At 45.4% G+C, this 57,671-nt stretch carries 49 protein-coding genes (1 of these 49 only partly in view); 38 read left to right on the forward strand and 11 right to left on the reverse strand.

What is annotated here, in order from left to right:
• Positions 1-121 precede the first annotated feature (121 nt).
• Genes A8709_RS14140 through gyrA form a run of 5 tightly spaced genes read left to right on the forward strand, consistent with a single transcriptional unit; the run spans position 122 to position 7,391 of the window.
• Positions 122-937 carry a GDSL-type esterase/lipase family protein gene (locus A8709_RS14140; RefSeq protein WP_065853021.1) on the forward strand — a complete coding sequence of 272 codons (816 nt, stop codon included), beginning with the start codon at positions 122-124 and terminating at the stop codon, positions 935-937.
• Between the two features lie 12 nt (positions 938-949).
• On the forward strand, positions 950-1,912 hold the full coding sequence (locus A8709_RS14145; protein ID WP_084224925.1) for an ABC transporter ATP-binding protein: 963 nt from the start codon (positions 950-952) through the stop codon (positions 1,910-1,912).
• A 15-nt stretch (positions 1,913-1,927) separates the two neighbouring features.
• Entirely contained in the window at positions 1,928-2,920 is a 993-nt protein-coding gene (locus tag A8709_RS14150) for an ABC transporter permease subunit (RefSeq protein ID WP_084224926.1), read from the forward strand.
• A 31-nt stretch (positions 2,921-2,951) separates the two neighbouring features.
• Complete coding sequence (gene parE, locus A8709_RS14155; protein ID WP_065853022.1) at positions 2,952-4,925, forward strand: DNA topoisomerase IV subunit B; 1,974 nt, start codon at positions 2,952-2,954, stop codon at positions 4,923-4,925.
• 24 nt (positions 4,926-4,949) lie between these two features.
• Positions 4,950-7,391: a DNA gyrase subunit A gene (gene gyrA / locus A8709_RS14160; RefSeq protein WP_065853023.1), complete on the forward strand. Its 2,442-nt coding sequence runs from the start codon at positions 4,950-4,952 to the stop codon at positions 7,389-7,391.
• On the opposite strand, the gene A8709_RS34525 is transcribed toward gyrA, so the two are convergent.
• Entirely contained in the window at positions 7,382-7,549 is a 168-nt protein-coding gene (locus A8709_RS34525; RefSeq protein ID WP_167357073.1) for a hypothetical protein, read from the reverse strand. The genes gyrA and A8709_RS34525 overlap by 10 nt on opposite strands.
• 268 nt (positions 7,550-7,817) lie before the next feature.
• On the opposite strand from A8709_RS34525, the gene A8709_RS14165 reads away from it, so the two are divergent.
• Positions 7,818-8,222: a MarR family winged helix-turn-helix transcriptional regulator gene (locus tag A8709_RS14165; RefSeq protein WP_056621812.1), complete on the forward strand. Its 405-nt coding sequence runs from the start codon at positions 7,818-7,820 to the stop codon at positions 8,220-8,222.
• A gap of 33 nt (positions 8,223-8,255) precedes the next feature.
• Here A8709_RS14165 and A8709_RS14170 read toward each other — a convergent pair whose 3' ends face one another.
• From A8709_RS14170 to A8709_RS14180, 3 genes are read right to left on the reverse strand one after another with little or no spacing between them, the layout of a single operon-like run.
• The gene (locus A8709_RS14170; protein WP_065853024.1) at positions 8,256-8,969 is read right to left on the reverse strand and encodes an RluA family pseudouridine synthase; all 714 of its coding nucleotides are present in this window, start codon (positions 8,967-8,969) and stop codon (positions 8,256-8,258) included.
• A gap of 3 nt (positions 8,970-8,972) precedes the next feature.
• Entirely contained in the window at positions 8,973-9,839 is an 867-nt protein-coding gene (locus A8709_RS14175) for a class I SAM-dependent methyltransferase (RefSeq protein WP_065853025.1), read from the reverse strand.
• 54 nt (positions 9,840-9,893) lie between these two features.
• Positions 9,894-11,015 carry a peptidylprolyl isomerase gene (locus A8709_RS14180; RefSeq protein ID WP_065853026.1) on the reverse strand — a complete coding sequence of 374 codons (1,122 nt, stop codon included), beginning with the start codon at positions 11,013-11,015 and terminating at the stop codon, positions 9,894-9,896.
• Between the two features lie 182 nt (positions 11,016-11,197).
• Between A8709_RS14180 and glgB the strand changes: the two genes are divergently transcribed.
• The 5 genes from glgB (at position 11,198) to cls (ending at position 18,461) form a co-directional block, all read left to right on the forward strand.
• Positions 11,198-13,204 (forward strand): 1,4-alpha-glucan branching protein GlgB, encoded by a 2,007-nt coding sequence (gene glgB / locus A8709_RS14185; protein WP_065853027.1) that lies wholly within the window; start codon positions 11,198-11,200, stop codon positions 13,202-13,204.
• On the forward strand, positions 13,147-14,295 hold the full coding sequence (locus A8709_RS14190; protein WP_065853028.1) for a glucose-1-phosphate adenylyltransferase: 1,149 nt from the start codon (positions 13,147-13,149) through the stop codon (positions 14,293-14,295). Before glgB ends, A8709_RS14190 begins: the two co-directional genes overlap by 58 nt.
• Positions 14,296-14,301: 6 nt before the next feature.
• Complete coding sequence (gene glgD / locus A8709_RS14195; protein WP_065853029.1) at positions 14,302-15,411, forward strand: glucose-1-phosphate adenylyltransferase subunit GlgD; 1,110 nt, start codon at positions 14,302-14,304, stop codon at positions 15,409-15,411.
• A gap of 45 nt (positions 15,412-15,456) precedes the next feature.
• Complete coding sequence (gene glgA / locus A8709_RS14200; RefSeq protein ID WP_065853030.1) at positions 15,457-16,887, forward strand: glycogen synthase GlgA; 1,431 nt, start codon at positions 15,457-15,459, stop codon at positions 16,885-16,887.
• Positions 16,888-17,006: 119 nt separating this feature from the next.
• Positions 17,007-18,461, forward strand: a complete 1,455-nt coding sequence (gene cls / locus A8709_RS14205) for a cardiolipin synthase (protein WP_065853362.1) — start codon at positions 17,007-17,009, stop codon at positions 18,459-18,461.
• 70 nt (positions 18,462-18,531) lie between these two features.
• Here cls and A8709_RS14210 read toward each other — a convergent pair whose 3' ends face one another.
• The gene (locus A8709_RS14210; protein ID WP_065853031.1) at positions 18,532-18,960 is read right to left on the reverse strand and encodes a VOC family protein; all 429 of its coding nucleotides are present in this window, start codon (positions 18,958-18,960) and stop codon (positions 18,532-18,534) included.
• A gap of 169 nt (positions 18,961-19,129) precedes the next feature.
• Positions 19,130-19,615: a MarR family winged helix-turn-helix transcriptional regulator gene (locus A8709_RS14215; protein ID WP_084224928.1), complete on the reverse strand. Its 486-nt coding sequence runs from the start codon at positions 19,613-19,615 to the stop codon at positions 19,130-19,132.
• 130 nt (positions 19,616-19,745) lie between these two features.
• Between A8709_RS14215 and A8709_RS14220 the strand changes: the two genes are divergently transcribed.
• Positions 19,746-20,687, forward strand: a complete 942-nt coding sequence (locus A8709_RS14220) for an NADP-dependent oxidoreductase (RefSeq protein WP_244163190.1) — start codon at positions 19,746-19,748, stop codon at positions 20,685-20,687.
• Between the two features lie 169 nt (positions 20,688-20,856).
• Here A8709_RS14220 and A8709_RS34090 read toward each other — a convergent pair whose 3' ends face one another.
• The gene (locus tag A8709_RS34090) at positions 20,857-21,036 is read right to left on the reverse strand and encodes a hypothetical protein (protein ID WP_141692529.1); all 180 of its coding nucleotides are present in this window, start codon (positions 21,034-21,036) and stop codon (positions 20,857-20,859) included.
• A gap of 552 nt (positions 21,037-21,588) precedes the next feature.
• On the opposite strand from A8709_RS34090, the gene A8709_RS14225 reads away from it, so the two are divergent.
• The 21 genes from A8709_RS14225 (at position 21,589) to A8709_RS14325 (ending at position 48,224) form a co-directional block, all read left to right on the forward strand.
• Positions 21,589-22,563 (forward strand): ABC transporter substrate-binding protein, encoded by a 975-nt coding sequence (locus A8709_RS14225; protein ID WP_065853032.1) that lies wholly within the window; start codon positions 21,589-21,591, stop codon positions 22,561-22,563.
• A gap of 28 nt (positions 22,564-22,591) precedes the next feature.
• Entirely contained in the window at positions 22,592-24,157 is a 1,566-nt protein-coding gene (locus A8709_RS14230) for an AraC family transcriptional regulator (RefSeq protein ID WP_141692530.1), read from the forward strand.
• A gap of 108 nt (positions 24,158-24,265) precedes the next feature.
• Entirely contained in the window at positions 24,266-25,264 is a 999-nt protein-coding gene (locus tag A8709_RS14235) for a sugar ABC transporter substrate-binding protein (protein ID WP_065853034.1), read from the forward strand.
• Complete coding sequence (locus tag A8709_RS14240; RefSeq protein ID WP_141692531.1) at positions 25,245-26,684, forward strand: sensor histidine kinase; 1,440 nt, start codon at positions 25,245-25,247, stop codon at positions 26,682-26,684. Before A8709_RS14235 ends, A8709_RS14240 begins: the two co-directional genes overlap by 20 nt.
• Entirely contained in the window at positions 26,681-28,261 is a 1,581-nt protein-coding gene (locus tag A8709_RS14245) for a response regulator (protein ID WP_065853035.1), read from the forward strand. The genes A8709_RS14240 and A8709_RS14245 overlap by 4 nt, the downstream gene beginning before the upstream one ends.
• Positions 28,262-28,275: 14 nt before the next feature.
• Positions 28,276-29,391, forward strand: a complete 1,116-nt coding sequence (xylF, locus tag A8709_RS14250) for a D-xylose ABC transporter substrate-binding protein (RefSeq protein WP_065853036.1) — start codon at positions 28,276-28,278, stop codon at positions 29,389-29,391.
• A gap of 111 nt (positions 29,392-29,502) precedes the next feature.
• Positions 29,503-30,603, forward strand: coding sequence for a sugar ABC transporter substrate-binding protein (locus tag A8709_RS14255; RefSeq protein ID WP_065853037.1), 1,101 nt, complete (start codon positions 29,503-29,505; stop codon positions 30,601-30,603).
• 94 nt (positions 30,604-30,697) lie between these two features.
• Positions 30,698-32,218, forward strand: a complete 1,521-nt coding sequence (locus A8709_RS14260; RefSeq protein ID WP_065853038.1) for a sugar ABC transporter ATP-binding protein — start codon at positions 30,698-30,700, stop codon at positions 32,216-32,218.
• 11 nt (positions 32,219-32,229) lie between these two features.
• Positions 32,230-33,405: a sugar ABC transporter permease gene (locus tag A8709_RS14265; RefSeq protein WP_065853039.1), complete on the forward strand. Its 1,176-nt coding sequence runs from the start codon at positions 32,230-32,232 to the stop codon at positions 33,403-33,405.
• Between the two features lie 5 nt (positions 33,406-33,410).
• Complete coding sequence (locus A8709_RS14270; RefSeq protein WP_065853040.1) at positions 33,411-34,049, forward strand: hypothetical protein; 639 nt, start codon at positions 33,411-33,413, stop codon at positions 34,047-34,049.
• 147 nt (positions 34,050-34,196) lie between these two features.
• Positions 34,197-35,063: a LysR family transcriptional regulator gene (locus A8709_RS14275; protein ID WP_244163191.1), complete on the forward strand. Its 867-nt coding sequence runs from the start codon at positions 34,197-34,199 to the stop codon at positions 35,061-35,063.
• Positions 35,064-35,291: 228 nt separating this feature from the next.
• A complete protein-coding gene (locus tag A8709_RS14280; RefSeq protein WP_065853041.1) occupies positions 35,292-36,497 on the forward strand; it encodes a M20 family metallopeptidase in 1,206 nt (401 codons plus the stop codon).
• Positions 36,490-37,920, forward strand: coding sequence for a YfcC family protein (locus A8709_RS14285; RefSeq protein WP_065853042.1), 1,431 nt, complete (start codon positions 36,490-36,492; stop codon positions 37,918-37,920). Before A8709_RS14280 ends, A8709_RS14285 begins: the two co-directional genes overlap by 8 nt.
• 81 nt (positions 37,921-38,001) lie before the next feature.
• Positions 38,002-38,715: a DUF7002 family protein gene (locus tag A8709_RS14290; RefSeq protein ID WP_141692532.1), complete on the forward strand. Its 714-nt coding sequence runs from the start codon at positions 38,002-38,004 to the stop codon at positions 38,713-38,715.
• 54 nt (positions 38,716-38,769) lie between these two features.
• The gene (gene speD / locus A8709_RS14295; protein ID WP_065853044.1) at positions 38,770-39,582 is read left to right on the forward strand and encodes an adenosylmethionine decarboxylase; all 813 of its coding nucleotides are present in this window, start codon (positions 38,770-38,772) and stop codon (positions 39,580-39,582) included.
• 213 nt (positions 39,583-39,795) lie between these two features.
• A complete protein-coding gene (locus tag A8709_RS14300) occupies positions 39,796-40,929 on the forward strand; it encodes a hypothetical protein (RefSeq protein WP_065853045.1) in 1,134 nt (377 codons plus the stop codon).
• Positions 40,930-40,947: 18 nt separating this feature from the next.
• Positions 40,948-42,459 (forward strand): glycan biosynthesis hexose transferase WsfD, encoded by a 1,512-nt coding sequence (gene wsfD, locus A8709_RS14305; protein WP_065853046.1) that lies wholly within the window; start codon positions 40,948-40,950, stop codon positions 42,457-42,459.
• Positions 42,460-42,508: 49 nt separating this feature from the next.
• A complete protein-coding gene (locus tag A8709_RS14310) occupies positions 42,509-44,023 on the forward strand; it encodes a hypothetical protein (RefSeq protein ID WP_141692533.1) in 1,515 nt (504 codons plus the stop codon).
• On the forward strand, positions 44,020-45,270 hold the full coding sequence (locus A8709_RS14315; RefSeq protein ID WP_065853047.1) for a glycosyltransferase family 2 protein: 1,251 nt from the start codon (positions 44,020-44,022) through the stop codon (positions 45,268-45,270). Before A8709_RS14310 ends, A8709_RS14315 begins: the two co-directional genes overlap by 4 nt.
• Positions 45,271-45,285: 15 nt before the next feature.
• Positions 45,286-47,373, forward strand: a complete 2,088-nt coding sequence (locus A8709_RS14320; RefSeq protein ID WP_065853048.1) for a cellulose biosynthesis cyclic di-GMP-binding regulatory protein BcsB — start codon at positions 45,286-45,288, stop codon at positions 47,371-47,373.
• Positions 47,370-48,224: a diguanylate cyclase domain-containing protein gene (locus A8709_RS14325; protein WP_065853049.1), complete on the forward strand. Its 855-nt coding sequence runs from the start codon at positions 47,370-47,372 to the stop codon at positions 48,222-48,224. The genes A8709_RS14320 and A8709_RS14325 overlap by 4 nt, the downstream gene beginning before the upstream one ends.
• Positions 48,225-48,276: 52 nt before the next feature.
• Here the strand turns inward: A8709_RS14325 and A8709_RS14330 are convergent, their stop codons facing one another.
• Together A8709_RS14330 and A8709_RS14335 are read right to left on the reverse strand one after the other, a co-directional pair.
• Positions 48,277-48,939: an LbetaH domain-containing protein gene (locus A8709_RS14330; protein WP_065853050.1), complete on the reverse strand. Its 663-nt coding sequence runs from the start codon at positions 48,937-48,939 to the stop codon at positions 48,277-48,279.
• A 76-nt stretch (positions 48,940-49,015) separates the two neighbouring features.
• Positions 49,016-49,963, reverse strand: a complete 948-nt coding sequence (locus A8709_RS14335) for a serine hydrolase domain-containing protein (protein WP_065853051.1) — start codon at positions 49,961-49,963, stop codon at positions 49,016-49,018.
• A 206-nt stretch (positions 49,964-50,169) separates the two neighbouring features.
• Between A8709_RS14335 and A8709_RS14340 the strand changes: the two genes are divergently transcribed.
• Positions 50,170-52,248, forward strand: coding sequence for a thioredoxin domain-containing protein (locus A8709_RS14340; protein WP_065853052.1), 2,079 nt, complete (start codon positions 50,170-50,172; stop codon positions 52,246-52,248).
• Between the two features lie 95 nt (positions 52,249-52,343).
• Here the strand turns inward: A8709_RS14340 and A8709_RS33680 are convergent, their stop codons facing one another.
• Entirely contained in the window at positions 52,344-52,502 is a 159-nt protein-coding gene (locus tag A8709_RS33680) for a DUF1540 domain-containing protein (RefSeq protein ID WP_084224931.1), read from the reverse strand.
• Between the two features lie 144 nt (positions 52,503-52,646).
• Between A8709_RS33680 and A8709_RS14345 the strand changes: the two genes are divergently transcribed.
• Positions 52,647-52,865, forward strand: a complete 219-nt coding sequence (locus tag A8709_RS14345) for a double zinc ribbon domain-containing protein (protein ID WP_065853053.1) — start codon at positions 52,647-52,649, stop codon at positions 52,863-52,865.
• A gap of 76 nt (positions 52,866-52,941) precedes the next feature.
• On the opposite strand, the gene A8709_RS14350 is transcribed toward A8709_RS14345, so the two are convergent.
• Positions 52,942-54,864, reverse strand: coding sequence for a glycosyl hydrolase family 18 protein (locus A8709_RS14350; protein WP_065853054.1), 1,923 nt, complete (start codon positions 54,862-54,864; stop codon positions 52,942-52,944).
• Between the two features lie 179 nt (positions 54,865-55,043).
• Here A8709_RS14350 and A8709_RS14355 point away from each other — a divergent pair, with 179 nt between their 5' ends.
• The 3 genes in view from A8709_RS14355 to A8709_RS14365 are tightly spaced (each overlapping or abutting the next) and all read left to right on the forward strand, a layout consistent with a single transcriptional unit that may run on beyond the window.
• Positions 55,044-55,577 carry a DUF309 domain-containing protein gene (locus A8709_RS14355; RefSeq protein ID WP_065853055.1) on the forward strand — a complete coding sequence of 178 codons (534 nt, stop codon included), beginning with the start codon at positions 55,044-55,046 and terminating at the stop codon, positions 55,575-55,577.
• The gene (locus A8709_RS14360) at positions 55,574-56,305 is read left to right on the forward strand and encodes a response regulator transcription factor (protein WP_065853056.1); all 732 of its coding nucleotides are present in this window, start codon (positions 55,574-55,576) and stop codon (positions 56,303-56,305) included. The genes A8709_RS14355 and A8709_RS14360 overlap by 4 nt, the downstream gene beginning before the upstream one ends.
• Positions 56,298-57,671 carry the 5' portion of a sensor histidine kinase gene (locus A8709_RS14365; RefSeq protein ID WP_065853057.1) on the forward strand. Its footprint extends 78 nt past the window's final position, so the window shows 1,374 of its 1,452 coding nt (coding positions 1-1,374); the start codon lies at positions 56,298-56,300; its stop codon lies off the right edge, out of view. Before A8709_RS14360 ends, A8709_RS14365 begins: the two co-directional genes overlap by 8 nt.

Genomic DNA, 57,671 nt, shown 5'->3' on the forward strand with positions numbered 1-57,671 from the left:
TATCTTCTTAAAGGCATTGTTTGCCTTAAATTTCGTGTTCTATCACAATGTTTGCAAAATTTGACGAGAAGCTATACTCTTAAAATTAAAATATGCCAATTATTCGCAGGAGGGACAGCACTTGAAAACATCTCGCTTCATCTGGGGGGCCATTGGTTTAACCGCGACAATATCAACGATTGTTTTCGCTGTTGGCTTTGGTTACGCGGCGAATCAAATATGGTTTCCCAAAGCATCTGGAGACCTTCAGCTAGCGACACCTGCGCCAACGAAACCTTCAATCATCGATAGCAGCGCTAAACTTCAAATCGTCGCACTTGGCGATTCATTAACAGCTGGAACTGGCGATAATACAGGGAAAGGCTATGTCGGACGTGTTCGTGATAAGTTGGAAAAGGAAAGCGGCAAGCCGGTTTATGTACTCAATAATCTCGCCATTCCGGGTTACAAAAGTGATCAGCTGCTGGCTGATTTAGAATTGAAAAAGACCCAAGATGCGTTAGCTCAAGCGGATATCATCTTGCTTACCATCGGTGGAAATGATATTTTTGCCGGAGGGGATGGGCTTTTCACGGGCGAAACACAAACGGACTTCAATCCAGAAGCAGCGGAGAAACGGGTTGATCCTGCGCTCGCCAATATGGATAAAATCATGGCAGATATCAACAAAGCGAATCCGAAAGCAACGTTATTATACATTGGATTATACCATCCGTTCCTTGACTTAGATCCGAATAGAGAGGGTTCTCTAACGGTTCAAAGATGGAATAATGGCGTTTTTAAGCTGACGAATAAGTATCCTCAAATGATCATCGTACCAACTTACGACTTGTTTGAGCAAAATTTAATCAAATATTTGTCTTCAGCGGATCATTTTCATCCAAATGGCGATGGATATGATCGGATCGCGGATCGAATCGTCCAAATTTTAAAATAAGGGGGCATAGGGATGGCTATAGCAGCAACACCAAAGATCGTTTTGTCCGTACATAATCTCAAAAAAAGCATTAAAAACAAAGAAATCATAAAAGGCATATCGTTTGATGTGTATGCAGGTGAAATCTTCGGATTTCTTGGCCCCAACGGGTCTGGCAAAACAACAACCATTCGGATGCTCGTGGATTTGATTCGCCCAACGGAAGGGACGATTCATATTTGTGGACATGATGTACATAAGGAGCACGACGAAGCCATGAGCAAAGTCGGCTGTATTGTGGAAAATCCTGAACTTTACTCCTATTTGACAGGTTGGGAGAATCTTGAGCATTTCGCTCGGATGCTGCCGGGTGTGGATGAGAAACGAATTCAAGAAGTCGTGGAAATTGTCTCGATGGATCAGCGAATTCATGACAAAGTTCGTACGTATTCCCTTGGGATGCGCCAACGTTTAGGCATCGCACAGGCGCTGCTGGGTCGACCAAGCCTTCTTATTTTGGACGAGCCTACGAATGGTCTAGATCCACAAGGGATCAAAGAAATGAGGGAGTTTATTCAACGACTGGCAGCAGAGGGGCTTAGCTTGTTCGTCTCCAGCCATTTACTTAGCGAACTTCAGCAAATGTGCCATCGCGTTGCGATTATTTCGCATGGAAAGGTCATTCAAGTGGGGGCTGTGGATGAGCTTATTGCACAAGGTGGTAAAGTTGTTTGGACAGTCTCACCAGGGAATGAAGCTGAGCGTTTGCTCCTATCATCGCCGCTGGTGACGCACGCAATTGAAACAGATATAGATAACCCAACTGGCTTGCCAGCTTCGGTTAAACAGTTCTCAACGCAAATGGATAAAGAGGACATTCCTAAAGTAAGTCAGCTCCTGATGGAAAAAGGAATTAGCTTGTATGCTGTAGAAATCAAAAATCCAACACTGGAAGATTTGTTCTTGCGTCTAACCGAAGGTGAGCGAATAGAGTAGGAGAAGGTGAATAACGTGACGGGACTATATGCGCTAGTTAAAAATGAAATGATCAAAATGATTAAGAAGAAGCGATTCTATGTCATCTTACTTATTCTTCTTGCTTTAATTCCCATGTTCACTTATGCTCAAATGCGGGTTGCTCAACATACACAGAAGCAATTTGGCACGACGGATTGGAAGGCGGATCAACGCCAAAAAATCGCGGACATGGAAAAGCGCTTAGGATCTGGCCGAACGCCAGATGAGTGGAAACAGCAGCTTCGCGTGCAAATTCAGATTTCGAATTATTATTTGGATAAAAATGTGGATCCAAGCTCACCGAATGCGGTTACATTTACACGCGAATTTATTAGAAACGCCGTTGGCTTATTCATCCCCTTGATTATCATGGTCATTTCTGCCGATGTCGTATCATCCGAGCATTCTACGGGGACTATTAAATTATTGTTGACAAGACCGGTCAGGCGTTGGAAAATCCTATTGAGTAAATTAATCACCGTTATCTTCTTCACGTCACTGACAGTGATGTCTACAGGATTGATTTGTTATCTGATTTCTGGCGTTGTTTTTGGGTATAACGGATGGCATATGCCGATATTTATTGGCATTCAATTGTCGGGGACAGATGTCGATTTTAGCCGTGTAAGCGCGGTAGATCAATGGTTCTACCTCCTGATGGAGTTTGGCTTAGTCTGGTTCACGGCGATCGTCGTGGCCATCATGTCACTCATGCTTTCTGTATTAATTCGTTCAACCGCAGCAGGTATGGGAGTTATGCTTGCCGTATTAATATCAGGTACGATTCTTTCGAGCATGGTTTCCTCGTGGGAAACGGCTAAATATTTATTTATGGTTAACCTAGACTTAACCAAATATTTGACTGGAGGCCTCCCACCGATTCAAGGGATGGATTTATCGTTCTCACTAAGCGTTCTGAGCATATGGGCGTTGGGGGCATTAATTGTTTCATTTACAGTTTTTTCACGCAAGGATATTTTAAATTAATGGATACGAAGAGAGATAAAGGAGGGCTCCAATGGCTGAGCAACTAGAATTTGCGAAAGGGAAAGCCCCATCACCCCTATCTGATTATGAAGCGGATGATATTCAAGTCCTGGAGGGGCTTGTTGCCGTTCGTAAGAGACCAGGGATGTATATCGGCAGCACCAGTTCCTCAGGTCTTCATCATCTGATCTGGGAAATCGTAGATAACGCGGTCGATGAGCACCTAGCAAAGCACTGTTCCAAAATTAATGTCACGATACATAAAGACCAATCGATTACGGTACAGGACAATGGTCGAGGCATTCCTACCGGTATTCATAAGACTGGTGTTCCTACACCACAAGTCGTATTTACGATCCTGCATGCAGGTGGTAAATTTGGCGGATCCGGATACAAAAAATCCGGCGGTTTGCACGGTGTTGGTGCTTCGGTAACGAATGCGCTCTCCGAGTGGCTGGAAGTGGAAATTTACCGTGATAGCAAGGTGCATAAGATGCGCTTTGAATACTGGATCGATGACAAAGGGATTGAACATGTCGGGGAACCGGTCACGGGCCTTGAGGTCGTTGGTAATACGAATCGGACAGGAACGAAAGTCACGTTTAAGCCGGATAAACGGGTTTTTCAAGGCGGTACAACGATTAATTACGATACGCTAGCGGAAAGATTGCAAGAGATTGCTTTTCTGAACTCCGGTTTGCATGTAACGTTGAAAGACGAACGTTCGGATAAAGTGGATTCCTTCCAATACGAAGGTGGAGCAAGTCAATTTGTTGCCTTCCTGAACGAAGAGAAAACAGTGCTGCATCCTGTGATTCATTTTGCCTCGGAGAAGGATGAAATTGAAGTTGAAGTCGCTCTGCAATACAATGACGGCTATACGGAGACGATTGCTTCGTTCGTTAACTCGATTCCTACGCGCGGCGGCGGTACACATGAGACCGGCTTCAAGACAGCCTATACGCGTGTCATGAATGAATATGCCCGTAAAGGGGGCATTCTCAAGGAAAAGGATAAGAACCTCGATGGGACAGATCTTCGCGAAGGTATGATGGTCGTCATCAATATCAAAATGGGTGATGTCGAATTCGTAGGCCAGACGAAGGATCAACTGGGAAGTGCGATTGCACGTAGTGCCGTGGATGCGGTCGTTTCCGATAAAATGACGGTTTTCCTTGAAGAAAACCCGCATATCGCGCAAATGATGCTGAAGAAAGCCGTACAAGCTTCCAGAGCAAGAGAAGCCGCGCGGAAAGCACGCGAAGAGATTCGCAGCGGGAAGAAAGGCAAGAGCGAGAGCTCGAATCTTAATGGGAAGCTGACGCCGGCACAATCCAAAGATTTGCAGCGCAATGAGCTTTTTATCGTGGAAGGGGATTCCGCGGGCGGTTCTGCGAAGCAAGGTCGTGACTCGAAGCACCAAGCGATTTTGCCACTAAAAGGGAAGCCGATGAATCCTGAGAAAGCCAAGCTCCTTGACATTTTGAAAAATGAAGAGTATAAAGCGATTATCGCGGCAATTGGCGCAGGCGTTGGTTCAGAGTTTGAATCAGAAGAGACGAATTACGGCAAGATTATTATTATGACGGATGCGGATACCGACGGTGCGCACATTCAAGTTCTCCTGTTGACCTTCTTCTACCGCTATATGAAGCCGCTTATTGATTCAGGCAGAGTCTATATCGCGCAGCCTCCGCTGTATAAAGTGACGCGCAAAGGTAAAAACGGAGGTCACAAATACGCATGGACGGACGATCAGCTGCAAGTTGTAGTCAAAGAACTCGGCAAAAACACGGAACTTCAACGCTATAAAGGACTAGGTGAGATGAATCCGGATCAACTGTGGGAAACAACCATGAATCCGGAAAGCCGCACGTTGCTTCAAGTTCAGATTGAAGATGCCGCCAAAGCAGAGCGTCGTGTGACGACATTGATGGGTGATAAAGTAGATCCGCGTAAACGATGGATTATCGAGAATGTTGATTTTACCGAATATGTCGAGTAGATAAAAAAGAGTGGTGACGGGAAGTTGAGTATTTTAGAAGAGTTTTTACCAGCCTATCTAGAAGAGATAGTTGGCGACCGTTTCGGTCGTTATTCCAAATATATTATTCAAGATCGCGCGATCCCCGACGTAAGGGACGGTCTGAAGCCTGTACAACGCCGTGTGTTGTACGCGATGTACGATTCAGGTAATACTCCTGATAAACCCTATCGGAAGTCTGCCAAAACCGTTGGAGACGTTATGGGGAACTATCATCCGCATGGTGATGCGTCCATTTATGACGGTATGGTTCGTATGGCGCAGCCTTGGAAAATGGGACATACCTTAGTTGACGGACACGGAAACTGGGGCTCGTTAGACGATGATCCGCCAGCAGCAATGCGTTATACGGAAGCACGGTTATCTGAAATCGCCATGGAATTGCTGCGCGATATCGAGAAACGTACGGTTTTGTTCAAGGATAACTTTGATAATTCAACAAAAGAACCAGTCGTATTGCCAGCACGTTACCCGAACCTGCTTGTCAATGGGGTAAGTGGGATCTCAGCAGGCTTTGCAACGGAAATTCCGCCGCACAACCTGCGTGAAATTATTGACGCGTGTATGGCGATGATTGATAAACCGGATATCACAGTCGATGAGCTCATGGCGATTGTCAAAGGCCCAGATTTCCCTACCTCCGGCATTATCATGGGGGAAGAAGGCATTCGTGATGCATATCGCACAGGAAAAGGCCGTATTCACATTCGTTCCAAAACTGCGATCGAAGAGATGCGCGGCGGCAGACAACAAATTGTGATTACAGAAATCCCGTATCAAGTCGTCAAATCTCGATTGGTTACTGCGATGGAGAACATCCGTCTGGAGAAGAAGATCGAGGGTATCGCCGAAGTGCGTGATGAAAGCGGACGAAACGGTCTGCGTATCGTGATCGAACTCAAGAAGGAAGCGGATGCACAAGGAATTTTGGCGTATTTGCTGAAAAAAACGGATCTGCAAGTGACTTATAACTTCAACATGGTTGCGATTGTGAACAAAGCGCCTCGTCAGCTCGGTATTCGCGAGATTCTGGAAGCTTATATTGAGCATCAGAAAGAGGTTGTAACGTTCCGTTCGCAATATGAACTGGAGAAAGCCGAAGATCGGGCCCATGTACTAGAAGGCCTCGTGAAAGCTTTGAACATTTTGGATGAGGTCATCGCGACCATCAAAGCGTCCAAAAACCGTCAAGACGCTCAAAATAATCTCGTAGAGAAGTTTAATTTCTCTGAACGTCAAGCTGATGCTATTCTCGTCCTGCAATTATACCGTCTAACGAATTTAGAAATAACCACGCTAGAGAAGGAATTGAAGGATGTTGAGAAAACGATTGCGTACTTACGCGGGATTCTCGGCAGTTTGAAGAAGCTTTTGGGTGTCATTAAGGATGAAATGGGCGATATCCGTAAGAAATACGGCATCGATCGCCGTTCCGAAATCCAAGGTGAAGTGGAAGAGCTAAAAGTAAATCTTGAAGTACTTGTGAACGCCGAAGATGTGCTAGTGACCTTGTCCAACGAAGGCTACTTGAAGCGGACAAGCAAGCTTTCCTTTACGCGCTCAGGCGGCGAACTTGAGAATACCGGCATGAAAGAAGGCGATTACCTTCGTTTCTTGCTCGATGTTAACACGATTGAAAGCCTGCTGATTTTCACGAAGAAGGGGCAATACTACTTATTGCCTGTCCACCAAGTCCCAGAGTACAAGTGGAAAGAGAATGGTACGGCCATTGTGAACGTCATACCCATCGCCAAGGAAGATCGCATTGTGAGTGTGATTCCGGTGAAAGGCTTTGACGATCCGACAAAATCACTCGTGTTCGTTACACGGAAAGGTCAAGTCAAACGTACAGAGCTCAAAGAGTACATGACAAACCGCTCGAACGCGATTGTAGCTTGTAAGCTTGGCGAACAAGACGAGGTACTGCGTGTTCATTTGAGTGACAATACGAAGGAAATTCTGCTTGTCACGAAGCAGGGCATGAGCATACGCTTCCGCGAGGAGGAAGTAAACCCGATGGGCCGTGCGGCCGCAGGTGTACGCGGCATCCAGCTCAAGGAAGACGATGAAGTCGTGTCAGCTGAGTGGATTTATGGGGATGAAGGGGAAGTACTGGTCATCTCGGACCTCGGGTATGCGAAGCGATCTCTCGTTGTGGATTATCCAATTCAAGGTCGTGGCGGTAAGGGGATTATTACCTTCGAGTTCAAGGAAGGTAAGCGTGTCAGACCTAACGGAGCAGCCTTAATTCGGACATTTATTGTGAAAATGGATTATGTGATCACCGCTGTGATGAGCACTGGCGAGAAGCTGCGCTTCTCAACGGAAACGGCTCCGCTCGAAGATCGTAAAGCACAAGGCAAGTCGCTGATTCCAGTCAGCAAAACAGAATCCATTGTTGAGATTCTGCGTTTTCCTCAATCATAACTAATCGTTGGGGGATCCAGCTTCTCAATTAGCATAAAGGCTATCTCTAATAAGACCCACAGGGGCATCGGTTCGTCTAATCGATCCAGCCACTGTGGGTCTTTTAACATGCCGGCTTCCAGCGCTTTTTTGCCAAGTTCCATTTTCCATGTTTCCATGCCTATCACTCCTTAGAAGGGCGTTATACCACTGCGATCAGTATATGTAGGGGATGGGCGAAATGTTAAAAGAAGTCGATTAGCTTGGCATTCCTCTTACGAGTAGACAAACTGTGAGAAGGCTCGACATGAGCTTTCAGCAATCCTCAGCATGTCCATGTAACCTGCGATTTTTGTAAGAAAATATTAATGGCATTAATCTTTAAACTAGCGAAAAGGCATGCTATACTTGATGTAAATAGGCGAAATTGGAAGCGAGTTGATGAGGATGTATTCCGATGAATTCGGAAAGCTGTGGTTAAAATTATCGAAGGAATTGAAAAATCAAATGGAGGTAGGCTTAGCCCCTACGATTACGGAAGGTCAGTTAAATGTGTTGGAACTGCTTCTAGTCCATGAACGTATGAAGCCTTCGGATTTGATCGAATACTTATCCACAACACCCGCTGCCGTGACAACCTTATTAGACCGGATGGAAAAAGCGGAGTTAATCACGCGTGTGCGTGATGAGAAGGATCGTCGGATCGTCTGGATTCATGTAACGGACAAAGGAAAAGCGGAATGCGAGAGAGGCCGTGGAATCCGTGAAGAACTTTTGGATTCGTACCTGAATCGCGTTTCCGCTCATAATCAGAAATTGCTTATTTATTTATTGGGCAAAGTTGCGAATTAACCTCTCGCAGCCTGCACGATAGATCCCTCGCTGCTATAGCTCGGGGATGGTGAATTCGTTCCACGGGCGCTGCACCGGAGGCACCGACCGGAAATGCATCTTTTCCTTGAGCACAGGATGCTCAAAGGCAAGAGCCGTGGCCCACAGCGCGAGCTGTTGGCCGGGTTTGTTGACAGCGCTGCCGTAGCGCTGGTCGCCGTACAGCGTGCAGCCGATGGCTGCCAGCTGCACGCGGATCTGATGCGGCCGCCCGGTATGCAGCTTGATCTGGATCAAGCTGAGCCCGTCTTGGCTGCCGAGCAGCTTGTAGTCCAGCACCGCCTCCTTGGCGTCTGGCTGGCCTGCCTTGACCACGCTGACGGTATTTGTCCGCGTGTCCTTCCACAGCCAGTGGCGCAGCGTAGCTGCCGCCTGAGAGGGCTTACCGTGCACGACAGCGACGTAGGTCTTGTCGAGCTGCCTTGTTCTTACCGCGTCCGATAGTCGGGACGCGGCTTTTGACGTTTTGGCGAAGACCATGACGCCGCCAACGGGACGATCCAAGCGATGGACAAGCCCAAGGTACACATTGCCGGGCTTGTTATATCGTTCCTTGATGTCCGCCTTCAAGGCGCTCAGCAAGTCGAGATCACGTGACTCGTCTTCCTGCGTGGGCATGTTGATGGGCTTCTCCACCACAAGAATGTGGTTGTCTTCGAAGAGAATGGGAATTTGCGATGCCTGATTGCCGTCCTTGAATCCTGCCACCGCTTACGCCTCCCAGCGCCCTAGAATACCGCATGGGAGCATAAGACCGGAATGCGTAATCGGAAGGCCGATTTCACCGCTGGAGATCGTACCGCCATGCTTGGCTTTCATAGCCATCGTCAAAATGTTCTGAAGTACGGTAGCCGAAATTCCCGTCGTGTAGGAATTAATCAATAGGAACAACGGATTGTCTGTCAGAATCGATTGACACGTCTGGATGAAAGGGAAGAGGTCATCTTCCAATTTCCATGTTTCACCGTTAGGTCCCCGTCCATACGAAGGCGGATCCATAATGATGGCATCGTACTTGCTGCCGCGGCGCTGTTCTCTTTGTACGAATTTGAACACATCGTCCGTGATAAAGCGAACTGGTTTGGAGCCCATACCGCTTAGGTGCAAATTTTCCTTCGCCCATTGGACAACCCCTTTGGAAGCATCCACATGGCACACCTCAGCGCCTGCATGTGCACAAGCAAGGGAAGCGCCGCCTGTATAAGCGAAAAGGTTGAGAACCTTAATCGGGCGACCAGCGCCTTTGATCTTGTCCATCATCCATTTCCAGTTGACCGCTTGTTCAGGGAACAAACCGGTGTGTTTGAAGCTGGTTGGCTTAATATAGAAGGTCAGCTTCTGATCATACGTGATCGTCCAGCGCTCAGGGAGCTCTGCGTTTTGTTGCCATTGACCACCGCCGCTGGAGCTGCGATGATAATGAGCGTCAGCTTGACGCCAAGCTGGTGTTTCTTTTTCTAAGGGCCAAATAATTTGGGGGTCGGGTCTGCGAAGTACAATTGTACCCCAGCGTTCTAGCTTTTCGCCGCCGCCGGTATCTAGAAGTTCATAATCGACCCAATCTTTTGCATAAAACATGCTGTAATCCATCCTTCAACTTGTTTACTTGACTAAACTCTGATTGTACACCATTTATTGACTTAAATCGATCTTTTCAATCAATCCTGGAAGTTCTTTCTCTGAGAATTGCTGCGACTGTGCCTGTTCAAGCGAAGCACGAAGCGATTCTTTCACCGTATCAAATGGCTTAACAGAGCGGGATTCTACTTTGATCACGTGATACCCATACTCAGTTTCAACCGGATCGCCCACGACACCAACTTGTTGGGAGATGGCAGCCTTCTTAAAGCCTTCCACCCATTGACTAACATCGGCGTCTGCATATAATCCGCCATTATCCTTTGAACCCGGATCGTCGGAGTATTGTTTCGCAAGAGCTGCGAAATCCCCGCCATTTTTCAACTTCGTCTCAACGTCCTTCGCAATGACCAAAGCTTCATCTTTTGTACGAATAGTTTTCCCTTGTGAATCCGTTAATCCGATCAAAATATGACGCACAGACGCGATCGTAAAGGCATCCTTATTCGCTGCCAATGTGGCATCATACTGTGCTTTTAGCTGAGCATCTGTGATAGTGGATTTAATATAATTATTGGCCGTCATGCCGCCAACAAGGTAGTACTGGATATCAGCTTCTGTCGCGTTCACGCCTTTTAAGTCGGACTTAAATTTATCTTCACCCATTTGCTGTTTCCAGGCTGCGACTTGCTGAGCTGCACTTTTCTTCGCAGCTTCGATATCAGCCTCAGAAGCGCGGCTATAGAGAATACGGTTCGTAATTAATTGTTTGAGCATACTTGTCTGGTAATCAACATTATCTTTCGACGCTGCATGTGAACTGTTGAAGAGCGCTTGCAGGTTAAAGAAAGCATCAAATTCACCTTTCGTTACGGTCCCGCCCTTGTAGGTCGCAACGACATGCGTTGGATTGTTTCCGATCCAGATGGTGCTCGTAGCATCATCCCACTCGACCTTTTTACCAAGAGAATCGCTCATGAAGCGTAACGGTACATAGGTCGTACCTTCATAAATAAAACCTTTCGCATCCACGGGTGCTTTTTCGACACCATCGAACATGTACGTCAGATTACGAAAAGCGACTTCAATTTGATTTCCCGCTGCAAATGCCACAGTTCCGCTAAGCACGGATCCAATTGTTAAACCTACGATGAGTCCTTTGACTTTGTCCTTCATTATGTTAATTCCACCTTTCGATATCATGTCCTATCAATAATTCACCGAACGTTCTGAGATTTCCTTTTTTTATTCGGTTGGAATTGAAGGAATTCTTTACCTGTTTGTTGTATTTGTAGAGGTAGAACCGTTATGCAACATTCATCTTAGAGGTAAGACATGTCGAAATAAGGGGGGATAATGTGGGAGCAAATGTTGGAATACCCAGCTCCGAGGATTTGTTTCTGCTTCATGAAGGATCCCTGTTCCACAGTTATCGTATCTTAGGGGCACATGTTAGCAAAGAAAAAGGGCATGAAGGCGTACGTTTCGCCGTATGGGCACCGCATGCCAAAGATGTTTATGTTCTTGGCGATTTCAATGAATGGCAAACGGGCGAACATGCAATGAAGAAGATTAGTACGCTAGGCCTCTGGATGATATTCATTCCGGAAGCGAGTGAAGGCGACTATTACAAGTACGAAATCCATAGCCAAACGGGTCAAATTTTGTTAAAAGCAGATCCATATGCCTTCTATTCAGAGTTGCGTCCTGGTACGGCATCGCGTGTTGTCGATTTGCATGGGTATGCGTGGCAGGATCAGGCTTGGCAACAGAAGAAGAAAGAAACGCCAGCTTACAATAAGCCGCTTTCCATTTATGAAGTTCATCTGGGGACTTGGCGTAAAAAGGATCGAGCAAGCGAAGAATTGTACACGTATCAACAATTAGCGGATGAATTAGTCGACTATGCTGTCGACATGGGCTACACCCATATCGAGGTCATGCCGTTAGCGGAGCACCCATTTGACCGGTCTTGGGGCTACCAAGCCACGGGGTATTACTCCGTAACGAGCCGTCATGGGGAGCCAAAGGATTTCATGCGATTCGTAGATCGCTGTCATCAGCAAGGTATCGGCGTCATCATGGATTGGGTGCCAGGCCATTTTTGCAAAGACAGTCATGGACTTCGCATGTTTGATGGAAAACCGTTATATGAATATGAGGACCCTCGCAAAGCAGAGAAGCTGGAGTGGGGAACACTGACCTTCGACTTCGGCAGACCAGAGGTGCAAAGCTTTTTAATCTCAAATGCCGTATTTTGGATGGACATGTATCATATGGATGGCATACGCGTGGATGCTGTCGCCTCCATGCTGCATCTTAATTTCGGCAGATGGAACGAAGCGCCTATCCGCAACCAACTTGGCGGTGAGGAGAATTTGGAAGCTGTTGCTTTCATCCGCAAGCTGAATCAAGTGGTCTTCTCCTATTTTCCAGATGCGCTGATGATGGCCGAAGATTCAACAGACTGGCCGCTGGTAACAGCTCCTGTCCACGAAGGCGGGCTGGGCTTTAACTACAAGTGGAATATGGGCTGGATGAACGATATGCTCAAGTACATGAAGCTGGATCCGATCCACCGCAGGTACAATCACAAGCTGATTACCTTCTCGTTCATGTACGCCTGGAGTGAGAATTATGTGCTTCCGTTATCGCATGATGAGGTTGTGCATGGCAAACGATCACTCCTCCATAAAATGCCAGGTGACTATTGGCAGAAATTTGCTAATCTAAGAGTATTATATGGTTACATGTCAGGGCATCCAGGTAAAAAACTGCTCTTCATGGGCAGTGAATTCGGTCAGTTTGATGAATGGAAAGATATGGAAGAACTGGACTGGTTTCTGTTAGAAGATTATGAGAAGCATGTTCAGATGCATCATTATGTGAAGTCGCTTAATCATTTTTATTTAAATGAACCAGCGCTATGGCAGCTGGATCATGATCCAGCTGGCTTTGCATGGATTAATCCCCATGACGAGAGCCAAAGTGTTGTCACGTATTTACGCAAAGGGAATTTGCCGGAGGATGAACTTATTCTCGTGTGTAATTTTACACCTGTCGTTCATCCGGATTATCGGATCGGCGTTCCAAAATTAGGGGTTTATGAAGTTGTTTTCAATAGTGATGCTGCCGAGTTCGGTGGTTCAGGGCAGGGGAATTCGCTGCCAATCACCAGTGTTGTTACGTCCATGCATGGCCAGCCCTATACCTTAGCTCTATGTATTCCGCCGCTTGCGGCTGTCTATATCAAGTGTGTGAGTGAATTCCAAACAGAGATTGACGAAGTTGAAGGGGGAAATCAAATATGCGCAGTAAAGAATGTGTTGCCATGCTCCTCGCTGGAGGAGAAGGGCGTCGATTAGGCGTACTAACGAATAATTTAGCCAAGCCTGCTGTTCATTTCGGCGGCAAATATCGCATTATTGATTTTACTCTCAGCAATTGTACGAATTCAGGGATTGATACTGTAGGTGTTCTTACGCAATATCAGCCACTCGTGCTTAATACGTACATCGGAATTGGAAGCTCTTGGGATCTTGACCGTAAATATGGTGGTGTAACTGTGCTGCCACCGTTCATGGAACAAAAAGGCGGCGACTGGTACAAAGGGACCGCAAATGCGATCTATCGCAACATTGGATTTATCGAGCAATATGATCCGGAATATGTCTTGGTCATCTCGGGTGACCATATTTATAAAATGGATTACGACCTCATGCTGGCCTATCACAAAGAGAAAAAAGCGGATGCTACGATCGCGGTTATCGAAGTGAAATGGGAAGAAACAAGCCGTTTCGGCATTATGAGCGTAAACGATAAGCAAGAAATTACCGAATTCGCAGAAAAGCCGAAGGAAGCTAATTCCAACCTGGCTTCGATGGGGATCTACATTTTCAACTGGAAAGCATTGAAATCCTATTTGCTGGAAGATGAGGCGAATCCGGAGTCGAGTAAAGATTTCGGTAAAGATATCATTCCGATGATGCTGAAGGATGAAGCGAGAATGTTTGCTTATCCATTCCAAGGCTATTGGAAGGACGTCGGTACGATTGATAGCCTATGGGAAGCGAATATGGACCTTTTGGATGATAATAATGAACTTAACTTAAATGATAAAGACTGGCGTGTGTATTCTCAGAATCCGTACCAGCCTGCTCAATATGTAGCACCTACAGCGAATATCAAACGTTCTTTGGTCAATGAGGGCTGTGCGATATTCGGCGATGTTGATCATTCCGTCCTTTTCTTCGGTGTTCAAGTTGGCGAGGGCAGTCAAATTACGGATTCCGTCATCATGCCAAATGCGAAGATTGGGAATAACGTCACAATTACTAAAGCTATTATTGGTGAAAATACAGTCGTTGAAGATGGCGCAGTTGTCGATGGGCATGGTGAAATTATTCTTATCGGTGGGAATGAACGGGTAACAGGCAATGCTAATCAGAAGGGATGATGTCAGATGAAACACGTGATGGGAGTCATTAATTTAGTCAATGAACCGGATGATTTGGAGGAACTGACTTACTTCCGCTGCCCGGCATCAGTACCTTTTGGCGGTCGTTATCGGTTAATCGATTTTTCCTTATCGAACATGGTGAATTCTGGCATTGATAATGTGGCCGTGTTCACACAGCACAAGTATCGTTCATTAATGGATCATTTGGGTTCTGGAAAAGAATGGGATTTAGACCGCAAGCGCGGTGGACTTTTCGTACTTCCTTCCGTACTAAATGAGCCTACTGGAATCTCACGCGGCGATTTGTATCAATTCTATAGCCATCGTGACTATTTCTATCGCGGTAAAGAAGAGTTCGTCATAATTTCCCGCTCTCATATGGTCTGCAATTTGGATTTACGCGATGCCGTACGTTATCACGAAGATATGCAAGCGGATATTACCGTGATTTACAAGCAAACGGATGAAGAAGTTCATGGCAAATTCCGCCGCATGGCTGTCAAAGATACAGGTCAAGTGACGTTGATGGAAGATCAAAATGGCAGATTGCGTACGAATAACATTTCGATGGAAATGTACATTATGAGCAAAGCGCTCCTTCTCGATATGGTGGAGTCCTGTCTAGCTCAGGGCTACGATAATCTGGTGCGTGATGGCATTATGAAAAATATTGATAAATTGAGCGTATATGGCTACAAATTTGAAGGCCATTTGGGTATCGTGAACTCAATCCAAGGCTATTACAAGCACAGCATGCAACTACTGAATCCAGCTATTTGGCGGGAGTTGTTCTTCCAGAAGAACCTGATTTTCACCAAGGTTAAGGATGAACCGCCTGCGAAATATCTAGAATCAGCCGCTGCCAAGAATGCGCTTATCGCGAATGGCTGCCAGATCGAAGGCAAAGTGGAGAACAGTATCCTGTTCCGCGGTGTGAAAATTCGCAAAGGCGCCTACGTGAAAAATAGTATCATTCTGCAAAACTGCGAGATTGAGGAGAACGTAATTATCGAGAATGCGATTCTTGATAAAGATGTCTTCATCAGCCGAGGCCGTGTCTTAACAGGCGACAATAAAGCGCCTTTCATTGCAGCGAAAACCAAAGTGATCTAATGGTTCGTTAGCTCCGTGGACCACCAAAGTTGGAGGAGTGGCTAGATGAAAATACTGTTCGCGGCTTCGGAGGCCGTGCCTTTTATAAAGACAGGCGGACTCGCTGATGTGATCGGTTCCTTACCAAAGGAGCTGACGCGTCAGGGATTGGACGTTCGAGTTATTTTACCGAAATATGGAGATATTCCGGCTAAGTACAAAGATGAAATGACGCATGTCGCAGCATTTGATGTGTATCTCGGCTGGCGGAAGCAATACATCGGGATTGATACGCTGGTGATGGACGGGGTGACGTTTTATTTCGTCGATAATGAATTTTACTACAAACGGCCTGGGATTTATGGCTATGGGGATGAAGCGGAGCGATTCGGCTTCTTCTGTCGAGGCGTGCTCGAAGCGCTGCCTCAGCTCGAATTCCAGCCTGATGTGATTCATTGCCACGATTGGCAAGCAGGGATGATACCTGTTTTGTTGAAGGCGCATTATCAACAGCTCCCTTTCTACAGTGGGATCAAAACGATGACGACGGTGCATAACCTGAAATACCAAGGTGTGTTTGGCCAAGAAGTTTTCAAAGATTTGTTTGGATTGTCGGATGATCATTTTTCAGGAACTGCACTTGAGCTGCACGGTGGTGCAAGCTTTCTGAAGGGCGGGCTCTTGTATTCGGATCAGATTACGACGGTAAGTCAGACGTATGCCGAAGAAATTCAGACACCGTACTACGGTGAGTTCCTGGACAGCCTGCTGCGTCATCGCAAAGATCAATTAACAGGTATCGTGAATGGGATTGATTACGATGTTTTTGATCCGATGACAGATCCAAATCTGGTTGTGAATTACCGGGATTCCTTGCCGAAGAAGCAGTTGAATAAAACAGCGCTCCAGGAGCGCCTAGGACTTCCTGTGGATGGCGATATTCCAATGATTGTATTGGTGACTCGTTTTGTTCAGCAGAAGGGATTAGACCTCATCCAGCATGTGCTGAGAGAGATATTGGCTCTGGACATCCAACTTGTCGTACTAGGGACAGGTGAACCTGCGTATGAGCAAATGTTCCGAAATGCGGCGCTAACGCATCCTACGAAAGTATCAGCGCATATTTATTTTGATGAGGGATTAGCTCACCAATTTTATGCGGCTTCAGATTTATTCTTAATGCCTTCGCAGTTCGAACCTTGTGGGATTGGGCAATTGATCGCTCTTCGCTATCGATCTGTCCCGATCGTACGCGAGACAGGTGGTTTAAAGGATACGGTGCAGCCGTATAACGAGTTTACAGGAGAAGGTACAGGCTTCTCGTTCACGCATTATAACGCACACGATATGCTGCACAGCATCCGGCGCGCGGTTTTCTTTTACAAGAATGATCGGGAAAGCTGGTTGAAAATTCAGCAGAATATGAAAAAAGGTGACTTCAGCTGGCGGAAATCCGCACAGCAATACATCACACTTTACAAGGAAATGACCACATAAAGGGTTGCGAAGGACCTCCTGATTCGAAAGAATGAGGAGGTTTTTTCCGTATTTATGAAATTTCAGGTATAATAGATGGGCAGTTAGAGTTCAGAGGTTTGGAGTGATACGCAGTGGGTATGGATTGGGTCTCGCATTTCTTGACATTTGTTTTCGTCGTTAATATATTATTAGCCCTCACGGTCGTGTTCCTTGAGCGTCGGAATGTGGCCGCAACGTGGTCATGGTTAATGGTGCTATTATTCATTCCTATTCTGGGGTTCCTCCTCTATGTGATGTTGGGACAGAATTTGAGTAGGCGGAAGTTGTACAAATGGAATAAACGGATGCTGGAACGTGTCCAGAACGTGACGGCCGAGCAGCGATTACAGCTGATGGATGGCAGTTTTCCTTATCAGGATCCGATGGTAAGTGAGTATCGATACCTGATTTACTTGAATGTGGCGACGAATGATTCTGTATTGACGCAAGATAATGATGTTACCATTTTCACAGATGGGGTAGACAAGTTTGATGATTTAATGACGCATCTTGAAGCTGCGAAGTCGCATATCCATATGCAATATTATATTGTGAAAAATGATACGCTCGGTAGGCGGATTATGGAGATCCTTACGCAGAAGGCAGCAGAAGGGGTTACGGTGCGCTTTCTTTATGATGACATCGGCTCGCGTACGTTGAAGGATTCTTTCTTCCGAGAGTTCATCAAAGCTGGTGGGCAAAAAGCGGCATTCTTTCCTTCACGAATTCCCTTCCTGAACTATCGGGTCAATTATCGGAATCATCGTAAACTCGTTATTATTGATGGACAGATCGGCTATATTGGTGGATTTAATATCGGGAATGAGTATTTGGGTTTAGACCCGAAGTTTGGCCATTGGCGGGATACACATCTCCGATTGAAGGGGAGTGTAGTACTTGCTTTACAGAACCGGTTTGTCCTAGATTGGAATTTGGCATCAGCAACACCTATGGAAGTGGTGAGTCATTACTTTCCGCTAGTTAAAGAGAAGGATGTGCAAGGACAAGTCCCCATGCAAATTGTGGCGAGCGGGCCGAATGAGACATGGCCGCATTTTGTCTATACGTTTTTGAAGCTCATTCATATGGCCAAAAACCGCATATTGCTGCAAACGCCGTATTTTATCCCAGAAGAGAGTATGCTGAATGCCTTAAGGGTGGCTGCACTGTCCGGGATTGATGTGCGGATTATGATTCCTTTGAAAGCTGATCATTTATTTGTACACTGGGCTTCTTTATACTATGTAGGTGAGTTGCTTCGAGCAGGTGTGAAATGCTATCTCTATGATTACGGTTTTCTACATGCCAAAACAATCATTGTGGACGGTAAAGTGGCTTCGGTGGGAACCGCGAATTTCGATATTCGCAGTTTGCGGCTTAATTTTGAGACAAATGCGCTAATGTTCCATGAGGAGACGGCGAAGAAGCTGGAAAGTACCTTCTGGACAGATATGGAAGGCTGTATGGAGCTGACCCTGGAAGAGTATGAGAAAAGGTCACTGCGTATCCGGTTTTTGGAGTCGATCTCGAAGCTGATTTCACCGATTTTATGAAAAAGGGATTGCGAAGCCTCACATGTGAGTGGGCTTGCAATCCTTTTTTTGGGTAATATTCGTTTAGAAATTAATAAGGATTCGAACCATCTTCGTAGTTAAACTGCCAAAGAATGCCGAACTTATCTACGACTTGGCCATATTTTTTGCTCCAAGTGGTTTCTTGCAGTTCCATAGCAACGGTGCCGCCTACTTTTAGCTTGTGGAAAGCATTTTCAATTTCTTCCAAGTCAGCACTGACAAGTGAAAGTGTGATGTTATTACCAACGGTGTAAGGCATGCCAGGGAATGTGTCTGAGAACATGATATCGCTGCCGCTAATTTTGAGTCGAGTGTGCATAACACCATTTTTCGCTTCTTCTGGAAGCGGGTAATCCGGGTGTGCTGGCGCGTCGCCAAACGTCATGATTTTTGGAGCTGGCTGGTTAAATACTTCAGCATAGAAAGTTACAACTTCGCGAGTGTTTCCAGGGAAATTTAAATAAGCATTAACTGACATAGCCATTCTCCTCTTAGTGTGAAATTGGGACAATCCCCCTATATTCTACCATTATATGCTTTGAAAATCCAAGTTTGAGTATTGTAAATTTTGGGGGAGTAAATAGACAGGTTCTAAATGAATCAAGGTAAGACTAAATCATGAAGCTCTCGCTTAGCTAAAGGATTATTTACAAGGTTAAAAGCAAATTTAGAAGCTGTCTTCTTCCTTCTGGTGGCAAATCTTGAAGTACCTGTTCAGAGGCCAGACTCATGGCTGCACGTGCTTTGGTAATCAAGGCAGGAGCGATTTCCGTTAATTGAAGGAAGGTTGCACGGCGATCATCGGGGTCAGAAGTGCGAGTCAGCATCTTCTCCTGTTCGAGCGCATCAACAAATTGTGTGACTGTGCGGGCTTTGATTCCTAATTTCTGGGCTAGCTCGGACATCCGAATAGTGCCTGCTTCTTCAATGGCAATGAGAACACGTACGCGCGGCCCCGTCAAGTAGGCGGGGATGCCGAGCGAAGACAGATGATCTTCGAATTGGGTGTGAAGCCGATGAGTTGTGCGAATGAGCAGCTGTAAGACATCTCCAGCAGATGGGGGAGATGCAGCATGGCTGGAGGCTATATGGTCAGTTGATGGATCGGTATGGTTCGTATGAGTTGGTTTCATAGTCCTCCTTGACACTTGGAAAAATGCTGAGTATACTCATTATTAGTTGAATTAGTGAGTATACACAATATATATAGTATATCAGAAAAGAATAGGGTATGGAAATTGGGATGGAGGAGGCTTGGCTAAGATGAATGAAATCGGTATGGGTACTTTGATGCAAGCAGTAAGGTATCATGAATTTGGTGAGGTTGATGTGTTGCACTTGGAGCATATTCCTGTTCCTCAGCCGCAGGCAGGGGAAGTGTTGATTCGTGTGTATGCAGCGGGCGTGCTTCCTGTTGATTGGAAAATACGAAGAGGTCTATTCCCAATGCCGGTGCAATTCCCGGTTATTCCAGGAACTGCGTTCTCAGGAGTCGTAGTTGGACTAGGCGAAGGTGTGTCCAAATGGCAGATTGGGGAGTCCGTGTTCGGGCGCAGTACAAAGGGAACTTATGCGGAGTATACGACCGCACCGGAGGATGTGATTGCTCGGAAGCCAGCTTCAATTACTCATGAAGAAGCGGCTACCTTGTCAGGCGGGGCCACCACTGCGTGGCGCGCAATTGTCTCGGAAGGCAACGTGCAGCCGAGAGAGCGGGTCTTGATCCACGGCGCCGCAGGCGGCGTAGGGTTGTTCGCCGTGCAATTCGCGAAAGGGATCGGCGCCGAGGTTATCGGTACCGCGGGAACTGCGAATGTGGCTTATGTGAAATCACTTGGTGCCGACCAAGTGATTGATTATACGGCCGAGCGATTCGAAGAGATCGTGAGGGATGTTGATTTGGTCCTTGATACGGTCGGCGGGGAGACATTAGCGCGAACATGGTCAGTTTTGAAACCAGGCGGGCGACTGGTGTCGATAGCGGGACAACCGCCAATGGAGAAAGCCAAGCAGGCAGGCATCCAGGTAATTCGTCCTGGCGTCGCGACTAGCGGGGATTTAAAGGCGATAGCGGAGTTGATCGAGGCAGGCAAACTGACGATCAACATTGAGATGAGCTTCGCGCTAGCCGATGTGCGTCAAGCTCACGAGAAAAGTCAAACCGGCCATGGGCGGGGCCGGGTTGTGCTTCGGGTGCGGGACTAAGATGAAACACGGATCCGGCCGGGTCTGTAACGCCACAAAAGGGCGTTACAGCGATCCCCGCGAGCGAAGCAAGGATGCCGCCGGGTCTGTAACGCCCCAAAAGGGCGTTACAGCAGTCTCGGCGAACGAAGCACGGATCCCGTGGGGACTGTAACGCCCGAAAAGGGCGTTACAGCAGTCCCCGCGAGCGAAGCAAGGATGCCGCCGGGTCTGTAACGCCCCAAAAGGGCGCTACAGCAGCCCCCGCGAGCGAAGCAAGGATCCACCCCGGGTCTGTAACGCCCAAAAAGGGCGTTACAGCAGCCCCCGCGAGCGAAGCAAGGATGCCGCCGAGACTGTAACGCCCCAAAGGGCGCTACAGCAGCCCCCGCGAGCGAAGCAAGGATGCCGCCGGGTCTGTAACGCCTCAAAATGGGCGCTACAGCAGCCCCCGCGAGCGAAGCGCGGATCCCGCCGGGTCTGTAACGCCCCAAAAGGGCGTTACAGCAGTCCCCGCGAGCGCAGCAAGGATGCCGCCGGGACTGTAACGCCCCAAAAGGGCGTTACAGCAACCCCCGCGAGCGAAGCAAGGATGCCGCCGGGCCTGTAACGCCCCAAAAGGGCGTTACAGCAGTCCCCGCGAGCGAAGCAAGGATGCCGCCGGGTCTGTAACGCCCAAAAAGGGCGTTACAGCAGTCCCCGCGAGCGAAGCACGGATCCCGTGGGGACTGTAACGCCCGAAAAGGGCGTTACAGCAGTCCCCGCGAGCGAAGCACGGATGCCGCCGGGACACTCAATTTGATACAATCGTGCGGTCACTCTTCGAAAAGTCAGCATTTTTAGGTATTCACAAAGAGAGGATTGTCCTATATACTCCTAATTATCGATAATGATTATCAGTATCATCTAGGGGGATATAAACATGTTAAAAGCAAGACATTTACTCAACGTTTCAGCGGTTTTACTCGTTTCATCACTATTTCTAGCCGGGTGTGGTGCCGGAACCGATAGCAAGAGTGCAGCTACGACGACACCTGCGAGCACTGCTCAAGCAACAGCTAGTCCAGCAGCCAAGCCTCAAGAACGCATTTTGAAGGATGCGATGGGTCATGAAGTGAAGATTCCAGCCGAGCCAAAGCGCGTCCTTGCTCCTTTCTTGGAAGACGGGCTAACAGCTATTGGTATTAAGCCAGTCGCACAGTGGTCAGCAGGTGGCGAGCCGCAGCAATATTTACAAAATGTCCTTGCAGGCGTGCCTGTCCTTGACATGATGGGTGGACTTAAACCTGAGCAAGCGTTAAGCAACAACCCCGATCTTATTATTTTAGCTGCACCGTCATATATCAAAAATGGCACTTATGAAGATTTCTCCAAAATAGCACCAACCTACGTGCTCTCCAATGATGAGACTGACTGGCGTGGAAATGTTGCTAAACTAGGTGAAGTACTTGGCAAATCCAGCGAAGCAGATCAAGCCATTAAGAAATATGATCAGAAGCTAAACGATTCGAAAGATAAGATTACGAAAGCCGTAGGCAATAAGTCGGCCGTCTTGTTCCAATCGGCAGAAGAAAAAGGCTTCAAATTATTCGGGGCAAATTTCTATAGCGGCAGGCTGCTCTATCAGGGCTTTGGATTTAAACAGCCTAAGCTGTTGAAAGGTGATTACGATACATATTCCCTGGAAACTTTGGCACAATTAGACGATGTTGACTACATATTTGTGCTTTCTGGTAAAGGTCGCGCGAAACCTCCAGTAGATAATCCGCTTTGGAAGCAGCTGCCTGCTGTGAAGCAAGGACATGTGTTTGAAGTGGATTCCGGTCATTGGTTTAATCAGAACGTGATTGCGAACCAATTGATCATTGACGATGTTCTTCGCTATGTGGTGAAGTAGTTTGGAGATCTGGTACAAGCTTACGAGCATGGAACGAATCATGGTAAAAGACTTGAAATGGCCCGTTGAGCGAGATTTTATCGCCGCGGGTTCCTTGCTTTTACTCGTTTCTGAGACGCCGGAAGGGCGCATTGTTATTAATGGCAAGTTCTTTCCTTTGCGTGCGGGCACCGTTTTTATTTGCAGACCCGGGCAATTAGTAGAAATCGGGATGCCTTCAGATGAAGAGCAGGGGATCTATGTCATTCGTTTTCAAGCAGTAACGTTACAGCACATAGGTGAGCCCGAATCGAGCGTGCGTCCTGTTCATACGTTCCCTGGTGAAGGCGATGTCATCCAGCTTGCCCCTTCGGTGGTTCTTCCTTTAGTCAAAATGATCAGTTCGAATTGGCAATCAGGCCATATGGCAGAAAGCTTTCGAGCAGAAGCAGGTTTTTATGAATTGCTGAGTTTGATTTTGCAAAATGAAGAACACAAAACCGCGATGGCGCTGGAATACGCGAAATTTATGCTTGAGCGTGATTTTGCCGAGGATGTAACCATTGAAGGGTTGGCTGTGACTGCCGGTTTAAGCCGGTTTCATTTTATGCGGCTATTTAAGGAGAAATTCGGCAAAGGAGTTATTGAATACGTAACCGAATTGCGCCTCACGAAAGCCAAAGAGCTGATGCGCGAGCACCCGGATAGTTCTATCCGCGAGATTGCCTTTCAAGTTGGCTACAAGAATGAGATTTATTTTAGCAATAGCTTCAAGAAACATATGGGGATGGCACCTGCACTGTATTTGAAAAACTCGAAAATCAAGGTTGCAGCCTATAGTTGGGTCAATATTGGTCAGCTTTTAGCGCTGCAAGTGATTCCATTCGCTGCGCCGATGGACCATTATTGGACGGATTACTATCGAAGTAAATTTGGCTATGACGTGACAGTACCTCTAAGCCATCACTATGATTTCAATCGAGAGGCACTTTCGCAATCTCGACCTGACTATATTATTGGTATTGATGCGTGGATTCCAAATGAAGAACAAGTGAAGCTGGCTCAACTTGCTCCTACGTTATTCGTGCCATGGGACCAAAGCTGGCGTCAACATCTGAAGCTTATTGCTGACTTTATTGGTAAAACGAAGGAAGCTGAGAAATGGCTTCAAAGCTATGAAAAGAAAGCAGCTGAAATAAGAGCAACGCTCGCAACTGCGTTTCAAAGTGAAAGCGTGCTTGTCGTTCACCTTCATCACAAAGAAATCCTAGTGTGGGGGCGTCAAGCGGGTACCGTTTTATATGATGATTTGAACTTTCAACCAGCAAAACTGGTGGATCAATTTCAATGGACGAAGTCCATCTCTCTTACTCAATTAGCCGATTATGAGGCTGATCATATTGTGTTGAATATATCGAAGGATCCTGTTTCACAAGCGCATTGGGCAGGACTCTCCAAGATGTCGTTATGGCGGGAACTTCCTTCCGTGAAGCGGGAGAAAGTTCATACAACACCGGGCTTTTCGGGCTGGGAATCACCATGGAATGAGTACACCGCATTCAATCATGAGCGTTTCCTCCAGCAAATGGTACAAATCATGAATCCAGCAACGTAATCGTAGGCTGGATTTTTTTTATGAGATCAGCTGTTTATTTTTGTTCTATTCGAATCACCGAAATCATGATAGAATTACTGGAAATTGGAAGAGGTCGCAGGTGATCCCATGAAAAAATTAATAGTAATCGCCATTATTGTCGCTAGCTTCGTCACATTATCATTTTCTTTTTATTATATGCTCACGATCTATCAAAGCGATTTGGGGATTACGAGCGCGGCAGAGCCGATGGCAAATGAGCATGCACAGCGTATTGTGATCATTTCACAGGAGCAGGGCAGTTTCATGATGAATGAAATTCAAAAAGGTGCGCGTGAAGCCGCGGAAGAACATCAAATTAAGATTGATTTCTGGGGTGTGTACCGCTCGAATTTGGAAGGGTTAATTAAGCAGATCGATATTGCAATCGCTTCCAAAGCAAGTGGGATTATCGTGGAAGGCGTAGATCACCCAGATTTTGATCTCATGGTGAAGAAGGCGACGGAGAAAGGGATTCCGGTTATAACGATTAACTCTGACGCGCCGAACAGCTTGCGGAAATCTTATATCGGTTCGGACCATTACCAAGAAGGAATTATTATGGGGGAGTACATTGCAACCCAGTTGAAAGGCAAAGGTGTTGTGGGCGTGATTAAGAACCTGTCATCCCCCTCTACGGATGAACTGCGATTGAAAGGACTGAACGAAGTATTTAGCAAATACGGCGGAATTAAGCTTGTTTTTGCTACAGACGATGAAGAAATGTCACAGCCCAAAATGCAAGCGAACGATATCTTGAATCACTATCCAGATGTGAGCGCATTTATTGGACTGTCTACGGACTCAGGGGAGAGTATTGTCCAAGCGGCCCACTCGCGTTCCCGAGCGAAAAATTATCCGATCTTTATTTTCGATGATTCCCCACAGACTGTGATGTTGATCAAAAATGGCCAGATTCAAGCAGGTCTTTCTCAGCACTATGAAGAAATGGGTATTATGAGTGTGAATTTAATGAAACGCTGGTTAGATGCGACCCAGTTACCGCTGGAGAACAGCTATTTCACACCAATTAGTGTGGTGACTTCATCTGGAGAAGAGGAGAAAGCCCTTGAAAACCATTCGAAGTAAAATGATGCTGTTGTCGATTATGATCTGGGTCATCATGGCCATTATTTGGCTCTCCATGAGCATTTATAATCAACGAACCATAGAGAAATACAACGAGATCCTGCAGCGTTATTTGCAAATGAATCAAGCCTCGCAGTTAAGTCAGCAAACGTTGACAACGTTGAATAAATATCGGATGTCCCCGACCTTAGACAGTTTTAACCAATATGTAAACGATAACAACAGCTTGCTGCGCACGAAGTCGGATATGAATTGGCTGCGTAATTTGAACAACAGTATGCTGCTCGACAATTTGCAGAATATGCTGGAGAGTCAGTCGGAAGCGATGGATTTAGCTGTACGTTTTCAAAAGGATAATGATGAAGAGAACGCTGCCAAAGAATTTGATGAGGCCTCTAATATTTCTAAGTATATTTCCGATGCAACGCTCACGTTAATTAGTGGTGAGCAGAACACCTACGATGCCTTCTATCGGAAAATTATTAAACGCAGCGATGATATTAAGAAGATGGGGCTATGGACGCTGGCACTCGTTTCTTTGCTGCTCTTGCTGTTTTCGTACCGATTTGTCAATAGTGTAACTCAACCGTTATTAAAGCTCACGTTAGCAGCGCGTGAATTGTCGCGAGGGAATTTTAAAAATCCCATTGACTTAGGCAATAACGATGAGATGGCTTTTTTAGCCAGAACCTTGGACAGTATGCGGCTGAAAATTGGGAATTTGATTGATGACATTCAAAGTAAAGCGCAATTGGAGTATGATCTCCATCGGCATAAACTCATGTTGAAAGAAAGTGAGCTGAAGAGTCTGCAGAGCCAGATTAATCCTCATTTTCTGTTTAATACGTTGAATATGCTCTCGAAAGAGGCTTATTTGGCAGGAGCAGGAAAAACAAGCGAATTAATTAGCTCTGTCGCCGGTATGCTTAGATATAATCTCCGTAAATTGGATAGCCGAGTGTCCTTGAAGGATGAACTTGAGGTATTGGATGAGTATTTAACGATTCAAAAAGCGCGTTTCGGGGATCGATTGCGTGTCGTCAAAGAAATTGATGAAGGGGCACTGGGGATCGAGCTGCCTATTCTCATTCTGCAACCGCTTGCAGAAAATGCGTTTATCTATGCGATTGAACCAGCTGAAGAGGGAGGAACCTTAACGATTCGCGTGAGGGAAGATGAGCGTCATGTAATTGTGCAGGTACAGGATACCGGACAAGGCATGGATGAAGAGCAATTAAATCGACTACTATCTCTGACGGAGACGACGGTTTACAAGGGACACTCAACAGGAATCGGATTATGGAATGTGATTCATCGCTTACAGCTGTTCTATGGGGTTGAAGAAATTATAGAGATTGAATCCCATATCGGAGCTGGTACTTGTATTACATTGAAGCTGCCAAGGGGGCAAAACGTATGATTCGCATGTTGATTGTAGATGATGAACCGATCGAGCGCATGGCGCTGCAAAGAATTATTGAAGAGGGCGGACTAGGTATCGAGGTGGTTGGCCAGGCATCGAACGGACGGGAAGCGATTGAAGCGGCGGCTCAACTACAGCCTGATTTGATTACAATGGATATTAAAATGCCTGGTATTAATGGCTTGCAAGCCATAGAGAAGATTAAGGAAACGGATAAAACGGTTAAATTCATCGTTGTGACTGCGTTTGATACGTTCGAATTTGCGCAGCAAGCGATTAAGTTAGGCGTTTATGACTATATGTTAAAACCGAGTCGAATCTCGGTCGTTTTAGAAACGATTGGCCGAGTTGCCAATGAGATCAGATTTCTACACCAAGAGCTAGAACTTCGGAGCAAGGATCAGCTTAAATTGCAGAAAATGACGCCTTTGGTAGAGGCGGATATTGTGGAACAGCTGTTATTCGATTATGTACAATCGAGTTCGCTTACCGAGTTGATTGATTTAGTAGGGCTTCCAACGACAAGGGATGGTTATGTGATGACGTTGCTATTCTCCTCTTCTTCTGATGAGAGTGGGCAAGTTGGTGACTATGAAGAGGTGTATGAACGATTAACAGGTCTTCTTCAAACGGCTGCATTGCCCCCATGCTGGAACGGGAAAATGTCAGGCAATCAAGTGCCGCTTCTCGTTTTTATGGAAGATGGCGATCTGTCGTATCGAGCACAGGCTATTGGAGTAGCCAAAAAAATCATTCAAGGGCTGCACATACGGGGCGAAAACCGTGTATTTATCGGAATCGGGGGTGTGTGCAGCGATGTGCGGGATATGCGGCGATCCTATCATGAAGCTTTACTCGCTACAATGGATACCAGTCTGCCGGCTCATTACTGTTTGTATGAAAATTTAACACAGCCAGATATCCAATCGGTTGGCGGACGCACCCTGGAGATGGAGAAAAGTGTTCTGGAAGAAGCACGCCGGGGTAACTTGGAATCAGCTGGAGAGCATATTGCGAAAATGATTGATGCTTTCGAGAGTGTGGGCCAAGGGATCGGGATGGCGCAGCAGCGTGTATTCGAAGTGCTGATCATCGTGACGAGAATGCTGCAAGATATGGGGATGGAGGTCAATAAACCGTATTTTCCATATCCCACAACGAGCTATATGCAGCTGAAGGCAGAGTCACGAATTTTAATAAATAATTTAGTGGAAGTCGGAGAAGTCGTAGAGACCGATTTACTCCAAACCATGAAGCTTTATATTCAAAAGCATGCGCACGAAGATCTGTCGTTGGAACGAATTGCCGCCACTGTCGACCGGAACCCGTTCTATGTCAGCAAGCTGTTCAAAGATCATTTCGGCATGAATTATATTGATTTTCTGACTGACTATCGGATCGAGACCGCCAAACAATTAATGCAGGAAACAGATAAGAGTCTGAAAGAAATCACGTTTGAGGTCGGCTATAACGATCCGAATTATTTCAGCAGAGTGTTTAAGAAGCTTGTCGGTCACTCGCCAACGGATTATCGGAAAATGCTGCTTAGACCCACGAATAAAAAGCAAATATAGGGGAGTGGCATGCTGTGAAACACGTGATCAAAAAGAGAGAGGTTCTTGGCATCGCTATTATTGTCACCTTGTTATCCTCCTGTTCGTTCTTCGGAACGGACAGGGCGACGAGCGGGAGGCCTACCTCCCCAATTGATAGCAAACCAAGTCCCACCCATGTCATCCAGCCTGGCAAAAAGGTCGTCGTCGGGCTATCGATCGATACGTTACTCGAGGAGCGATGGCAGAAGGATCGCGATTTATTTAAAGCTGCTGTTGAGAAGCTGGGGGCAGAGATTGAGGTGCAAGCCGCGAACGGGGACGATGCCCTGCAGCTGGCACAAGCCGAGAACCTGATCTCGCGTGGTGTGGACGTACTGGTTGTCGTACCGCACAATGCAGAGGTTTCTTCTGCGATCGTGGAAAAAGCGCATCAATCCGGCATTAAGGTCATTTCCTATGACCGGTTAATCGTCAACTCGGATGTGGATTTATATATTTCTTTCGATAATGAGAAAGCTGGCGAACTGCAAGCGAAGGCGATTGTATCCAAGGCGCCTAAGGGCAATTATGTTTTAATCGAAGGCGCAGATACGGATAATAACGCCCATATGTTTAAGAAGGGGCAAATGAACATTCTGAAGCCTCTTGTTGAGAAAGGCGACATTAACATCGTCTTCGATCAAGCCACGAAGGAATGGAAGCCTGTCAACGCAATGGCAAATATGGAGCTTGCATTGAAGGCAAATCATAACCAAGTTGACGCGGTTGTTGCGGCGAATGATGCTACGGCAGGCGGTGTGATCCAAGCTTTGGCTGCGCAAAAAATGGCGGGGCTTATCCCTGTTTCGGGACAAGATGCCGAGCTTGCAGCTGCGCAGCGTATCGTGGAAGGCACGCAAACCATGACGGTCTACAAGCCCATTAAGAAGCTGGCTGAAACAGCAGCCGAGCTCGCAGTGAAGATGGCCAAAGGTGAAAATGTCCACGCGGATAAAACAGTAAACAACAAGAAAATAGATGTGCCTTCCATTTTGTTAGATCCGATCGCCGTTGATAAGTCTAATATTGATACAACAATTATTGCGGATGGCTTCCATTTGCGAGCAGATGTGTATAAAAATGTGAATCAAGCACAAATGACAAAATAGTATAGCATTGTTGAAAAAAGTGCTAATATAAAGCGGTTACATGGGGAAATCCCGATGATATACTCAGTTTGTAGTTGGCGAACAGCCAAAACAATTGAGAGGGGTATATGAATGAAAAGTAGTGTGAAAGCGATTTCTCTGATGTTGGTGGTTATGTTTCTTGCGGTGTTTGTAGCAGCTTGTGGGAACTCCTCCAGTTCCAAAGTGAGTGTTGGGATTGTATTGCCAACCAAAGATGAGCCAAGATGGGTTCAAGATGAGCAACGCTTCAAAGATGCTTTGAAAGGCTCCAAGTATACAACTGAAATTTTATTTAGCCAAGGATCCTCTGCCAAAGAAAAAGAGAACGTTGACGCCTTGATTGCGAAAGGAATCAAAGTTTTGATTATTTGTCCACAAGATGGTGACGCTGCAGCAGCCGCTGTAGAATCCGCTAAAAAAGCTGGCATTCAAGTTATCTCTTATGACCGTTTGATCACGAAAACAGACGCAGTGAACTACTACGTTACTTTCGATAGCGTGGCTGTAGGTAAAGCCCAAGCACAATACCTCGTTGATCATGCGAAAAAAGGTCAACCGTTGTACTTGTATGCAGGTGCAGCTTCTGACAACAATGCTTTCTTGTTCTTCCAAGGTGCTTGGCAAGTGCTTCAACCGAAAATCGCGGATGGCACATTCAAAATTGCTAACTCCAGCGAAGCGGTTGCTTTGAAAGGAAATAAAGATCTGACTCGTGAACAATTAAGCAAAATTATTGGTCAAGTAACAACGAACTGGGATGCAAATGAAGCTAAGAACAAAGCACAAACACACTTAACTGCAGCAGCTGCTGATATGAAGGGTGACGTTGCGATCCTTGCGCCAAATGATGGAACTGCTCGTTCAATCGCTGACGTGTTTGGTTCTGATAAAGCGGTTACTTCTTTCGTGGTAACAGGTCAAGATGCTGAGAAAGCTTCCATCCAATACGTAATTGATGGTAAACAATCCATGACGGTGTTCAAAGATGTTCGTACATTGGTTAAAGATGCAATGGGTATGGCTGTAGCTATCCTTGACGGTAAAACACCAGAAACGACTGGTTCTTACAATAACGGTAAAATCGATGTAAAAGCGAAACAAACGAATGTAATTGTGGTTGACAAAGCAAACGTTAAATCTGCACTTGTTGATTCCGCGTACTACCAAGCAAGCGATTTCAAAGGTCTGTAAGTGTAATCAAACATAGCTTGGACGGAATAGTGATAGATACGTCTATCACTATTCCTCTATTCCAAGAGTCGTCTTGTTAAGGAGCGCCCCTACAATGAGTAAATACATTTTAGAAATGAACAATATATCCAAGGAATTCACTGGTGTGAAGGCACTTGCGAATGTCAATTTTAAGGTAAATCAGGGTGAAATTCATTGTCTCGTTGGTGAGAATGGCGCTGGCAAATCGACCCTGATGAAGGTGCTTAGCGGTGTTTATCCGCATGGTACGTACTCAGGTGATATCGTCTTCGAGGGTAAAGTCCAGCAATTCACCAAAATCAGCGATAGTGTGAAGACGGGGATCGCCATTATTTATCAGGAATTAGCGCTGTTTCCGGATCTCACCGTCTATGAGAACATTTATGCCGGCAATGAAGTGAAGAAAGGCATGTTCGTTGATTGGAACCAAACCATTCGTCAAGCGAAAGAAATGCTCCAGAAAGTGAAGCTGGATGTGAATCCGGAAGTGCTTGTGAAGGACTTAGGCGTCGGTAAACAACAGCTGGTTGAGATTGCCAAAGCGTTGAGCAAGGACGTGAAATTGCTCATTCTGGATGAGCCAACGGCTGCACTGAATGAGAAAGAAAGCGATAACTTACTTGAATTGCTGCGTGATCTGAAGAAACAAGGGATTACGAGTATTATGATTTCCCATAAACTCAAAGAAGTGACAGCTATTGCTGATCATATTACGGTTCTTCGAGACGGTAGGACCATTTGTACCTTGGATGCCGCTAAAGGTGAAGTTTCGGAAAGCGTCATTATTAAGAACATGGTTGGTCGCGAGATCGATGATATTTACCCGAAAAGAACGAATCAATCATTTGGAAGTGACATTCTCGAAATCCGGCATTGGACGGCTTATGATTCAGGTTTGGGCCGGGAAGTTGTGAAAGACGTTAATTTGCATATTAAAAAGGGTGAGATCGTCGGCATTGCTGGTTTGATGGGCTCGGGTCGTACGGAATTGGCACAAAGTATTTTTGGCAATCCCAAAGGCTATAAGCTCCGCGGAGAGCTCCTGATGGACGGAGTGAACAAAGTGTTTAATCTTCCGAAGGACGCGATTAAGGCAGGTATTGCTTATGTAACCGAAGATCGCAAAGGCGACGGGTTGTTCCTAATCCAAGATATAAAGCAAAACATATCCGTTGCGAATCTCGAAGGGATCTCTGACAAAGGGATCATAAACAATAACGAAGAAGTGAAGATTTCCAATCATTACAAGCAGTCTATGAATATTAAAGCACCCTCTGTGGAACAAATCGTTGGCAACTTAAGCGGCGGTAATCAACAGAAGGTATCACTCGGGAAATGGCTATTTGTGAATCCGAGCTTACTGATCTTGGATGAGCCAACTCGCGGCATTGACGTTGGAGCCAAATATGAAATTTATACAATTATGAACAAACTGATCAGCGAAGGCATGAGCATCATTATGATCTCGTCGGAGCTCAGTGAAGTATTAGGCATGAGTGATCGTGTCTACGTGATGGCTGAAGGGAAAATAAAAGGTGAGCTGTCCATTGAGGACGCGGATCAAGAAATGATAATGAAGCTTGCGACGCAATAGGAGGAAGACCAGTGCAATTTTATAGTGAAGCGAAATCGCTAATCAAAGTTAATATTCGCGAATACGGGATGTATATTGCCTTATTCGTTATCATGCTCGTTTTCTCCATTATGACGGATGGACTATTTATGTCATCGCGGAACATTAGTAATTTAATCGATGCGACGGGATACATTGCGGTTCTTGCGGTGGGAATGACACTCGTTATTGTGATTCGTCATATCGATTTATCGGTTGGCTTTGCTGCCGGCTTCTTAGGCGCCATAGCGGCGGTACTCCTTTCCCAAGCGGGAGTACCCTTCTATCTGACCATTCCTATCATCCTTGTTCTCGGTATTATCGTAGGATTATTTAATGGCTTGTTAGTTGCCCAGTTCGGTATTCCGTCCTTTGTTGCCTCCCTAGCGGGTATGTTGATTTTCAGAGGCGCACTTCTTCGCGTAACGGAGAAAACAGGTACGATTATCGTCAAAGACGAGCATTTCAACGCGATTGGTAATGGATTCATCCCTTCCATTACGAAGGTTGGCGGTTTGAACCTTCTTTCTTTAATTTTAGGCGCTGTGATGATCATTCTATATATCTATAGCGAATTTTCCAAACGGAATAACAAGCTGAAATACAATTTCGATGTTGTTTCTGCTAATATTTTTACGGTAAAGGTCGTCTTCGTATCCGCAATCATCGCGTATATTACGTGGATTCTTGCAGGCTATAACGGTTTTTCCTGGACAGTCATTGTTGTCATGATCGTCGTAGCTGTGTATCACTTCTTAACGACTTCAACCGTATTAGGTCGACATATTTATGCTGTGGGCAGTAATCCGGAAGCGGCAAATTTGAGCGGGATTAGTGTAAAGAAGATCACGTATATCGTATTCGGTTCAATGGGGCTGTTATCAGCGCTTTCCGGGATTTTGTTTACAGCACGGTTACAATCAGCAACTACGACGGCAGGCACACTGTTTGAGCTAGATGCGATTGCAGCGGCTTATGTTGGAGGTGTTTCGGCAGCAGGTGGTGTAGGGAAAGTAACAGGCTCTATTATCGGTGCGGTCGTTATGGCTTCCTTATCAAGTGGGATGAACTTAATGGGAATTGGTATTTCTTACCAATATATGATCCGTGGCGCAGTGCTAGCAATTGCCGTTATCTTCGATGTGGTCACGCGTAAGAAGAGAGCGTAGCGGTTATGGCCATTTACACACCTCAAGGACTTATCATTAGGCTCGATGTGCCGACTAGTTTTGGTCTTATGGCAAGATTATATCCAGAAGTAAGACCTCAGCATATTTTAAAAACCACAGAAGCAATTAGTTTAATGTCCTCCTCTTTAGGGTTTGTAACCGGTCTCGTGTGTTTTCTACTTCATTTAAGCCCTCAGAATATTGGCATTTGTACGCTGTTTGCCATGGTTCTCGGCATTATTTGTAACGCGAGTGGTATTATTTTAGTACCATTCGTTCAGTTAGGTGCTGCTTTTCGTCATATCTATGTCTTCTTTGTCCCGACGATCATAGCTATTGTTGTAGGTTATCTCCTGATTGGCTGGCAGGGCGTTATCGCTTTCTTGCTAACACGCGGCATGGCTGCTTGTCTTTCCTTGATCGTTGGCATGGGGTTAGCGAGATATGCGTTTGACAAAAAGGGCTACTCGTTTACCTGGGCAGAACGGAATTTCTTCAATGCCTATCGCTACCATGCGGAACTAATCGGCAAATCGAAGAGTGTTGAATTGTCCTATGAGGAACTAGATGAAGCCTTCTGGCGTGCAACGTACCAAGACTTCATTCAGAATTATCCGGAAGGCGTTCAGCGGATTAAAGCGTGAATGATGAGAAGTGAATACATGGATCCAAAGTGAGCGATGTTCCAGAATATGGAGCTTCGCTTTTTGTCATCCAAGATTCTTGTCGCTATAATGATAAGTATTCTTCCTATGGAATGGGGATTTGGTTTGAACGAGAAAGATTGCATCATGCTACAGTACTTAGCCGAAGAACAAAGTCTGACGAAAGCCGCTGAACGTCTTTATATTACACAGCCTGCACTCACTTATCGGATTCAGCAGATGGAGAAAGAATACGGTGTGCCGATTATTGCCAAATCGAGTAAAGGGACCCGACTGACGCCAGAAGGTAGTTACTTGGCCGACTATGCGAAAAAAACACTGATTGATTTACATAAAATGAAAGATTACATCACGGGTATGCGAAATGAGGTCAAAGGTACGCTTCGATTAGGCGTAGCCTCTTACTTTGGTCTATATAAACTCCCGCCATTGCTAAAAATGTTTAATGAAGCTTGTCCAGACGTCCAAATTCATGTCACCTCGGCATTAAGTCCAGAGATTCTCGATCTCTTGCATCAGGAAGCGATCCATGTAGGGATCATTCGCGGGGAATATCCATGGTTCGATGCCAAGTACCTTCTCCATGATGAACCGATTATTATCATTTCCAAAGAGGAAATAGCGCTTGAGCAGCTCCCTGAGCTTCCACATATTCTCTATTATGAGCCTCGCATTAAAGCGTTGAGCCAGACGCAGTCTCCCTTCAGTGAAACGATTCAAGCGTGGTGGCACGAGAGATACAGTGTACCTCCAACCATCACGATGCGGGTTGATACGTACGAAACCTGTAAGGAAATGGTAAAGCAAGGGCTCGGATACTCGATTGTACCTGGGGTGTTCGTTAAGCCACAGGATGGCTTGTATACGATTCCATTAATCCGCAAAAGCGGAGACCCCATTAAGCGGAACACGTGGATGTTGTACAGGAATTCCTCTCTAGACTTAGCGATCGTTAACCGTTATGTGCAATTTATGAAAAATCAGCATATCTGATCAAACTACCTCTAAACGCTGTCGCTCATCATTGAGTGGCCTCGATAGAGGTTTTTTTCAATTTCACCGTATAACTCATAAAAAATTTTAAGGGGTAACCACAAAAACTATTGATTGTACAACTTCAAGATGGCTCGATAAAATATTCATAAAGTTACATAAATATTCACTTTCTTGCGCCATATACCATCTAGACACCAATGACAACGACAGGAGGAGAGACATGTGATGGAACACGTGTTAAGCCCATCAAAAAGACGAATTGAACAAGCGGTTGAAAGCCGGGATGAACAGTTGCGTTGCATTTCTATGCAGATTCATGCAAACCCAGAACTTAGCTTCCATGAACATCAAGCTCAAGGCTGGTTGGTGAAACCCTTAGAGGAAGCGGGATTCGCGGTAGAGCTAGGGATAGCGGGTCTTCCTACTTCATTCCGCGCAACTTGGGAGGGAGCTGCTGGAGGACCAACAATTGCCTTGCTGGCTGAATATGATGCATTGCCTGTGATCGGTCATGCGTGTGGCCATAATCTAATCGGTACGGCTGCAGTAGGTGCTGCACTTGCTTTAAGGGATGCCTATCCAGAACTTCCTGGTAAGATAATTGTTCTGGGTACGCCCGCGGAAGAAGAAGGCGGGGGCAAAATCATGATGGTGGAGCAAGGTGTCTTTAGTGACATTGACGTTGCTATGATGTGCCATCCACAGAACAAAACGATGGTCCTTCGCGGAGCACTTGCTTGTGTGGATGCTACCTTTACGTTCCATGGGAAGCAGGCTCATGCTTCCTCAGCTCCTGAGAAAGGGATCAGTGCGTTGGATGCGATGATCAATGCTTTTGTAGCGATCAATGCCATCAGGCAGTTCGTGAAGGAAGATGTACGAATTCACGGCATCATCACCAAAGGCGGAGATGCGCCAAACGTCGTTCCCGAGCTGTGCGAAGCTGTATTTATTCTAAGAGCGTCAACGGTGGAAGAACTTGCCGTAGTGAGAGAAAAAGTATATCGAGCTGTTCGCTGCGCGGCTGAAGGCGTGGGGGCTTCAGTAGATATTGCTGAAGGTCTTATTTATGCCGAACGGAACAATAATAAGGCATTGGCGCAACTGTTTGAGCAGAACTTGGAAGAACTGGGTATTGAGGTGTTCGCCCCTCCACTAAAGGGTGGAGTTGGCTCATCCGATATTGGCAATGTGAGTCAAGTGACGGCAGCGATTCATCCCTATATCCGACTAGGAGACGCGACAACACACACGCCTGAATTCGCAGCGTTGGCTGGATCTGAAGCAGGTATGATCGAGATGAACCTCGCGGCCAAGGCGCTTGCGATGACTGCCTACGAGCTTTGCATAGATCAAGACGCATTTCAGCGCGTTCGCACGGAATTCACACAATGGCATTTGAGTAGAAATGGGGGAAACGGACATGGATAGCGCACTTAAAACAGGAGGGACAGCCAAAAAAGGTTTTCGTTCTTGGTTCAAAATGCCACATACATTTGTCATTTTAATCATTCTAATATTCGTGGCAGCCGCATTGACGTACACGATTCCGTCAGGTAAATTCGAACGGGTGAAGGATGCCGCGTCTGGGAAATCACTGCTTGTTCCGGGATCCTATCAGCATCTGGCTTCAAGCCCAGTAAGCTTCATTGAGATTCCAAAAGCGATCGTTCACGGTCTGATATCTTCAGCCGACGTCGTTTTCTTTATTTTCATCATAGGCGGAGCGTTTCAAATTATTACGTCGACGGGAACCATCGAGGCTGTTACTTCGCGGGTAGCCAAAACATTTGCGAATAAAGGCAGGTGGGTCATTCCAATCTTCCTTATACTCTTCTCCGTCGGTGGCTTTACCATGGGGATGTCAACGGAAGTTATGGTGTTCGTTCCGATCGGCATTGCAATTGCGCGAGCGCTCGGTTTTGATGCGCTGACTGGTACGGCGATGATTTCACTAGGCGCATCTTGCGGTTTTACAGCAGGTATTTTGAACCCATTCAACGTTGGATTGGCGCAAGCGATTGCGCAGGTTCCGATGTTCTCGGGGGCGTGGTTGCGGGTTATTTTATTAGTGTGCTTGATCACGGTGACAAGCCTTTATTTAATTCGATACGCAGGTAAAGTGAGAAAGGATCCATCCAAAGGTCTTGTGCATGAACTTGAACAAAGTGTTGCTGGTGATAAAGTGGATTTATCCAAGCTGCCAACGATGCAAGTGAAGCATTATTTAACGATTGCGGCTATCATCATCGGGTTTGGTTTGGTCATTTGGGGTGTTTCCAAAAAAGGTTGGTGGATGGAGGAACTAGGTGCGCTCTTCTTATCCATGGGTGTCATCTCTGGTTTCTGCGCTGGCTTCGGGCCGAGTCGTATTGCTAGCGAGTTTGTGAAAGGTGCTAGTGCGATAACCTATGGGGCGTTCATTATTGGGATTGCCCGTGGCATTATGGTTGTACTGGAACAAGGAAATGTGATCGATAGCATAGTGAATGGCTTGTCGATTCTGGTAGGGGATCTGCCGACCTCGATTCAAGTATTGGGCATGTACGTGTTCCAAAATATTATGAACGTGTTTATCACGTCTGGTACGGGGATGGCCGTTACGACGATGCCAATCATGTCGCCACTATCCGATTTACTCGGTGTCACCAGACAAACATCTGTACTCGCTTTTCAATTAGGTGATGGGATCACGAATATGATTCTACCCACATCATCTGCTTTAATGGGTAGTTTGGCGGTGTCAGGGATTCCTTATCAGAAATGGGTTCGTTTCTTCTGGCCGTTAATGTGCATGTGGTTTATCATTGGGGCGATCTTTATTGTAATTGCAAATGTCATCAAATATACTTAAAGAATAGATAAGAAGGCTGCGACGTATATTACGTGTGCAGTCTTTTTACCTTCCTATATAACTAAGACGGAGACGCCACTTATGAAAGTTTCTCAGATAACCGCGGTAACGAAACCTAAGGGAAGAAGGTACCTATATCATTTTACAAGAGTCAGAAATTTACCTGTAATCGCACATTTCGATGCGCTGTTGTCTAGCCAACATATCTATCCTAGCGCTGCACATGAGCGGCGAATTATGCAGCAAGAAGTGGTTCATGAGGGACAAACGATTATTCTTAACGCTCATTTGCGCATTCCAGACAGTATGATAGACCCTTCTACGACACAGGAACAATTTCGAGCGAGTATCGATCGTCATGTCTTTTTTTGGCCCACATTACGAGATTGTCTGAAAATGCTGGATACCTACGCTCGGCGGGAGCCGGGAGAAGGATTTGCCGTTTTGAAATGCGATGCGCAATCCCTTTTGTTAGACCATTACGACTCTGCGAGATTATCCAAATACGACTCGGGGAGTTCACCGCGGTACCCCAATAACTGTACCTATAAGAAAAGTCAGGACATGTTCTTGCCTGTAGATAGTTTTCAAGAAATCAATAAGCATTTGGTTCCAACGAAGGCATCTGAAATTAAAGAAGTGTTAATTGAAGGTAAGGTAAGTCACTTATCGAAATATGTAGAAGAGGTTTATGCAGATGATGTTCAACGAGTTCCGGAGCGGTGGCGTGAACTGACGCAGCCTTTGCAAGACTTGCGAGTCATGGATAGAAACGGTACGAACAATCCATCCTAACAGTAGCTGATAGCTGATCTGTGTGAGAAGCATGACACTGAGGGGGAGAATATTGTGAAACTTACATCGGAGCAGATGGTTACTCTGCACGGCTTTAACAATCTAACCAAATCGCTTAGTTTTAACATGTATGATATCTGTTTCACCAAAACGAAAGAAGAGCGCGAAGCGTACATCGCTTACATAGACAAGCAATATAATGCGGATCGGTTGACCGCACTATTGAATACGGTGGCGGACATTATAGGCGCTCATGTGTTGAATATTGCTAAGCAGGATTACGTCCCGCAGGGCGCTAGTGTAACGATGCTGGTATCGGAGGGGCCGATTGAGCAAGAACCGAATGAGTCCTTCGAAGAATCGCCGGGGCCGCTGCCAGATACAGTTGTCATGCATTTGAATACAAGCCATATTACCGTACATACGTATCCAGAATATCACCCTGACGAAGGCATCAGCACCTTCCGGGCAGATATTGATGTCTCTACCTGCGGCGAAATTTCTCCGCTGAAAGCGTTGAATTTCCTGATTCAATCCTTCGACAACGATATCCTAACGATGGATTATCGGGTCAGAGGATTTACACGTGACATCAGTGGACATAAGCTGTTCATCGATCATGAAATCAGTTCAATTCAGAATTATATTCCTAACGAAATTAAAGACTTATATCAGATGATCGACGTCAATGTGTATCAAGAAAATATTTTTCATACGAAATGTAAGTTAAGAGAATTTGATTTGAATAATTATTTGTTCGGATACACCAGGGAATCACTGAGCGAAGAAGAGCAGGAAGAGATTGAGAAAAGTGTGAAATGGGAGATGGACGAGATCTTCTATGGTAAAAACATGATATTCTCGTAAAATCAGTAAGCACGATGAGATCCGACTTTTAGTCGAATTCTTGTGGTGCTTTTATTATTTTATGAAAGTTGGTAAGATAATACCAAATCGTGGTTATTTTATCACGTAATTACCTAATTCGATTTGAGGCCGTAATCATGTATAATGATAAAATAGGACATCTTTCGACATATTTATATATTAAATTACTGTAAGGGAGCTGCTTATTTGTAGATGCGAAATCGAACAACCATGTTAATAAGCAGTCTCATCATGTTAGCACTCCTTACAGGATGTCAAACCAATAGACCCTCACCGATGCTGAAGGAATTGGCTTCCCAGCTGGAACGGCCATCGTTTGGCGAAGAATTTCAGGTTGCGGGTAAGCGAGATTCATTGCTTCAGTTTATAACAGGCCAACTTACCGGGCCCTATGGGATCTATACGAATTGGCAGGACACGGACCAAAAAGCTGAAGTGGCAACAGGGCACGAGGCTTTGAGTGAATCTGCTGGCCTTCTAATGCGTTATTATGCCCAAATGGGGCAAAAGGATAAATTCGAACAACAATGGCAGCTGGCGAAGGCAACTTTTGACATGAAGACAGGTTTCAGCTACCGCTACAGCCCCAAATTACAGAAAAAGTTCACTTTGAATGCGAGTGTTGATGATTTACGTATCATGCGTGCATTAGAAGAAGCTGCTATCGTTTTCCATGAGCCTTCCTATAGAAAAGAAGCAGAGTCGCTCGGAAAACGTTTTTACTCGAATCTTGTCGTTGACGGACGGTTAACTGATTTTTATGACGAATCCTATCATATGAATAATTCGTTCATTACGCTATGTTATATTGATTTGGCTACACTGGATCTTATCTCAACTTCTAATAAAAAAAGTGCTGAGCTGCTATCAAACATGGTTCATATTGCTAAAAACGGGTACTTATCTGATAGCTTCCCTTTCTATCAAACTCGCTATGATTACAAGACGAACTCGTATCAAACGGAGCAGATTCAGACTGTTGAATCGCTGCTAACCATATTAAATCTTGCGGAAGTGAAGCAACATTCTGATGCTAGCATTCGTTATATCAAGGAGCATATTCAATCAGATACTTTGTTTGCCCGATATGCGATAGATGGGACGCCACTCAACGATGTCCGATCCACAGCCATTTATGCCATTGCCGCGATGATAGGATCTGTGATTCAGGATAAAGAGTTGTACAATGCCAGCATCCAGAGAATGAATGCATTTCAAGTGCAAGATGCACAAAGTCCGCTATTGGGGGGCTTCGGAGATGTGCCATCGGGTCAAGCCTACTCATTCGATAATCTCATGGCCTTACTGGCCTATGTATATAGATAGGAAGGAGTGAAGTGCGTCTTGGTCATACGTATTTGGCAATTTCTGCTGCGTAAAATGTCACCTGCCGCCTTCGCGGCCATAGGGGTATTTCTAATAACGGTCTTCGCTTTGTTTATACCGCCTTATATCGGAATGGCGGATAATGGCGATTACGCTCGGATTTTAAATGGTCTATATGTAAAGGATCCAACTTATGTTAGTCAGTATTTTGGCTATTTTATTAAAACTTATGGTATTTTTCAGAATTTCAATGAAAACAGTGCTTCTATTTTCTCCACACAATCCTTTTTTATTAAAACAGCAACGCTATTAAATCAACTTTTTCATCCCAATACGGATACCTTTGATATTCGTTATCAGGCAGGTATGTATTTAATTTTGTATACAACAGCCATTTATTTATTTACCGAAGCATTGACGTGGAAAATGTCAAATAAGTTAGGCTACCTTGTTGCAACGGTAGTTATTTTTATTTTAGGAGATACAGGATATACCGCGTATTTCAACTCTTTCTATGGAGAAAGTGTTGTACTCATCATGAGCGTATTTATGGTAGCCTTCGGATTACTGCTGTATCGGAAACGATATAATGATTACCTTATGATCGTGCTATTTGTTCTTAGTGCGATAGTATTGACTGCGAGTAAGCAGCAAAATGCGCCTGTTGGCATCATCGTTGCTATCATTGGTATATTTTTCGTCTATATCCGCAAGAGAGGAATGTACCGCATAGTAACAACTACACTTCTTATCTCTTTACTGTGCGTAGGTGTTGGGACGTATGTGCTTATCCCGAAAGAGTTTGTGAACATTAACAAATATCATGCGATGACGCGCGGCGTACTTATGGTCACAGATAATCCAGAGAAAACACTTGAATCATTTGGTATCGATAAGCAATTTGCGATTTTGAAAGAAAGTGAATATTTTGATGCTTACACAATGATTGATTTGGATTCAGAGCTGCTTCAGACAGAGTTCTATAACAAATATGGATTTGGTTCTATTTTAAAATATTATGTATTGCATCCGACTCAAGCAGGTCAAATGCTCAATTTGGCAGCACGTGACGGCTTTAGCATTCGGCCACATGCGATGGGAAGTTACGAGAAATCAGTGGGCAAGCCATTTGGAGCCCAGACGAAATTCTTCTCTGGCTATAGTTTGTTGAAAGATAATTTCACACCAAAAACGTTTGGTTTTGTTTTAATCTGGATCCTTATTATTATCGGTCTTTATATGCCTTCTTTTATTACAGCATTAAGAAAGAAACTATGGCGAAATGCAATCAGATTGCCGTTAATAGTCATGTTAATTGGAATCGGACTATCAGGTATTTTTGTTTCAATTATTGGTGCTGGAGATGCGGATTTAGCCAAGCATGAATTTTTATTTACCCTAATCTTCGATCTGGTATCTCTCATGACCCTAGTTGACTTATTTGCGAAGCGCTTGTGGATACAAGAAGAGGTGGAAAGTGAAAGTGAACCTAGAATCGTCCAAGGAGTTGGAGGCGTTATGCATGCATAAACGATGGTTATCCTGTATATGCCTTTTCTTACTGGTAGGATTAAATGTAATGTTACCATTGCCCTCGAAGTCTTTAGCAGCTACTCAAGTTGAATCGCCAGGTGTGCTTCTGGTATACGATAGTCTAGCGATTGGTACGCCATACGAGGGGAATGTAGAAGCTTTACAACGTATACTTGCATCATTTGGTGTCCAAGTAACATTACGTTCTTATGATCAGTATGAAGCGGGGACAATGAGCAAATACAGTAAAGTTATAGACATTCATAATGTTGATGATATGACAGCACTTCCCGATTCTTTTTCGCAGGATATGAACAAGTACAATGGGGATTATATGCATATAGGAAATCATCTTCCAGCGAAAATTGGGCAAGCCTTGCATCTCGAGGAACAGACGCAAAGTCAAGATACAATACGTATTGAGATTGGCAAATTGACTCAACATTCAATTTCAGTAAATGGCATTTCGTATATAACCAAATACTCGGGGAATTCATATGGCCAAATAACATCGGAGAATAGAAGAACGAGCGTTCCTTATAGTGTAAGTAATGGGAAATATGCGTATATCCCATATATGGTGAAGGGGAATTTAAGTGAGCAAGCTGCTTCTTTTGTGTTGAAAGATTGGCTGGCAGTGACAACACCAAGTCACTATTATGTATTGTTGAACGAGATTTATCCTTTCTCGGATCTAGATTTACTCAATGAAATGGCAGATCGCTTGTATAGCGCAGGAATCCCCTTTATTGCAAGTGTTCAACCTGTGTTTGGTAATCAAGATTTTCCAGCGATGCAGCGTTACTTGGAATCACTTAAGCATGTGCAGTCCCGAAATGGAAATATAGTCGTCAATGCACCCGTGGTAGAATCGACAACCAGCCCAGATGTCTTAGGATTAAAATCACAGATGAGCGCTTTTCTCGACGCTTTAGCGGGTTATAGCATTGTACCATTGGGGATCAGTTCTGAGCTGTACTGGACCTACGATCAGCATTATACGGAACAAGGTTTGTCATTCTTTGATTCAGGAATTATTCTGCCGAATAATCGTCTCAGGTATCGGTCTCAAACAACGACATCTAGCGTATTTGCTGGGAAATCGATGTATACGATCACAGCAGAGGAGTTAAGTAAATACTCGCTTTCCAATCGAACCCTAGATCCATTACCCATGGATACGGCGCTCGTTTATCCGTTCCCTGAGAATCGGAAAGACATGGAGACGATGTTAGATACCATGCTTGCTAGCTGGACAACGTTTACAGATTACAAAAATGTGCCACATACGGTTCGAACCGAAGCCAACGAAATGACATCACGCAGCGGTCATCTGCAAATCAACGGCGCGGCCGTTCTTTTGAACAACAGCATGCAAGAGATCGATTCGGAGCATATGTACGTGCAAGAGACTAAAAAAAGCTTTACTGCGCTATTTACCTTGCAAAATAATATTTTCATTGTGTTGATCATAGCAACGCTATTTATTTTTATGGTATTCCTCATTATTGGACATCGCCTATATAAACGAAAATTTACACATCAGGGGAGATCCTTATGACGATTGCAGATATTCTGATGCTCATTTCTGTTTTTTGCATTTGGTCTCTCTTACTGGTCAATGTTGTCCTCATTGTTGCTGGATACTTATATTATATTCAAATTGAGAACAAACCGGTGGTGCCCCTTCGCGGGGAGCCGCCGTTCGTTAGTATTATGGTACCTGCCCACAACGAGGCCAAAGTGATCACGAAGACCGTGGAATCCTTATTGGCGCTGAACTATCCACATGATCGCTATGAAATTATTGTGATCAATGATAATTCATCCGATAACAGCGCTGAGCTGCTCGGCAAGCTGCAAGAGAAGAATCCACTTCGAAACCTCATCATCCTTAATACAGACAATATTATAGGGGGGAAAGGGAAGTCCAACGCACTGAATTTGGGACTTGCGCAGAGCAAAGGAGAACTCATTGCCATCTATGATGCCGATAACACGCCAGAGAAGAATGCCCTCTTGTATTTGGTCTCGGAGATATCGAATGATCCTTCCCTTGGGGCTGTGATTGGCAAATTTCGAACGAGGAATCGGGATGCGAGCCTCCTGACGCGATTTATTAACATCGAAACCTTATCCTTTCAATGGATGGCGCAAGCGGGTCGATGGAAACTGTTCAAGCTATGTACCATCCCTGGAACGAATTTTATCATGCGACGCGAGATTATTGAGAGCATGGGCGGCTGGGATGTTAAAGCCATCGCTGAAGATACGGAAATTAGTTTCCGCATCTATATGATGGGATATAAGATCAAGTTTCAGCCGAAGTCAGTCACTTGGGAACAGGAACCACAGACCGTTAAGGTCTGGTTTAAGCAACGGACCCGGTGGGCCAAGGGGAATATCTATGTCATCGTTAAGAACATTCCATTGTTATTTAAACGTTCCGCCCGCAATATTCATTTTGATATTTTATACTACATCTCGATTTATATCTTGCTGTTAACTTCCTTAGTCATGTCTGATTTACTGCTTGTCCTGCATGCGATGGGATATGTCAAAACAACCATTGCAAGCTTTAGCTCCTTCTTATGGGGACTGGCCATCATCCTATTTATTGTGGGAACATTCATTACGCTTGTCACTGAGAAAGGCGAGATGAAGCTATCGAATGTGTGGATTATTATGTTGATGTATGTGTCCTATTGTCAGATGTGGATGGTTGTGGCGGCTTATGGGATGTACGGATATTTGAAAGATTTATTTTTCAAAAGAGAAGCAAAATGGTATAAAACCGAAAGGTACTAGGTAGGAGAGATCATTATGAAGCTAAGACGGCTATTGATTGTGTCTCTAAGTCTGCTATTCATTCTTTCGCCTTTTCGCTCATTCACATGGGCGGATGAGTCTTCCTCATCTGGGGCGAAGCAAGTTCAAACTAATTTCGCAGATACGTCATTATTGGGTGGAGTGACGTATACGCAACAATTTTTTCAAGTGGAAAACTATTGGAACGTGTCAAGTGTCGACCTTCATCTCGATTATCAAATCTCACAACTTTTACAAAACCAAAGTTCAAGCATTACGCTGTCCATAAATAATGTTCCTTTTCAATCTTTCCGTCCGTTGGTGCAAGAGGGGAAAACGCAACAGATGACGGTTTCAGTGCCGCTTTCGGCTATTGTAAAAGGCGTGAATACGCTAACCGTACAAGGTCATTTGGAAACGACATCACCCGTCGTCGTAAATGCTTGTCTGCCAACAGATACCCGAGATAATTGGCTGCAAATTGACAAAACCTCACGGATCGCTGTGAATTACACGAATGAGGCTATTGCGAGTAGTATCCGTGATTTTAATACGCACTTTATCGGTTTGGATACCGTTAAAGAGGGACAGAATGCGATTGCGGTGACCGAGGATAGCCAGATGGCGGTGCTCGAAGCCGCAACCTATGCACTATCCGGGTTCGCAAAGGCGAATCCCGTTTCAGACAAGGGCATTCCGCTTATGTCTTACTCCACAGATAATTTGAAAACGAAACAAGCGGTCATACTTATTTCACTCTATTCAGATCTGCCGGATGAGGTAAAAGCTGCTATACATATCGATGATCTTGATAATAAAGCCATCCTACAGTTAGTAAGCCTGGGTGGTCGTTCTATACTCGTTGTGACGTCCAATGATACAGCTCTTCTCGTGAAAGCGGGTCGTTTGGTAGGGAATCAGTCGATTCTAAGTCAAATCGATTCCGACCGTAAAGTCGTGGATATGACGACGGAAGTCGATACACCACCAGTGAGTGTAAGCCGCAATACGCCACTAACAGAGACAGGGGATAAACTGGTTGGTGACAGGCACCGTGAGAAGGCGTATTATATTTCGCTTCCTGGGAATAGGTCTATCGCAGATGCGAGTAAGTTGAGCGTGGATTTTAGATATGCTAGAAATCTCGATTTCGATCGTTCCATGGTCACAATTTTTATCAACGACACGCCAATTGGCAGCAAAAAGCTGTCCACAGAGCTCGCTGACGACGATCATATCAACGTGGTTATACCCAAAACGTTGAATATCAGCGGCAATTTTACAGTGAAGGTTGCATTTGATCTGGAACTCAAAAATGCAGGCTGCATGGAGAATCTGGAGCAGATGCCATGGGCGTTTATCGATAAGGATTCGATGCTGCAATTGAATACCAAAGACAAAGCCGACATGTTGTTCAACAACTATCCGTATCCATTTCTGAGAGATGGCAGCTACAATCAAGTTGCTGTCGTCGTGCCTCAAAAGCATGATGCGTACGTTTTTCAATCGTTGTCGAATATTTTTAATTTACTAGGTCGGTATGCACAGACCAACACAGGTGAAGTCCTTTATTATCAAGATAATGTCGCGGCCAGCCAATTAAAAGGACGAGAAATTATCGCCATTGGCAGTTATCAGGACAACCAAGTGATCCGAACGAATAACAGTTCGTTATATTTCAAATATGATAAGAGCGGGCAAGGCTTTGTTTCCAATGAAAAAATGAGTATCGAGACCAACTATGGCAAACGCATTGGTTCCTTGCAATTAATCGACTCGCCTTATGGCAGCGGATTTGGGATGATGGCTGTCACGGGCAGCAGCTCAGAGTATGCGTATTTGGCGTCAAAGCTGATCGGTTCGGAAGGGACGCTATGGAAAGTATTTGGTGATGGGGCCGTTACCGACATAGATGGACATGTTCAAGCTTTCCGCTTTAAAAAGGCGACAACAGCTGCGCCATCTTCACTATTAAGTGATGTGGTTGAGCGCCGTGACGTGCTAGGCTTTATGGCCGCGGTGGCCCTTGTAGCCTTATTAGTTCTACTATCCCTCATTCTGATGATTCGTAAATACAATAAGAAGCGGAGGGATCGTCGATGAGGCGTTGGCAGAGCTCAATGGTGTCCGATGGAGCCTTTCTGCTCCTGATCCTTTCCTGCTTTATCAGTATCGTGTTTACGGCAGGTAATCCGAATCTGTATCTTCAGAACATCATCTTTCTAAATCTCGCATTTTTAATTGCGATTGTGACCTATTTTACCAATGTGACTACGGGCTTGATTCTGAACATTCTGTTCATCTTTGGCTACGGCACATTTACGTTATATCAAACAGTTGTCGTAGGCGGGCTCATTGGCACGCAGAACTATTTCTGGCTGATTATGACACCCCTATTTACCATCGCGACATGGCTGCTTACGTTAGGGAATCGGCAGTTACAGCAGGAGAACGAACAATTGCATAAAATGAACGAATCGCTGGCTACTGTCGATGCCAAAACGAGCTTAAAGAATACATTTTCGTTCCAAACGGACGTCACTGTCTTCATGGCACTCTCGGTACGCTACCACATTCCGATTATCCTTCTCGTGATGAGTGTGAAGTATTGGGACGAAATCAAGCGGATTATCGGGGAAGAACAATTGATGGAAGCTGTGCAAGACTTGTCTAAAATGGGGCAAAGCAGCATTCGAACGAATGACTCTCTCTATTTACTAAATAAGGACAATCCCATGTGGGGAATGCTCTTATTTACAGACCGGCCAGGTGCGATGATTGTCATCGATCGGTTAAGAAAACGTGTAGATGAACGCAACCGGGACGAGTTTGCAGACAAATATCGAGTTGAGCTGATTTTTAAAATTGGCTATTACGAATATGATCCGCAGCAGGTCGCGAATCCGTTGGAATTTATTGCGCTCGCGAAGAAGCAGTTGGAATTTGATGTGTAAAAGGAATATAAAAAGCGCGTTCCGATAGCGATTCGGAACGCGCTTTTTGCGTTTACAAATTACAAGCAAGACCACAAGAGCAGCGATGTTCGCCAAAGGCGAGAGCGTAACTCGATGAAAAATCACGATTTATGCGAATTACTTCTTTCGCGAATTCCGCGGCATCCTTGGGGCGTAGACTTAAGCGGTCTGCTTTTTCTTGCGTGTCAATGATCGCACCAGGTGGAATGAATCGATCATCTGCAATGCTCACTTTACCGATGACGACAGCATTATTGGAAATATAGACATTATTCCCTACGACTGCTTGGAACACGAGAGATTGGAAACCCACGAAAGATCCTCTGCCAATAAATACAGGGCCGTGCACGATGGCACCATGCGCGATCGTGACAGAACGATCAATGAATATCGCATACAGATCTTCGTTTACGATAACCTTCGCATCTTTTAACCCATGAAGAATAGCACCATCTTGTAAGTTCGTTCCTTCCCCGATATAAAAAGGAGTTCCTTCATCCGCACGAATGCTGACACTTGGGGCTATGAAAACGTTGCTAGCAATGGTTACATCACCAATCACACTGCTAAAGGGACCTACAAATGCGCTAGGATCAATCCGAGGATGCACAGCTTGTTGGTTGAAGCTTGTAGCAGGGTTTGAGCTGATAAAACGAATAAAATAGTTATAAGGTCCTTCAGGGTAATTATCCAAAACACACCATTCCTTCGATATTGCAAGATGTGATTTAGTATATGCGCCTACGCTTGAAGGTGTAAGGAGCTAGTTCTTAGTTCTGCTGCATCAAAAGTGGTGCAATGAACTGACGGAACACGTCTCTGGGAGGTTGTTCCTTCTGGCGTTTATCGTTCGTTAAAACAGTGACGATCTCGAGGCTCGGAACGATATGGATGTACTGTCCTCCAAAGCCGCGCGCGTAATAATACGCGAGAGTAGGCGCGGAATCGTCTTTATCATCGAGCGAATAAGCATCCATCCACCAATGTAAAGCATAATAGCCGCGGTTAGGAGCATCAATCGTAATGGCTGGCTTTATTGTGCTAGACACCATTTCCTTTGAAATAAGCTGTTTATTCTCCCATTTACCATGCTGTAAGTAAAGCTGTCCAAATTTCAGCATATCAGTAGGCCGAAGGCTTAATCCGAACCCACCGGTATGAATACCTTGGGGGTCTTGCTCCCAATCATAGGTTTCAATGCCAAGGGGCTTGAACAGATGTGCTTCCGCGAACTCGGCTACGGGCATGCCCGATGATTGTACCAGAATAGCCGACAACAATTGGGAAGCGCCGGAATTGTAAACCATTCGCGTACCAGGTGGATCTGACAGAGGCTGTGCCAAAACATAGTTAACCCAGTTGGGGGTTCTTGTCATTTTCGGAAATGAATTCAGCCCACCAAATTCCGTCCAACGAAAGCCAGGGGTCATGGTTAATAAATGATACAAGGTAATCTCTTTTTTGCGGGGATCAGGATCGGCATTAAGCTCTGGGAAAAACATAGATATCGGCGTCGTAAGCGCTGGCAATGTTCCTTGATCGACGGCTATACTCAGCAGGGCAGAAAGGACACTTTTGGTGCAGGAGTTAATTTTAGCTATCTTACGCATGGTTAGGTCATTTCGATAGTGTTCAAAAATAAGTTGGCCACGCTGACTAATTAGACAGCTTCTCAAATCAAGCGGCACAATGTTGTCAGAAAGAGATGTTAAATTCATGATGACCTTCCTTGTATCTTATAGATAATATTTATTCAAAGTTAGTATGTATCTTATCATTGTAAAGTATCGGATGGAAGGAAATGACGGTAGACCTCCTAGCAAAAATACTGATTTTTGATAAAAACCTTCATTATATTGGATTGGACCGTTATGCTAAACTAGAACCAATGACATTTTTAAATCATTGAAAGAGGTGACGCCTCATGACAACGCAAAATAAATCCAATCGATTAGCTAATGAAAAGTCGCCGTACTTGCTGCAACATGCACAAAACCCCATTGACTGGTTCCCTTGGTCTGAAGAAGCTTTTAGCAAAGCGAAACAGGAGAATAAACCTGTTTTCTTATCTATTGGATATAGTACTTGTCACTGGTGCCATGTAATGGCACACGAATCCTTCGAAGATCAAGCCATAGCCGATATGCTAAATAAAGATTTCATTTCCATCAAAGTGGACCGTGAAGAGCGTCCTGATGTTGACCATATCTACATGGCAATATGCCAAGCCATGACCGGGCAAGGTGGTTGGCCTTTGACGGTTTTCCTTACCCCAGAGCAGAAACCGATCTTCGCAGGAACTTATTTTCCACGCAGTCGAAAGTATAACCGTGCTGGGCTGGTAGAGATTATCGCTCAGATAGCAAATAAGTGGAAAGATGATCCTGAGCGTATACGCGAGGCTGGCGAACGTATCATTCAAGACACGCAAAGTCGGTTGTTGGAGCATCGCTCGGGTGATGTTCTAACAGAAGAAACGCTGCATGAAGCTTTTCGAATGTACGAGTCTAATTTTGATCCCGAAAATGGCGGCTTTGGCAGTGCGCCGAAGTTTCCGACTTCGCACAATTTATCATTCTTATTGAGATATTATATGAAAACGGGAAACGAGCGAGCGCTCGAGATGGTTGAAAAAACATTAGATACGATGCATCGTGGAGGCATGTATGATCACATCGGATTCGGCTTTTCGCGATATTCGGTTGATGAGAAATGGTTAGTGCCGCATTTTGAGAAAATGCTTTATGATAATGCGCTTTTGGTTATGACTTACATAGAAGCGTATCAAGTGACTGGCAAAAATCAATACGCCGAAATTGCTGAGCAAGTTATTTCCTATGTACTTCGAGATATGACGCACGAAGAAGGCGCGTTCTATTCTGCGGAGGATGCGGATTCGGAAGGTGTAGAAGGCAAGTTCTATGTTTGGACGATGGATGAGATTGAAGACGTGCTGGGCATTGAAGAGGGAGACCTCTATAGTGAGATCTACAATATTACGGAGTCGGGGAACTTTGTGGGTAAAAATATCCCGAATCTGCTGGACGCGACACTAGTTTCCTTAGCGAAGCGCAAGCAAATCCCACAGGATGTGCTGAAGCAGCGAATGGAGGCGGCACGTAACAAGCTGTTCGCGCATCGCGAGCAGCGCATCCATCCGGGCAAGGATGATAAGATTCTGACCTCGTGGAACGGTCTGATGATCGTAGCGCTGTCCAAGGCGGCGCGTGCCTTGGACAAGGAAGTTTACGCAGATGCTGCCGCGAAGGCTGCGGATTTCGTACTTCGCGAGCTGCGACGCGAGGACGGGCGTTTGCTCGCTCGCTATCGTGATGGCGAAGCGGCGTTCTTGGGCTACGTGGACGATTACGCTTTCCTCGTCTGGGGCCTGATCGAGCTGTACGAGACGACGTTCGAGCTGCGATTTCTCCATGAGGCGGTCCAGCTGAACGCAGACATGCTTCGTCTCTTCGGCGACGAAGCGAGGGGCGGGCTCTTCTTCTACGGCAGCGATGCCGAGCAGCTGCTCACCCGCCCTAAAGAGATCTACGACGGCGCGATGCCGTCGGGTAATGGTGTAGCCGCGCTCAACATGCTGCGGCTGTCTAGGCTGACCTACGACGCGAAGCTGTCGCAGGCTGCGGACGAGCAGCTCCAGGCGTTCGCCGGAGCCGTCAGTCAGTACCCGCCGGGCCACGCGCTGACGCTGGCCGCGCTTGATTTCGCATATGGCGAAGCCAGCGAAATTGTGATCGCCGGCGACCCGGCGAAGGCGGAGACTCAGCACTTGCTGCGCGCCGTGCAGCGACAGTTCCTGCCGAACACGCTGCTCATCCTTCACCCGCCAGGTGCGGCAGGCGAAGAGGTGCGCAAGCTGGTTCCGCTCGTGCAAGATAAGCTGCCGCTGGGGGGAAGGGCAACGGCCTACGTGTGCCAGAACTTCGCATGTCAGGCGCCGACACAAGACATCGCTGACTTAGAAAATCTCTCCTCAGAACACTGATAATAATTATCATTATTGGTTACAATAGAAGTAGAACAGAAAAAGAGGCCATTAAGGCCTCTTTTCTAAGTCACTCATGGATGTCTTGGTAGGTACTAAATCTTGGACTCAAATGTATGACAATCCGTTTCCTTTGAATTACGAGCTTGATTCCCGTCGTGGTGACTCACGATCGAAATCGAGCTAGCGCTGCACTTGTTTCCGTTTGACCAAAATTTACAGGAATTCACTTCACACATTACATCTTTTGCCATGTCCTTTTCACCTCCCCTACTTCATAGGGTGGGCGAAAGGGACCTCTTTTTATACATCGTGCTGAAAATACTTACTCACCACCTCACCATTCCCGCACATATACATAAAGGAAGCGTATCAACGAACTTCAAGGGGATGGACCGATGGCCGATAAGGATGAGCTTCAAACCTGTGTCAGGTGTAAGTATGTTGCGGTGAAAGAAGATAAATACTGCATACGCTGTGGAGCGCCGCTTAAGAACCGATGCACGAAAGAGAAGAGCCTGATGCACAAAGGGTGCTATAAAGTAAATAAAGCGGATGCGAAATTCTGCGCGGATTGCGGGACGGAGACGACTTTTAACCAATTGGGGCTTATTTAAGCCCGTGTATCATGAAAGCTATGCAAAGAAAAACCTGAGCCAACGGAATTACCGCAGCTCAGGTTTTATTTATTTCCTACTTATTCTGCAAAACACCCTGCCACAAATCCGCTGAGTCATACCCCAATCGCCAAGCTGCAACGCCAGCAATGTCGTATTTCTTCGCGATGTTCATTCGCGCGGTGACGGTTGCTTGATTTTCCACCCAGATGACATAAGTGAAGCCGTTCTCTTGATACTCCACACGATACTGTCCAAAGGTATTGTCCCAGGTTTGTTTCGTCGTTTTGGAGGCGATCAAAGCCGGGAGATCCTTCATCAATACAGTGCGGTTACCTACAAGCGCTCCTTTGGCATCCAATTGCCATTCACGGACATAATACGGGATGCCTAAGATGATTTTGTCCCGAGGAATACCATAAGAAAGAAACTCTTGCACACCGCCATCTGCCCAAGGAATGCCTGATACCGAACCTGGGGATGTACTTCCACGCCAGTACTGATCGTAAGCCATAATGACAATGTAATCGACAATTGCACCCAATTTCTCATGATCAAAAGCAGACAGATGATTCCACGAAACACTGCCGCGTGGCAGGTCTATGGAAATCTGAAGTCCTTTAGCATGCGCTGCGGCTGTCAATTTGGCTATAAAAGCTGTAAACGCATTACGATCTGAACCTGCCAAGCTTTCGAAATCGACATTGATCCCAGGGACCCCTAATTGAACGGAGCGGTTAATTAAAGCCGTAATAAATTTGTCCTGCGCAGTACTATCTGCTAGAAATTGCGTCGTTAAAGTCGCATTAAATTGATTGCTGACTAAAGGATAGACCGTGGTGCCAATCTTTTGCAGCCATTTGACCGTATCTGCGTTTGAACTATCCTTGAGCGTCCCCGTAGCATCTCCTAGTTCGAAATAGGAAGGAGAATCTACATCCAGCCCCAATGTATTCGCAACCTGAGCTTTGATGGTGTCCGCTCCAGAGCTGCCATTCCATCCCCATACTTGTAATTTCTTATAATTATCCCACAGCATGCGATGCTCTAAATTTTGGATGGAGGCGTTGCTGTATTGTTTCCCATAGGCTAAGGCCTCAGGTAACGTTTTAAATTCCCCAATCAGATTCGTGCTTTGATACACTTGATAAGATGCGAAGTTGTTCCAAATTTTGCGGCCATCGCGATAAATGGAGCTGTGTCCCCATAATTGCGCATAGCTAATCGCCTCATCAATGGAAGTAAAGTCCTGAAGAAAAGCATCGTTCTGATACACTTTATATACCTTAAGATTGCTGTAGACGGTTTTCTGAGAGTTGACATTAACGACTGTAGAATTGCCCCATTTGATAGCTTCTTTGATGGCGTCTTCTAAGGAAGCGAATGCCCAATTTGGTGCTGAAAACGTTCCTTGATACACTTTGTATAGCACGCTGCCAGCGCTATTTGCCATTTTGTCGGAAGGGGAGATGTTATCCCAAATCCATTGGTTCGAATTCAAATCGATAATGTGGGCATTGCCCCAGTTCCTCGCTTCTGCAACCGCATCAGCCAGACTAGTAAACTTCCATGAGTCGAGAGAGATCTCATTTTGATAGAGTTGATAACGGGCATAGTTGTTCCACACCCAACCTGTCGATTGCAAATCACGTACACTAGCGTTCGTCCATTTCTTAGCTTCATTGATCGCATCACTCAGTGTGGTAAATTGCCATTCAGGTAAGGTGACATCCTGCTGATAGACCTGATATCGGGGGGAATTGCTCCACAACCAGTTGCGCGAACCTATTTCCTCGACGTGACTATTCGAAAACCATTTTGCATAGGCCTCTGCTTGCCCATAGGTAGCAAATTCCATAAGCACTTGATTGTACTGGTAGACGCGGTATTTCGTCGTTTTGTCCGTACTCATTTGACTACTACTTGCTGCAAGAACTGTTGATGGTACCGTTATCGAAAGGAGTAAGGTGCTCGTGAGCAGCCATTTGCCAATTTTCATTCATTCCGCCTCTTTCTAGTAAGCTACTCTATTGGACGTAAGAAATGGTAGAATGGTTGCGTTTTAGATAGGTTGGAAGTTCATGGATTTATGCGTGAAGTTGGACGATTCCACAACTTTTTAGTAACATGAGAGTGAATGGTTATACCGTGAAGAATTTATGGTGAGGGTGAACAATAGTGAGGCAATATCCAGAGGCTTACACCGATTATTTATGTTATTTTCACGGAGAGCGGGATTATTTTGAATGTCATGAAGTGATGGAAGAATTTTGGAAGGAGCACCCTGAGGATCCGCGCAGATTAACCTATGTGGGCCTCATCCAAATTGCAGTAGGTCTCTATCATAGCCGCAGAGGAAATCGTGCAGGCGCTGTGAAAATGCTGCAAAGCGCAGCCAATAATCTCCAAGCCGAAGATGTTCGTTCTCTAGGCTTAGATGATGTAGAGCTGCAAGCACGAATTGGGCAAGCTTGGCTTGCGATCGAAGACGATCACTTCCAATTCGAAGATGTGAATTTACCGATTTCAGATCCAGAGCTGCTTCGTCATTGCTTGGCCATCTGTGAGCAGAGGGGACTGGTATGGCAAGCGCCAAGCCGGATGTCGGATGTGATGTTGATTGATAAGCATACACGTCGGGATCGGTCAGAGGTTATAGAAGAAAGAGCAAGACAGCAGTCAATTCGAAAGGAACAAGGTGAGAAGCGATGAGCTCGGAAGGTAAAATTTTGGTCGTAGAAGATGAAGCTAATATTTCAGAGGTTGTCAGATTGTATCTTGAGCATTCCAATTTTGAGGCGATCCAACTGTTCCGCGGCGGCGACGTCATTTCTACGATTATAAGCAAGAGACCTCATTTGGTTTTGCTGGATATCATGCTCCCTGATTTCTCTGGCTACGAGCTTTGCGAACAAATTCGCAGGATGGATGCACCTTTCCATCACACACCGATTATTTTCTTAACGGCCAAAGGTGAGTCCATTGACAAATTAAGGGGCTTTAACTTAGGTGTCGATGATTATTTGGTGAAGCCTTTCGACCCGAATGAGCTCATTGCTCGAATTAAAGCCGTGCTGCGTAGAACTGCTCAGCAACAGCCAGTTGAACCAGCACAGCCGCAAAGCCCGGGTCGTAAATGGCTGGAAATTGGGAATATCGTGATCGATTTGGAGCAATATCGCGTAACCGTTGGGGGGAAACGGATCGAACTAACCCCAAAGGAAATCGAGCTATTGTTTTTCTTGATGAGTAATCCTAGTCGTGTATTTACGCGCGAGGATCTGCTTGGGTATGTGTGGAATTTTGATTTTACTGGGGGCACTCGGACCGTGGATGCGCATGTGAAAAACTTGCGTAAAAAGCTAGGGCAGCATGAGACGTGGAATATCCAGACGCTGTGGGGCATTGGCTACTCGTTCGAGGTGGTTCAGCATGCTTAAGAGATGGAACTTAGGAAAATATAATAGTTTATATATTAAAATTTTCCTATCCTTTCTCGGGACGTGTGTGCTGTTTTTTTCTGGGCTTTTCATCTTCTGGAATAATTATTTTTCGGACTTCTTCTATAAAGATAAAATCGTGCTTTTGGAAAAGCGGAATGCCGAAATTATTCAACTATTGAATTCGGTTCAAGATGGCACCATCTCAACGCGTGAGTTGAAATATACGGTACGTATTCTCGCTCGAAGTATTAATGGGCAAGTGTGGATCGTGGATGAGAAAGGGAACATTTCCGTCGGATCATCGGATAGCGAAGGCAGAGCGATCCCAAAGCCGATGGATACTTTGTTTATAGATGGTTTACATGGCCGTACCGGACATAGCATGATCAACATCAATACACCAGATGGCCAGCAAACATTATTCGCTTTCTATGCTCCGTATCAATTAGGTAATCAGCCAGTGGTTATTATGCTGCATTTCCCAGCGGGGGATGTTCGTGAGGTTATTGCCGCTGTTCGACTTAATATTATGCTGCCCCTTGCTTTTTCGCTTGTTGCAGTTGGGCTTATCTTGTTTGTCTTATCTCGTAAGCTTGCCGGACCGCTGCAGCAGATGAATCGAGCAGCCTTAGAGCTCGCTCATGGTGATTTCAAAACAAGGGTACCCGTTACATCGCACGATGAAGTGGGTCAGTTGGCTACAAGCTTCAACTTTATGGTGGAGAAGCTGGAAGAATGGGAAGGAACGAGGCAGGAATTTCTTGCGAATGTGTCGCATGAACTTAGATCGCCGCTAACGACCTTACGCGGTTTCATTGTTGCGATGAATGATAAAATCATTCCCCAGGACAAGTTTCCTCATTATCTTTCGATTTGTGATCAAGAAGTACAGCGACTGCAACGTCTTGTAACGGATCTGTTAGACCTCGCTCAGATTCAGAATGGCGGCGATGTGTTTCGACTGCGTCCAGTTGTCATTACGGGACTCCTGGAGAACTCACTCCAATTATTAAAATCTGCGATTGCGGAGAAACAGATTGATCTGCACCTCATTTTGCCACCCCAAGATGATGAGAATTGTTTCGTCAATTTGGACCCGGATCGTTTCGCTCAAATTCTTCATAATTTAATCTATAATTCGTTGAAATTCACACCTGAAGGTGGAACTTTAACGTTAGCTTTAGAAGAGAATGAAAAAGATGTTCATCTGTACATACGTGATACAGGAGCTGGGATGACGCCTGCCGAGTTAACACGGATATGGGATCGCTTCTATAAAGCAGATGATGCTAGAACATTTAAGTCGGAAGAAGCAACAGGAACAGGATTAGGACTCACAATTGTGAAGCATCTCGTTTCTGGC

The sequence above is a fragment of the Paenibacillus pectinilyticus genome (assembly GCF_001700435.1).
Taxonomy (GTDB): domain Bacteria; phylum Bacillota; class Bacilli; order Paenibacillales; family NBRC-103111; genus Paenibacillus_E; species Paenibacillus_E pectinilyticus.

Excerpts from the sequence above, each read along its gene's own strand:
- cls (WP_065853362.1), top strand. The coding sequence starts at position 17,007 with ATGGATTGGGTCTCGCATTTCTTGACATTTGTTTTCGTCGTTAATATA.
- A8709_RS14235 (WP_065853034.1), top strand. The coding sequence starts at position 24,266 with ATGAAAAAATTAATAGTAATCGCCATTATTGTCGCTAGCTTCGTCACA.
- A8709_RS14315 (WP_065853047.1), top strand. The coding sequence starts at position 44,020 with ATGACGATTGCAGATATTCTGATGCTCATTTCTGTTTTTTGCATTTGG.
- A8709_RS14310 (WP_141692533.1), top strand. The coding sequence starts at position 42,509 with ATGTTACCATTGCCCTCGAAGTCTTTAGCAGCTACTCAAGTTGAATCG.
- parE (WP_065853022.1), top strand. The coding sequence starts at position 2,952 with ATGGCTGAGCAACTAGAATTTGCGAAAGGGAAAGCCCCATCACCCCTA.
- A8709_RS14225 (WP_065853032.1), top strand. The coding sequence starts at position 21,589 with ATGTTAAAAGCAAGACATTTACTCAACGTTTCAGCGGTTTTACTCGTT.
- A8709_RS14300 (WP_065853045.1), top strand. The coding sequence starts at position 39,796 with ATGCGAAATCGAACAACCATGTTAATAAGCAGTCTCATCATGTTAGCA.
- A8709_RS14230 (WP_141692530.1), top strand. The coding sequence starts at position 22,592 with ATGGAACGAATCATGGTAAAAGACTTGAAATGGCCCGTTGAGCGAGAT.
- A8709_RS34525 (WP_167357073.1), bottom strand. The coding sequence starts at position 7,549 with ATGGAAACATGGAAAATGGAACTTGGCAAAAAAGCGCTGGAAGCCGGC.
- A8709_RS14165 (WP_056621812.1), top strand. The coding sequence starts at position 7,818 with ATGTATTCCGATGAATTCGGAAAGCTGTGGTTAAAATTATCGAAGGAA.
- A8709_RS14280 (WP_065853041.1), top strand. The coding sequence starts at position 35,292 with ATGGAACACGTGTTAAGCCCATCAAAAAGACGAATTGAACAAGCGGTT.
- A8709_RS14215 (WP_084224928.1), bottom strand. The coding sequence starts at position 19,615 with ATGAAACCAACTCATACGAACCATACCGATCCATCAACTGACCATATA.
- A8709_RS14270 (WP_065853040.1), top strand. The coding sequence starts at position 33,411 with ATGGCCATTTACACACCTCAAGGACTTATCATTAGGCTCGATGTGCCG.
- A8709_RS14345 (WP_065853053.1), top strand. The coding sequence starts at position 52,647 with ATGGCCGATAAGGATGAGCTTCAAACCTGTGTCAGGTGTAAGTATGTT.
- A8709_RS14350 (WP_065853054.1), bottom strand. The coding sequence starts at position 54,864 with ATGAAAATTGGCAAATGGCTGCTCACGAGCACCTTACTCCTTTCGATA.
- glgA (WP_065853030.1), top strand. The coding sequence starts at position 15,457 with ATGAAAATACTGTTCGCGGCTTCGGAGGCCGTGCCTTTTATAAAGACA.
- A8709_RS14320 (WP_065853048.1), top strand. The coding sequence starts at position 45,286 with ATGAAGCTAAGACGGCTATTGATTGTGTCTCTAAGTCTGCTATTCATT.
- A8709_RS14255 (WP_065853037.1), top strand. The coding sequence starts at position 29,503 with ATGAAAAGTAGTGTGAAAGCGATTTCTCTGATGTTGGTGGTTATGTTT.
- A8709_RS14220 (WP_244163190.1), top strand. The coding sequence starts at position 19,746 with ATGAATGAAATCGGTATGGGTACTTTGATGCAAGCAGTAAGGTATCAT.
- A8709_RS14175 (WP_065853025.1), bottom strand. The coding sequence starts at position 9,839 with ATGTTTTATGCAAAAGATTGGGTCGATTATGAACTTCTAGATACCGGC.
- A8709_RS14190 (WP_065853028.1), top strand. The coding sequence starts at position 13,147 with ATGCGCAGTAAAGAATGTGTTGCCATGCTCCTCGCTGGAGGAGAAGGG.
- A8709_RS14245 (WP_065853035.1), top strand. The coding sequence starts at position 26,681 with ATGATTCGCATGTTGATTGTAGATGATGAACCGATCGAGCGCATGGCG.
- A8709_RS14145 (WP_084224925.1), top strand. The coding sequence starts at position 950 with ATGGCTATAGCAGCAACACCAAAGATCGTTTTGTCCGTACATAATCTC.
- A8709_RS14325 (WP_065853049.1), top strand. The coding sequence starts at position 47,370 with ATGAGGCGTTGGCAGAGCTCAATGGTGTCCGATGGAGCCTTTCTGCTC.
- A8709_RS33680 (WP_084224931.1), bottom strand. The coding sequence starts at position 52,502 with ATGGCAAAAGATGTAATGTGTGAAGTGAATTCCTGTAAATTTTGGTCA.
- glgD (WP_065853029.1), top strand. The coding sequence starts at position 14,302 with ATGAAACACGTGATGGGAGTCATTAATTTAGTCAATGAACCGGATGAT.
- A8709_RS14180 (WP_065853026.1), bottom strand. The coding sequence starts at position 11,015 with ATGAAGGACAAAGTCAAAGGACTCATCGTAGGTTTAACAATTGGATCC.
- A8709_RS14360 (WP_065853056.1), top strand. The coding sequence starts at position 55,574 with ATGAGCTCGGAAGGTAAAATTTTGGTCGTAGAAGATGAAGCTAATATT.
- A8709_RS14340 (WP_065853052.1), top strand. The coding sequence starts at position 50,170 with ATGACAACGCAAAATAAATCCAATCGATTAGCTAATGAAAAGTCGCCG.
- A8709_RS14275 (WP_244163191.1), top strand. The coding sequence starts at position 34,197 with ATGCTACAGTACTTAGCCGAAGAACAAAGTCTGACGAAAGCCGCTGAA.
- A8709_RS14290 (WP_141692532.1), top strand. The coding sequence starts at position 38,002 with ATGAAAGTTTCTCAGATAACCGCGGTAACGAAACCTAAGGGAAGAAGG.
- A8709_RS14335 (WP_065853051.1), bottom strand. The coding sequence starts at position 49,963 with ATGAATTTAACATCTCTTTCTGACAACATTGTGCCGCTTGATTTGAGA.
- A8709_RS14210 (WP_065853031.1), bottom strand. The coding sequence starts at position 18,960 with ATGTCAGTTAATGCTTATTTAAATTTCCCTGGAAACACTCGCGAAGTT.
- A8709_RS14285 (WP_065853042.1), top strand. The coding sequence starts at position 36,490 with ATGGATAGCGCACTTAAAACAGGAGGGACAGCCAAAAAAGGTTTTCGT.
- A8709_RS14260 (WP_065853038.1), top strand. The coding sequence starts at position 30,698 with ATGAGTAAATACATTTTAGAAATGAACAATATATCCAAGGAATTCACT.